At 71.3% G+C, this 56344-nt stretch carries 53 protein-coding genes (1 of these 53 cut by a window edge); 26 read left to right on the plus strand and 27 right to left on the minus strand.

The features are described 5' to 3' along the window. Positions 1-151 precede the first annotated feature (151 nt). On the minus strand, positions 152-952 hold the full coding sequence (locus AQJ84_RS34690) for an enoyl-CoA hydratase-related protein (RefSeq protein ID WP_030037798.1): 801 nt from the start codon (positions 950-952) through the stop codon (positions 152-154). 210 nt (positions 953-1162) lie between these two features. On the opposite strand from AQJ84_RS34690, the gene AQJ84_RS34695 reads away from it, so the two are divergent. After that, positions 1163-1831 (plus strand): hypothetical protein, encoded by a 669-nt coding sequence (locus tag AQJ84_RS34695; RefSeq protein ID WP_209442708.1) that lies wholly within the window; start codon positions 1163-1165, stop codon positions 1829-1831. A 96-nt stretch (positions 1832-1927) separates the two neighbouring features. On the opposite strand, the gene AQJ84_RS34700 is transcribed toward AQJ84_RS34695, so the two are convergent. Together AQJ84_RS34700 and AQJ84_RS34705 are read right to left on the minus strand one after the other, a co-directional pair. Next, positions 1928-3049 (minus strand): adenylate/guanylate cyclase domain-containing protein, encoded by a 1122-nt coding sequence (locus AQJ84_RS34700; protein ID WP_053190196.1) that lies wholly within the window; start codon positions 3047-3049, stop codon positions 1928-1930. A 149-nt stretch (positions 3050-3198) separates the two neighbouring features. Further along, entirely contained in the window at positions 3199-4059 is an 861-nt protein-coding gene (locus tag AQJ84_RS34705; RefSeq protein ID WP_053190197.1) for a biotin--[acetyl-CoA-carboxylase] ligase, read from the minus strand. Positions 4060-4169: 110 nt separating this feature from the next. Here AQJ84_RS34705 and AQJ84_RS34710 point away from each other — a divergent pair, with 110 nt between their 5' ends. The 4 genes from AQJ84_RS34710 (at position 4170) to AQJ84_RS34720 (ending at position 6960) form a co-directional block, all read left to right on the plus strand. Next, positions 4170-5780 (plus strand): acyl-CoA carboxylase subunit beta, encoded by a 1611-nt coding sequence (locus AQJ84_RS34710; RefSeq protein WP_030037801.1) that lies wholly within the window; start codon positions 4170-4172, stop codon positions 5778-5780. Positions 5781-5788: 8 nt separating this feature from the next. Next, complete coding sequence (locus AQJ84_RS34715) at positions 5789-5998, plus strand: acyl-CoA carboxylase epsilon subunit (protein WP_030037802.1); 210 nt, start codon at positions 5789-5791, stop codon at positions 5996-5998. 178 nt (positions 5999-6176) lie between these two features. Then, complete coding sequence (gene mmpB / locus AQJ84_RS44815; RefSeq protein WP_107082599.1) at positions 6177-6305, plus strand: morphogenic membrane protein MmpB; 129 nt, start codon at positions 6177-6179, stop codon at positions 6303-6305. A gap of 34 nt (positions 6306-6339) precedes the next feature. Further along, positions 6340-6960, plus strand: coding sequence for a Maf family protein (locus AQJ84_RS34720; protein WP_030037803.1), 621 nt, complete (start codon positions 6340-6342; stop codon positions 6958-6960). A gap of 17 nt (positions 6961-6977) precedes the next feature. On the opposite strand, the gene AQJ84_RS34725 is transcribed toward AQJ84_RS34720, so the two are convergent. Beyond that, the gene (locus tag AQJ84_RS34725) at positions 6978-7469 is read right to left on the minus strand and encodes a hypothetical protein (protein WP_037802016.1); all 492 of its coding nucleotides are present in this window, start codon (positions 7467-7469) and stop codon (positions 6978-6980) included. A 382-nt stretch (positions 7470-7851) separates the two neighbouring features. Between AQJ84_RS34725 and AQJ84_RS34730 the strand changes: the two genes are divergently transcribed. Next, complete coding sequence (locus AQJ84_RS34730; RefSeq protein WP_030037805.1) at positions 7852-9624, plus strand: acetyl/propionyl/methylcrotonyl-CoA carboxylase subunit alpha; 1773 nt, start codon at positions 7852-7854, stop codon at positions 9622-9624. A gap of 513 nt (positions 9625-10137) precedes the next feature. Here the strand turns inward: AQJ84_RS34730 and AQJ84_RS34735 are convergent. Further along, a complete protein-coding gene (locus AQJ84_RS34735; RefSeq protein WP_078631496.1) occupies positions 10138-11100 on the minus strand; it encodes a DeoR/GlpR family DNA-binding transcription regulator in 963 nt (320 codons plus the stop codon). Between the two features lie 195 nt (positions 11101-11295). Then, on the minus strand, positions 11296-12744 hold the full coding sequence (locus AQJ84_RS34740) for an NAD(P)H-quinone dehydrogenase (protein WP_030037807.1): 1449 nt from the start codon (positions 12742-12744) through the stop codon (positions 11296-11298). A gap of 106 nt (positions 12745-12850) precedes the next feature. Between AQJ84_RS34740 and AQJ84_RS34745 the strand changes: the two genes are divergently transcribed. From AQJ84_RS34745 to AQJ84_RS34755, 3 genes are all read left to right on the plus strand, one after another. Continuing rightward, a complete protein-coding gene (locus AQJ84_RS34745; protein WP_053190198.1) occupies positions 12851-13288 on the plus strand; it encodes a gamma-glutamylcyclotransferase in 438 nt (145 codons plus the stop codon). Positions 13289-13393: 105 nt separating this feature from the next. Beyond that, positions 13394-14218 (plus strand): purine-nucleoside phosphorylase, encoded by an 825-nt coding sequence (locus AQJ84_RS34750; protein WP_030037809.1) that lies wholly within the window; start codon positions 13394-13396, stop codon positions 14216-14218. A 192-nt stretch (positions 14219-14410) separates the two neighbouring features. Continuing rightward, positions 14411-16042 carry a phospho-sugar mutase gene (locus AQJ84_RS34755; protein ID WP_053190199.1) on the plus strand — a complete coding sequence of 544 codons (1632 nt, stop codon included), beginning with the start codon at positions 14411-14413 and terminating at the stop codon, positions 16040-16042. 527 nt (positions 16043-16569) lie between these two features. Here AQJ84_RS34755 and AQJ84_RS34760 read toward each other — a convergent pair. After that, positions 16570-17268, minus strand: a complete 699-nt coding sequence (locus AQJ84_RS34760; protein ID WP_030037812.1) for a PH domain-containing protein — start codon at positions 17266-17268, stop codon at positions 16570-16572. Between the two features lie 123 nt (positions 17269-17391). Between AQJ84_RS34760 and deoC the strand changes: the two genes are divergently transcribed. Genes deoC through AQJ84_RS34775 form a run of 3 tightly spaced genes read left to right on the plus strand, consistent with a single transcriptional unit; the run spans position 17392 to position 20685 of the window. After that, positions 17392-18351 carry a deoxyribose-phosphate aldolase gene (gene deoC / locus AQJ84_RS34765; protein ID WP_198536254.1) on the plus strand — a complete coding sequence of 320 codons (960 nt, stop codon included), beginning with the start codon at positions 17392-17394 and terminating at the stop codon, positions 18349-18351. A gap of 5 nt (positions 18352-18356) precedes the next feature. Then, positions 18357-19793, plus strand: coding sequence for an aldehyde dehydrogenase family protein (locus tag AQJ84_RS34770; protein WP_030037814.1), 1437 nt, complete (start codon positions 18357-18359; stop codon positions 19791-19793). Then, positions 19786-20685: an aldehyde dehydrogenase family protein gene (locus AQJ84_RS34775; RefSeq protein WP_030037815.1), complete on the plus strand. Its 900-nt coding sequence runs from the start codon at positions 19786-19788 to the stop codon at positions 20683-20685. Before AQJ84_RS34770 ends, AQJ84_RS34775 begins: the two co-directional genes overlap by 8 nt. A gap of 77 nt (positions 20686-20762) precedes the next feature. On the opposite strand, the gene AQJ84_RS34780 is transcribed toward AQJ84_RS34775, so the two are convergent. Beyond that, complete coding sequence (locus tag AQJ84_RS34780; RefSeq protein WP_030037816.1) at positions 20763-21167, minus strand: hypothetical protein; 405 nt, start codon at positions 21165-21167, stop codon at positions 20763-20765. A 59-nt stretch (positions 21168-21226) separates the two neighbouring features. On the opposite strand from AQJ84_RS34780, the gene AQJ84_RS34785 reads away from it, so the two are divergent. Beyond that, positions 21227-21931: a nucleoside/nucleotide kinase family protein gene (locus AQJ84_RS34785; protein WP_078631498.1), complete on the plus strand. Its 705-nt coding sequence runs from the start codon at positions 21227-21229 to the stop codon at positions 21929-21931. Positions 21932-22112: 181 nt separating this feature from the next. On the opposite strand, the gene AQJ84_RS34790 is transcribed toward AQJ84_RS34785, so the two are convergent. Continuing rightward, positions 22113-22856 carry a SigE family RNA polymerase sigma factor gene (locus tag AQJ84_RS34790; RefSeq protein WP_030037818.1) on the minus strand — a complete coding sequence of 248 codons (744 nt, stop codon included), beginning with the start codon at positions 22854-22856 and terminating at the stop codon, positions 22113-22115. Between the two features lie 254 nt (positions 22857-23110). On the opposite strand from AQJ84_RS34790, the gene afsQ1 reads away from it, so the two are divergent. The 5 genes from afsQ1 to AQJ84_RS34815 all read left to right on the plus strand — a co-directional run bounded on the left by afsQ1 (position 23111) and on the right by AQJ84_RS34815 (position 26944). After that, on the plus strand, positions 23111-23788 hold the full coding sequence (gene afsQ1 / locus AQJ84_RS34795) for a two-component system response regulator AfsQ1 (RefSeq protein ID WP_013001223.1): 678 nt from the start codon (positions 23111-23113) through the stop codon (positions 23786-23788). Then, positions 23785-25341 (plus strand): sensor histidine kinase, encoded by a 1557-nt coding sequence (locus AQJ84_RS34800; RefSeq protein ID WP_030037819.1) that lies wholly within the window; start codon positions 23785-23787, stop codon positions 25339-25341. Before afsQ1 ends, AQJ84_RS34800 begins: the two co-directional genes overlap by 4 nt. Positions 25342-25412: 71 nt before the next feature. After that, positions 25413-26015 carry a hypothetical protein gene (locus AQJ84_RS34805; RefSeq protein WP_030037820.1) on the plus strand — a complete coding sequence of 201 codons (603 nt, stop codon included), beginning with the start codon at positions 25413-25415 and terminating at the stop codon, positions 26013-26015. A gap of 81 nt (positions 26016-26096) precedes the next feature. After that, positions 26097-26648 carry a VanZ family protein gene (locus AQJ84_RS34810; protein ID WP_030037821.1) on the plus strand — a complete coding sequence of 184 codons (552 nt, stop codon included), beginning with the start codon at positions 26097-26099 and terminating at the stop codon, positions 26646-26648. Positions 26649-26740: 92 nt separating this feature from the next. Next, positions 26741-26944 (plus strand): PspC domain-containing protein, encoded by a 204-nt coding sequence (locus tag AQJ84_RS34815; RefSeq protein WP_030037822.1) that lies wholly within the window; start codon positions 26741-26743, stop codon positions 26942-26944. 83 nt (positions 26945-27027) lie between these two features. Here the strand turns inward: AQJ84_RS34815 and AQJ84_RS34820 are convergent, their stop codons facing one another. Together AQJ84_RS34820 and AQJ84_RS34825 are read right to left on the minus strand one after the other, a co-directional pair. Beyond that, positions 27028-27387, minus strand: coding sequence for a hypothetical protein (locus AQJ84_RS34820; protein WP_053193032.1), 360 nt, complete (start codon positions 27385-27387; stop codon positions 27028-27030). 139 nt (positions 27388-27526) lie between these two features. Beyond that, complete coding sequence (locus AQJ84_RS34825; RefSeq protein WP_030037824.1) at positions 27527-28690, minus strand: adenosine deaminase; 1164 nt, start codon at positions 28688-28690, stop codon at positions 27527-27529. Positions 28691-28803: 113 nt separating this feature from the next. On the opposite strand from AQJ84_RS34825, the gene AQJ84_RS34830 reads away from it, so the two are divergent. Next, complete coding sequence (locus AQJ84_RS34830) at positions 28804-29565, plus strand: alpha/beta hydrolase family protein (protein ID WP_053193030.1); 762 nt, start codon at positions 28804-28806, stop codon at positions 29563-29565. Positions 29566-29934: 369 nt separating this feature from the next. Here the strand turns inward: AQJ84_RS34830 and AQJ84_RS34835 are convergent, their stop codons facing one another. Beyond that, the gene (locus AQJ84_RS34835) at positions 29935-30276 is read right to left on the minus strand and encodes a hypothetical protein (protein ID WP_030037826.1); all 342 of its coding nucleotides are present in this window, start codon (positions 30274-30276) and stop codon (positions 29935-29937) included. Positions 30277-30301: 25 nt separating this feature from the next. Next, entirely contained in the window at positions 30302-31255 is a 954-nt protein-coding gene (locus AQJ84_RS34840) for a LysR family transcriptional regulator (RefSeq protein ID WP_030037827.1), read from the minus strand. A 63-nt stretch (positions 31256-31318) separates the two neighbouring features. Here AQJ84_RS34840 and AQJ84_RS34845 point away from each other — a divergent pair, with 63 nt between their 5' ends. Beyond that, positions 31319-32596, plus strand: coding sequence for an MFS transporter (locus tag AQJ84_RS34845; RefSeq protein WP_053193028.1), 1278 nt, complete (start codon positions 31319-31321; stop codon positions 32594-32596). Between the two features lie 109 nt (positions 32597-32705). Beyond that, positions 32706-33716: a sigma-70 family RNA polymerase sigma factor gene (locus tag AQJ84_RS34850; RefSeq protein WP_030037830.1), complete on the plus strand. Its 1011-nt coding sequence runs from the start codon at positions 32706-32708 to the stop codon at positions 33714-33716. Here the strand turns inward: AQJ84_RS34850 and AQJ84_RS41645 are convergent. Then, entirely contained in the window at positions 33600-33983 is a 384-nt protein-coding gene (locus AQJ84_RS41645; RefSeq protein ID WP_128092185.1) for an STAS domain-containing protein, read from the minus strand. The genes AQJ84_RS34850 and AQJ84_RS41645 overlap by 117 nt on opposite strands. A gap of 157 nt (positions 33984-34140) precedes the next feature. Here AQJ84_RS41645 and AQJ84_RS34855 point away from each other — a divergent pair, with 157 nt between their 5' ends. Further along, a complete protein-coding gene (locus AQJ84_RS34855) occupies positions 34141-35061 on the plus strand; it encodes an AEC family transporter (RefSeq protein ID WP_030037831.1) in 921 nt (306 codons plus the stop codon). 96 nt (positions 35062-35157) lie between these two features. Here AQJ84_RS34855 and AQJ84_RS34860 read toward each other — a convergent pair whose 3' ends face one another. The 8 genes from AQJ84_RS34860 to AQJ84_RS34895 all read right to left on the minus strand — a co-directional run bounded on the left by AQJ84_RS34860 (position 35158) and on the right by AQJ84_RS34895 (position 45054). After that, the gene (locus AQJ84_RS34860) at positions 35158-36435 is read right to left on the minus strand and encodes a thymidine phosphorylase (RefSeq protein ID WP_030037832.1); all 1278 of its coding nucleotides are present in this window, start codon (positions 36433-36435) and stop codon (positions 35158-35160) included. 95 nt (positions 36436-36530) lie between these two features. Next, positions 36531-36923 carry a cytidine deaminase gene (locus AQJ84_RS34865; protein WP_053193026.1) on the minus strand — a complete coding sequence of 131 codons (393 nt, stop codon included), beginning with the start codon at positions 36921-36923 and terminating at the stop codon, positions 36531-36533. Then, positions 36920-38185, minus strand: coding sequence for an ABC transporter permease (locus tag AQJ84_RS34870; protein WP_053193024.1), 1266 nt, complete (start codon positions 38183-38185; stop codon positions 36920-36922). Before AQJ84_RS34870 ends, AQJ84_RS34865 begins: the two co-directional genes overlap by 4 nt. After that, positions 38182-39306 carry an ABC transporter permease gene (locus AQJ84_RS34875; protein WP_030037835.1) on the minus strand — a complete coding sequence of 375 codons (1125 nt, stop codon included), beginning with the start codon at positions 39304-39306 and terminating at the stop codon, positions 38182-38184. The genes AQJ84_RS34870 and AQJ84_RS34875 overlap by 4 nt, the downstream gene beginning before the upstream one ends. Beyond that, positions 39306-40949 (minus strand): ABC transporter ATP-binding protein, encoded by a 1644-nt coding sequence (locus AQJ84_RS34880; protein ID WP_053193023.1) that lies wholly within the window; start codon positions 40947-40949, stop codon positions 39306-39308. The genes AQJ84_RS34875 and AQJ84_RS34880 overlap by 1 nt, the downstream gene beginning before the upstream one ends. A 160-nt stretch (positions 40950-41109) precedes the next feature. Further along, the gene (locus AQJ84_RS34885) at positions 41110-42159 is read right to left on the minus strand and encodes a BMP family lipoprotein (RefSeq protein ID WP_030037838.1); all 1050 of its coding nucleotides are present in this window, start codon (positions 42157-42159) and stop codon (positions 41110-41112) included. A gap of 288 nt (positions 42160-42447) precedes the next feature. Further along, complete coding sequence (locus tag AQJ84_RS34890; RefSeq protein WP_030037839.1) at positions 42448-43503, minus strand: BMP family lipoprotein; 1056 nt, start codon at positions 43501-43503, stop codon at positions 42448-42450. Positions 43504-43833: 330 nt separating this feature from the next. Next, entirely contained in the window at positions 43834-45054 is a 1221-nt protein-coding gene (locus AQJ84_RS34895) for a M20 family metallopeptidase (RefSeq protein ID WP_030037840.1), read from the minus strand. A 290-nt stretch (positions 45055-45344) separates the two neighbouring features. Between AQJ84_RS34895 and AQJ84_RS34900 the strand changes: the two genes are divergently transcribed. Then, on the plus strand, positions 45345-46007 hold the full coding sequence (locus AQJ84_RS34900; protein WP_053193022.1) for a class I SAM-dependent DNA methyltransferase: 663 nt from the start codon (positions 45345-45347) through the stop codon (positions 46005-46007). 6 nt (positions 46008-46013) lie between these two features. On the opposite strand, the gene AQJ84_RS34905 is transcribed toward AQJ84_RS34900, so the two are convergent. The 4 genes from AQJ84_RS34905 to AQJ84_RS34920 are packed head-to-tail and all read right to left on the minus strand — an operon-like array spanning position 46014 to position 50780. After that, the gene (locus AQJ84_RS34905) at positions 46014-47096 is read right to left on the minus strand and encodes a hypothetical protein (RefSeq protein WP_030037842.1); all 1083 of its coding nucleotides are present in this window, start codon (positions 47094-47096) and stop codon (positions 46014-46016) included. A 47-nt stretch (positions 47097-47143) separates the two neighbouring features. Continuing rightward, positions 47144-48082, minus strand: coding sequence for an N-acetylneuraminate synthase family protein (locus AQJ84_RS34910; protein WP_030037843.1), 939 nt, complete (start codon positions 48080-48082; stop codon positions 47144-47146). A gap of 14 nt (positions 48083-48096) precedes the next feature. Then, positions 48097-49362, minus strand: coding sequence for an acylneuraminate cytidylyltransferase (locus tag AQJ84_RS34915; protein WP_030037844.1), 1266 nt, complete (start codon positions 49360-49362; stop codon positions 48097-48099). A 29-nt stretch (positions 49363-49391) separates the two neighbouring features. Continuing rightward, positions 49392-50780 (minus strand): DUF6716 putative glycosyltransferase, encoded by a 1389-nt coding sequence (locus AQJ84_RS34920; protein ID WP_030037845.1) that lies wholly within the window; start codon positions 50778-50780, stop codon positions 49392-49394. A 198-nt stretch (positions 50781-50978) separates the two neighbouring features. Between AQJ84_RS34920 and AQJ84_RS34925 the strand changes: the two genes are divergently transcribed. The 3 genes from AQJ84_RS34925 to AQJ84_RS34935 all read left to right on the plus strand — a co-directional run bounded on the left by AQJ84_RS34925 (position 50979) and on the right by AQJ84_RS34935 (position 54403). After that, positions 50979-51965 (plus strand): glycosyltransferase family 2 protein, encoded by a 987-nt coding sequence (locus tag AQJ84_RS34925; protein ID WP_030037846.1) that lies wholly within the window; start codon positions 50979-50981, stop codon positions 51963-51965. Next, the gene (locus AQJ84_RS34930) at positions 51965-53296 is read left to right on the plus strand and encodes an alpha-2,8-polysialyltransferase family protein (RefSeq protein ID WP_030037847.1); all 1332 of its coding nucleotides are present in this window, start codon (positions 51965-51967) and stop codon (positions 53294-53296) included. Before AQJ84_RS34925 ends, AQJ84_RS34930 begins: the two co-directional genes overlap by 1 nt. A 138-nt stretch (positions 53297-53434) precedes the next feature. Continuing rightward, positions 53435-54403 (plus strand): hypothetical protein, encoded by a 969-nt coding sequence (locus tag AQJ84_RS34935; protein ID WP_030037848.1) that lies wholly within the window; start codon positions 53435-53437, stop codon positions 54401-54403. A gap of 97 nt (positions 54404-54500) precedes the next feature. Here AQJ84_RS34935 and AQJ84_RS34940 read toward each other — a convergent pair whose 3' ends face one another. After that, positions 54501-56344: the 3' portion of a glycosyltransferase gene (locus AQJ84_RS34940; RefSeq protein ID WP_030037849.1), read on the minus strand. Its footprint extends 493 nt past the window's final position; 1844 of the gene's 2337 nt are visible here — the last part of the coding sequence; its start codon lies off the right edge, out of view — the gene reads right to left on this strand; it ends in the stop codon at positions 54501-54503.

Raw genomic sequence — 56344 nt, forward strand, 5'->3', positions numbered from 1 at the left:
CACCCCCCGACACGGCCCCGACCCACCCCCGAACCCCAGGCGCTACGCGCACCCCCGCCCACACCCGCGGGCCGCCGCAGGCACCCGGGCCGGCACCGCTGCCGTCGCACCGCCCAGCGCAGTCCGCCCCGCGGACCGCGCCCCTCGCCCTCTACTCCCCCGGCCAAGCGGGACGGCGCTTCTCGTTGAAGGCCGCCACTCCTTCCGCCCGGTCCCCGGAGAACGCCACCGAGCGCCAGGCCGCGTCCTCGACCTCCAGGCCGGTTCGCAGGTCAAGGCCGTGGCCGAGTCGCAGCGCCTTCTTCGCCGCTCGCAGGCCGACCGGGGAGTTGCCCGCGATACGGCCGGCCAGGGCCAGCGCCTCCTCCCGGTCCCGGCCGTCCTCCACGAGCGTGTCCACGAGCCCCAGGTCAGCCGCCTCCCCGGCCTCCACCCGCCGGGCCGTGAAGATCAGCTCGGCCGCACGGGCCGCGCCCACCCGCCGGGGCAGGAGCTGCGTGCCACCGCCCCCGGGAATCACGCCGACGGACACCTCGGGAAGCCCCACCACGGCCGTACGGTCGGCCACGATCAGGTCGCAGGCGAGCGCGAGCTCGAAGCCGCCGCCCAGCGCGAACCCGTGCACGGCCGCGATCGTCGGCATCGGCAGCTCCAGCACCCCGGTGTACGCCCCGCGCGCCACCGGCCGCTGCCGGACGAGATCCGCGTCGGTGAAGGAGTTCCGCTCCTTGAGGTCGGCGCCGACGCAGAACGCCCGCTCGTGGGTCGAGGTCACCACGACCACCCGCACGTCCCGGTCGGCCCCCAGCGCCGCGCACGCCCCGGCGAGCGAGCGGGCCATCTCCGTGGAGACCGCGTTCATGGCCTTGGGCCGGTCCAGGGCCAGCTCCGCGACATGCCCGTCCGCGTGCCGCCGTACCAGCACGAACTCCCCGAACCGCTCCTCGCCCATGACACCCTCCCGGTTAACGACGGTTAACGCCTACGCCCCGATCATCGCAGCCGAGCCGGGTGCGGGAAAGGGCCGACCGGTTCCCGTGTCCACGTCCGACACCCCGTTCGAGTGACATACGGCCCAACTCCCGCCCCACCCCCCAGAGGAGCGCATAACGTGCGTCCGCCACAGCGCACAGGGGGCGCGGGCGCACGGGGAGGGATCGCGATGACGACGACGGACACGCCCGCGGCAGCGGAGAGAAGCAGCGCGGCGGGCTCGACCGCGCCACCGGAGTCGTACGGCGCCGGGCCACGGCTCGGCCGTCCGCGTGGCCGGCACCGCCGTCCCCGCCCCCGCAAGGTACTGCTCGCCGCGGGCGGCCTGGCCCTGGCAGCGGGCGTCCTCAGCCTCGTACGCATGACGCCCGACCCGGGGGTCGGCGGCCTCGGTGCCGCCGAGGCCGGGCCGAGCCTCGACCCGTACTCCGACACCGACGCGGGCCGCTCGACGAACGCCGCCGCGACCGTCGGGGCAGAGACCCCCGTCGCGGGCCCGTCGGCGACCACCCCCCTGGGCGGTCCGAGCGCGTCGCCCACGCCGGGTGCGTCCCTCGCCCCCACCCCGGTCAGGGGGCCCGCACAGCCGTCGGAGCCCGCAGCCGCCGTCACGACCGTCCCGGACGCACCGGACCCGACCGGCGCGTCAACCGGCCTACCCACCCCGCCCCGCCCCTCGACGTCCACCACCGCGCCCCCGGCATCGGCCCCCACCCCGGGCCGGACCACACCCCCGCCGGCCCCTCAGCCGGACCGCACGGACCGCCCGGCCAGGCCCGGACTGTGCGTACCGATCATCGCCGTATGCGTGGACCCGCTGGCGGCACGTCAGAACTGAGAGACACCAGAGAGACACCGGAACGGAGAGACACCGGAACGGAGAAGCACCAGAAGGGAAAGCACCGGACCGGAGAGGCACCGCGCCCCCTCACGATCAGGACGTCGGTTCCCCGCCGCGTCGCGTCAGCAGCCACGGTTCGACCACGCCGAGACCACGCACCGGGCGCTGCCACATGGGCTGGAGCGCGAAGCGGTAGGCCGGGGGTTCCTCGCCCTCCTTCTCGGCGGCCGCCGCGGCCTCGGCCGCCTCCGCCTCGGAGGCCGGCGCCTCGCCGGTGCGGATGAGCTCCTGGGCGAAGGCACTGTCGACGAGGACGGCGTCCCGGGGGGCTATCGACGTCAACCGGGAGGCGAGGTTCACCGTCGTACCGAAGACATCGCCCATACGAGTGGTGACCGTGCCGAAGGCGATGCCGACACGCAGCTCGGGCATGGTCTCGTCGTTCGCCATGGTCTCGATGAGACGCAGCGCGATCTCGGCGGCCACACCCGCGTCGTCGGCCGCGTACAGCACCTCGTCGCCGAGCGTCTTGACCAGCCGTCCGCCACGCGCGGCGACCAGGTCGGCGGCAGTGGTCTCGAAGGCCTCGACGAGCTCGCCGAGTTCCTCCTCCTCCATGCGGCGGGTCAGCCGCGTGAACCCGACGAGGTCCGCGAACCCGACGGCGAGGCGCCGGTCGACCATCTCCTCGTCGTCGGCGGTCTGGACGACCCGGCCGGCCGAGGCGGCGAGCTGGCGGCGCCAGACGTAGACGAGGAACTCCTCCAGCTCGGGCAGGAGCAGCTCGATGATGGGGTACGTCACCTCGGTGCGGGTCATGCCGGGCTCGGGCGGCTCGGTCAGCCCCTCCAGGAACGAGTCGATCTGCCACTCCGCCAGACGGGCGGTGGTCTGTCCCGTGGACCGCGCCACCTGTACGGCCATCGCCTCGCTGAGCAGTCCCGCCTCCACGAGACCGGAGAGCCGGCGCAACGCCAGCACGTCGGCCTCGGTGAGCGCCTTGGCCTGCCCGATGTCGGCGAAGCCCATGGCCCGCCAGAAGCGGGTGGCCAGCTCCACGGAGACGCCGGCGCTACGGGCCGCCTGGAAGGGGGTGTAGCGCCGTTCGGCGCCCAGAATGAGCTGCTCGATGCGCAGGGCGAGCGGGTCCCCTTCGGACTCCGGGTCCGCCCGGCCGTCCGCGTCCGCGCCGGAGCCCGTGTCGTCGACGGTCACGCCTGCTGCCCTTCCGATCTGCCGCGGTCAGTTCTCGACCGGCCTTCACTTTACGGCAGGTGTGCGGTAGCTCACTCCGCGAGTGTCCCCGACGGCAGGGGATGCCGCACGCCGTCGCGCCGTAGCCGGAGCCGGATTCCCTTGGCCGTCTACGCCGGTCGCAGGTGCACGATGTCGCCCGCTCCCACCGGCTCCTGCACGCCCTCCTCCGTGGCGATCACCAGCCGCCCGTCCCCGTCGACGGCGACCGCCTCACCCGTGATGGACCGGTCCCCCGGCAGTTCCGCCCGCACCACCCGTCCGAGCGTCGCGCACCCCGCCGCGTAGGTCTCCTGCAGACCGCTAGCCGCCGGATCGCCCCCGGCCGCCCGCCACCGCCCGTACCAGTCCTCCAGCGACCGCAGCACTCCCCGCAGCAGCGGGTCCCGGTCGGTGTTCACGGCTCCCGCCAGGGCCAGCGACCCCGCCTGCGGCACGGGCAGCTCGTCCGTGCGGAGCGTGACGTTGATGCCGACGCCGATGACCACCCCGTCGTCGCCGGCCCGCTCCGCGAGGATGCCGCCGGCCTTGCGTTCCTCTCCTGAGACGGTCACCAGGAGGTCGTTGGGCCACTTGAGTGCCGTGTCCACGCCCGCCACGCGCGACAGCCCCGTCGCCACCGCCACCCCGGTGAGCAGCGGCAGCCAGCCCCAGCGGGCCACCGGGACATCGCTCGGGCGCAGCAGGACGGAGAAGAACAGGCCCGAGCGGGCCGGTGCCGTCCACTGACGGTCAAGTCGGCCCCGCGCGGCCGACTGCTCCTCGGCGACGAGGACCGCGCCCTCGGCTGCCTTGCCCTGCCCTGCCAGGTCCACCAGGTCGGAGTTGGTGGAGCCGGTGTGCTGCACCACCTCGACTCCGGACCACAGTCCGCCGTCCCGCACCAGTGCCCGGCGCAGCGCGGCACCATTGAGGGGAGGGCGGTCCAGGTCGGACCAACGGCTGTCGTCTGAGGCATCTCGCGGCTTCATGCAAGCCACCCTAGGTGTGGTAAACGCCGCACTGCTGATTCGTAGGGCCACCACTACGCTACGGATGAGTAACCGTCCCCCCTTTTGAGCAGGCAGGGAGCCGCATCCCGATGTCCGAGCCGGCAGAGCGTCAAGAGATCCCTGGGATCGACATCCACACCACCGCGGGCAAGCTCGCGGATCTCCAGCGCCGTATCGAGGAAGCGACGCACGCCGGCTCCGCACGCGCCGTCGAGAAGCAGCACGCCAAGGGCAAGCTGACGGCCCGTGAGCGGATCGAGCTGCTGCTGGACGAGGACTCGTTCGTCGAGCTCGACGAGTTCGCCCGGCACCGCTCCACCAACTTCGGCCTGGAGAAGAACCGCCCGTACGGCGACGGCGTCGTCACCGGGTACGGCACGGTCGACGGCCGCCCCGTCGCCGTGTTCTCCCAGGACTTCACGGTCTTCGGCGGTGCCCTGGGAGAGGTCTACGGCCAGAAGATCGTGAAGGTGATGGACTTCGCGCTGAAGACCGGCTGCCCGGTCATCGGCATCAACGACTCCGGCGGCGCCCGCATCCAGGAGGGCGTGGCCTCGCTGGGCGCGTACGGCGAGATCTTCCGCCGCAACACCCACGCCTCGGGTGTCATCCCGCAGATCAGCCTGGTCGTCGGCCCGTGTGCCGGTGGCGCGGTCTACTCCCCGGCGATCACCGACTTCACGGTCATGGTCGACCAGACCTCGCACATGTTCATCACCGGACCGGACGTCATCAAGACGGTCACCGGCGAGGACGTCGGCTTCGAGGAGCTGGGCGGCGCCCGCACCCACAACTCCGCCTCCGGCGTGGCCCATCACATGGCCGGGGACGAGAAGGACGCCATCGAGTACGTCAAGCAGCTGCTGTCGTACCTGCCGTCCAACAACCTGTCCGAACCGCCGGCGTTCCCGGAGGAGGCGGACCTCGTCCTCACCGACGAGGACCGCGAGCTGGACACGATCGTGCCGGACAGCGCGAACCAGCCGTACGACATGCACACCGTGATCGAACACGTGCTGGACGACGCGGAGTTCTTCGAGACCCAGCCGCTGTTCGCGCCGAACATCCTCACCGGTTTCGGCCGGGTCGAGGGCCGCCCGGTGGGCATCGTCGCCAACCAGCCGATGCAGTTCGCCGGCTGCCTCGACATCCAGGCGAGCGAGAAGGCGGCCCGCTTCGTGCGGACCTGCGACGCCTTCAACGTCCCGGTCATCACGTTCGTGGACGTCCCCGGCTTCCTGCCCGGCGTGGACCAGGAGCACGACGGCATCATCCGCCGCGGCGCCAAGCTGATCTACGCCTACGCCGAGGCCACGGTCCCGTTGATCACCGTCATCACCCGCAAGGCCTTCGGCGGCGCCTACGACGTCATGGGCTCCAAGCACCTGGGCGCCGACCTCAACCTGGCCTGGCCGACCGCCCAGATCGCCGTGATGGGCGCCCAGGGCGCGGTCAACATCCTGCACCGCCGCACCATCGCCGAGGCGGACGCCGCCGGTGACCTGGAGGCGACCCGGGCCCGCCTCATCCAGGAGTACGAGGACGCCCTCCTCAACCCCTACATCGCGGCCGAGCGCGGCTACATCGACTCCGTGATCATGCCGTCCGACACCCGCCGGCACGTCGTACGCGGCCTGCGTCAACTGCGTACCAAGCGGGAATCCCTGCCCCCGAAGAAGCACGGCAACATCCCCCTCTAGGAGCCGTCATGACGATCAAGGTCGTACGGGGCAACCCGACGCCGGAGGAGCTGGCCGCCGCACTGGCGGTGGTCCGCGCCCGCGCCGCGGCGGCGGCAGCCGTGCCGCCCGGCGCGCCCAGCCCGCGGGACGCGTGGTCGGACCCGTCCCGCATCGCCGCACACCGGCTCCCGCAGCCGGGGCCGACGGCGTGGGGCCGCACCTACTGGCCCGGCTAGGAGTCGCCCAGGCAAGGCACGACGGTTTCGGCCGTCACCGCGCGTCCCTCGTCGTCGGGGTGCGGGTGACGGCCGAAGCCGTACGCGCTCGCGGTCGGCAGACCGTTTCGGCGAGGCCGGGTCAAGTTGAGTACGCGTACTCAGGCGCCCTCCGCGCGATCCCCGCACGCTGGAGACCATGCTGTGGTCCGACCCCGAGAACGAGCCGCCCGAGGAACTGCGCGACATGCAGGAGAAGCTGCGTCGGCTGGGCATCTTCCTGGCGCTGGCCATGGTCCTCGCGATGATCGTGATCGGACTGCGCTGAGACCCGGAGGGCGGCACGCCGATACGCTGACCGCATGACTGATCAGCCGCGCCGCCGACTCGTCCTCGCCTCCCAGTCCCCCGCAAGGCTCGGACTGCTCCGCCAGGCCGGACTGGACCCCGAGGTGATCGTGAGCGGTGTCGACGAGGACGCCGTCAGCGCCCCGACCCCCGCCGAGCTCGCGCTCGCCCTGGCGGAGGCGAAGGCCTCCGTGGTGGCGGCGAAGCCCGAGGTCATGGGGGCGCTGGTGATCGGCTGCGACTCGGTGCTCGACCTGGACGGCGAGGCGCTGGGCAAGCCCGCGGACGGCGAGGAGGCCACCGCCCGCTGGAAGGCGATGCGCGGCCGGGCCGGAACGCTCCAGACCGGCCACTGCGTCTACGACACGGCCACCGGCCGGTACACCTCCGGCGTCGCCTCCACCGTCGTCCGCTTCGGGGAGCCGACCGACGAGGAGATCGCCGCGTACGTCGCCTCGGGTGAACCCCTCCACGTCGCCGGGGCGTTCACCCTCGACGGCCGCTCGGCACCGTTCATCGACGGCATCGACGGCGACCACGGCAACGTGATCGGCATCAGCCTGCCCCTGATCCGGCGGCTGCTGGCCGACCTGGGCGTCGGCATCACCGAGTTGTGGACGCCCCGCGAGAAGTGATCAGCCGGGAGCGGTGATCAGGAGGTGCTGGGCGCCGGTGGCGGCGTGAGCGGCGAGCCGTCGCCTCCCTTGCTGTCGTCCGGCGTCCGGTCGGCGGGCTCCGGCGCGGCGGCCCGGCCGGGACTGTCGTGGGTCATCAGCAGCAGCACGATGAGCGCGAGCACCACCATCATGAAGAGGAACTGGGGCCGGCCCATCAGCCCCCACGCGAACGCGCCCAGCAGCCCGTGCACCACGGCCGCGCTGATCAGCAGGATGCGTCCGACGCCGGCCGGGCGGGCGCCCCGCACGGCGACCAGGAGCGCGACCACGCCGCACAGGGCGAAGTAGAGGCCGAAGACGACGCCCGCCACCTTCGACGACGTGGACATCACGTCCGGGTCGAGGCCGGCCAGGGACATGTTCTGTCCGTCCACGACATTCCCGAGGAGCCAGTTCACCCCGGCGATCCCGAACGCCTCCACGAAGAGCACAAGCGCCACGATCCACGCCACCGGTCTGCGCACCACCGGTCCCCACCCACTTCCGAGCCGTTCGAGTGTCACTCGTTCAAAGCTGCCGTTACCCCAAGTACGTTCGGGACAGCCTGAACGCTACTAACGGGTAAACCCACGGACAAGAGCTCGGCGCCCGGCAAAGAATCATTGGGCCATTCGTAGGGACTCCACAAAGAAACCCTGTGGCCCGCAGCACGCTCTCATAGAGACCTTGGCCACAAAGGAGGGCTAGGGTTTCGGCAGGAGTCCCGCGCACCTAGGTGCGACACGGGATTTCTCGGTCGGGTGAGCCTCGTATCACGCTCCGTGTGGGCAAGCTCACCAGTGGGGACGGGTCGAAGTGTCGTGTCGGCAGTCCCTAAACTCGGCTTGTTTCAAGGAGGGAGCCTCAATCGTGCGCAAGGTGCTCATCGCCAACCGTGGCGAAATCGCTGTCCGCGTTGCCCGGGCCTGCCGGGATGCCGGTATCGCGAGCGTGGCCGTCTACGCCGACCCGGACCGGGACGCTCTGCATGTCCGCGCCGCGGATGAGGCGTTCGCCCTGGGCGGTGACACTCCGGCGACCAGCTACCTCGACATCGACAAGGTGCTGAACGCCGCGCGCGAGTCGGGCGCGGACGCCATCCATCCGGGCTACGGCTTCCTCTCGGAGAACGCCGACTTCGCGCAGGCGGTCCTGGACGCGGGGATCATCTGGATCGGCCCGCCGCCGCAGGCCATCCGCGACCTCGGTGACAAGGTCGCCGCCCGGCACATCGCCCAGCGGGCCGGCGCCCCGCTGGTGGCCGGCACGCCCGACCCGGTCAGCGGTGCCGAGGAGGTCGTGGCCTTCGCCGAGGAGCACGGCCTGCCCATCGCGATCAAGGCGGCGTTCGGTGGTGGCGGCCGCGGTCTGAAGGTCGCCCGCACCCTCGAAGAGGTGCCCGAGCTGTACGACTCGGCGGTGCGCGAGGCCGTGGCCGCCTTCGGCCGCGGCGAGTGCTTCGTCGAGCGCTACCTCGACAAGCCCCGGCACGTCGAGACCCAGTGCCTGGCCGACCAGCACGGCAACGTGGTCGTCGTCTCCACCCGTGACTGCTCCCTCCAGCGCCGCCACCAGAAGCTGGTCGAGGAGGCCCCGGCCCCCTTCCTGTCCGACGCGCAGGTCGCCGAGCTGTACGCCTCCTCCAAGGCCATCCTCAAGGAGGCCGGCTACGTCGGCGCGGGCACCGTGGAGTTCCTCGTCGGCATGGACGGCACGATCTCCTTCCTGGAGGTCAACACCCGCCTCCAGGTCGAGCACCCGGTCACCGAGGAGGTCGCCGGCATCGACCTGGTGCGCGAGATGTTCCGCATCGCCGACGGCGAGGAGCTCGGCTACGACGACCCCGCGCTGCGCGGTCACTCCTTCGAGTTCCGCATCAACGGCGAGGACCCGGGCCGCAACTTCCTGCCGGCCCCCGGCACCGTCACCACCTTCGCCCCGCCGTCCGGCCCGGGCGTCCGCCTGGACGCCGGCGTCGAGTCCGGCTCGGTCATCGGCCCGGCCTGGGACTCCCTGCTGGCCAAGCTGATCGTCACCGGCGCCACCCGCGAGCAGGCCCTGCAGCGCGCCGCCCGCGCCCTGGAGGAGTTCCAGGTCGAGGGCATGGCCACCGCCATCCCCTTCCACCGCGCGGTGGTCACGGACCCGGCGTTCGCCCCGGAGCTCACCGGCAGCCAGGACCCCTTCACGGTCCACACCCGCTGGATCGAGACCGAGTTCGTCAACGAGATCAAGCCCTTCGCCGCCCTCGCCGACGCGGACACCGAGGAGGAGCCGGGTCGCGAGACGGTCGTCGTCGAGGTCGGCGGCAAGCGCCTGGAGGTCTCCCTCCCGGTCTCCCTCGGCATGTCCCTGGCCCGCACCGGCCTCGCGGCGGGCGCCAAGCCCAAGCGCCGCGCGGCCAAGAAGTCCGGCCCCATGGCCTCCGGCGACACCCTCGCCTCCCCGATGCAGGGCACGATCGTCAAGATCGCGGTCGAGGAGGGCCAGGAGGTCAAGGAGGGCGACCTGGTCGTCGTCCTCGAGGCGATGAAGATGGAACAGCCGCTGAACGCGCACAAGTCCGGCACCATCAAGGGCCTGTCCGCCGACGTCGGCGCCTCCATCACCTCCGGCGCGGCGATCTGCGAGATCAAGGACTGATCACCGCTCCACGTCGTCCCGAGGCGCCCGGCGGACCGATCTTCGGTCCGCCGGGCGCCTCGTCGGTGCAGCCGGGCGAGCGCAGCGGGCCGTGTTCCCGTTCGGTGCCGTCCGCGACACGCGACACGCCGACACGCGGACACCCGACACGCCGACACGCCGACACGCGACACGCGACACGCGACACGCGACACGCGACACGCGACACGCCGACAGTGTCAGGCGATGATCTGCGAGTGCCTGCCGAAAGGGGCGGAAGTCGAGGTCGTGGCGGGCGTGCCGTATCTCTGATCAGGCCCGCGGCTCGGCCGAGCACAGGGACCTCATGCGTCACCGAGGTCCACGGCCGTCACCGTGGCAAACGGGCATCACCGAGGCCCACGGGCATCACCGTGGCAGACGGGCCTCACCGAGGCCCAAGGCATCGCCGTGGCCAAACGGCACACCGTCAGCCCTCTCACGGGCGGGCCGGCCCCGCCGGTCGCGGACCCCGTCAACCAGCCGCGGTGGACTTCACCGGCGGCGGAGGTCCGCCACCCTCGCTCGATCCGTGCCCGGTGACTGCTCGCCCAGGACCGAGGCGGAGCGCAGTCCCGGGGCACCGCCCTGGACCTGGCCGCGACGCGGGCCCGGGAGGGGTACGTCCCGGCGCTGTTGCCGGCGCGCCGGGGCCTGATCACCCCCCGGGTTCTCCGACGCCCCCGCGACGGCGATCTGCACCCCCTGGTCGGCGAGGGCCTGGAGCTCGGTGGCCGCACGGTCGTCGTGGGCGGGCGGTTCGTCCGTCACGAGGCGGGTGATGAGGTCCGTGGGCACGGTCTGGAACATGGTGTCGGTGCCCAGCTTGGTGTGGTCGGCGAGGACCACGACCTCCGCGGCGGCCTGCACCAGAGCCCGGTCGACGGACGCGGAGAGCATGTTGGACGTGGAGAGCCCGCGCTCGGCGGTCAGTCCGCTCCCGGACAGGAAGGCCCGCGACACCCTGAGCCCCTGGAGGGACTGTTCGGCACCGCTGCCGACGAGGGCGTAGTTGGAACCGCGGAGCGTACCGCCGGTCATCACGACCTCCACGCGGTTGGCATGGGCCAGCGCCTGGGCCACCAGCAGGGAGTTGGTGACGACGGTCAGTCCGGGCACCCGGGCGAGCCGGCGGGCCAGCTCCTGTGTGGTGGTACCCGCCCCGACCACGACAGCCTCGCCCTCTTCGACGAGGCTCGCGGCGAGATCGGCGATAGCCGTCTTCTCGGCGGTCGCGAGATGTGATTTCTGCGGAAAGCCGGACTCCCGCGTAAACCCGCCCGGCAATACCGCACCGCCGTGTCGGCGGTCGAGGAGTCCTTCTGCCTCCAGTGCGCGCACGTCCCGCCGTACGGTCACTTCGGAGGTCTGGACGACGCGGGCGAGCTCACGGAGCGACACGGCCCCGTTCGCTCGCACCATTTCGAGGATCAATTGGCGACGTTCTGCAGCGAACACGAAACTGACAGTAACCCCAACGACCGTCTGGTTTCAGCAGTTTGCGCCGAATTACAGAAGTTGTTCGCACAGTAGGACGGGGAGTGGTATAGGGCCTAATCCCGGCGCCTATGCCGCACGCATGCTCGACAACTCCCCGTGACCAGCGGGGAATCGCTTTCGGCCGCCGAAGGGCCCCGACCCGCCGGCCGGGCCTCAGCCCTCGTCGCCCGCCTTACGCGTGTGCAGTTGCCGCGCCACTTCGGCGATCGACCCCGAAAGGGAGGGATAGACCGTGAACGCGTTCGCGATCTGTTCGACCGTCAGATTGTTGTCGACGGCGAGCGAGATGGGGTGGATCAGTTCCGAGGCGCGGGGCGCGACCACGACTCCACCGACGACGATCCCCGTACCCGGGCGGCAGAAGATCTTGACGAAGCCGTCCCGGATGCCCTGCATCTTCGCGCGCGGGTTGCGCAGCAGCGGCAGCTTCACCACCCGGGCGTCGATCTTGCCGGCGTCGACGTCGGCCTGGGTGTAGCCGACGGTGGCGATCTCGGGGTCGGTGAAGACGTTCGAGGAGACCGTCTTCAGGTTGAGCGGGTTCACCGCGTCGCCGAGGAAGTGGTACATGGCGATACGTCCCTGCATCGCCGCCACCGAGGCGAGCGCGAAGATACCGGTCACGTCACCCGCCGCGTACACGCCCGGGGCCGTGGTCCGCGACACCTTGTCGGTCCAGATGTGCCCGGACTCGCGCAGTTTGACCCCGGCCTCCTCCAGGCCCATGCCCTCGGAGTTCGGGATGGCGCCGACGGCCATCAGACAGTGCGAGCCGCTGATGACCCGCCCGTCGGCGAGGGTGACCTCGACCCGGTCGCCGACCCGCTTGGCGGACTGGGCGCGGGAGCGGGCCATGACGTTCATGCCACGGCGCCGGAAGACCTCTTCCAGTACGGCGGCGGCGTCCGGGTCCTCGCCGGGCAGGACGCGGTCGCGCGAGGAGACGAGGGTGACCTTGGAGCCGAGGGCCTGGTAGGCGCCGGCGAACTCGGCACCGGTGACACCGGAACCGACCACGATGAGCTCCTCGGGGAGCTCGGTGAGGTCGTAGACCTGGGTCCAGTTGAGGATGCGCTCGCCGTCCGGCTGCGCGTCGGGCACCTCGCGGGGGTGACCGCCGGTGGCGATCAGCACCGCGTCGGCGACGAGGGTCTCCTCGGTGCCGTCGACCGCGCGCACGACGACCTTGCGCGAGCCGTCCAGGGCCTGCATGCCCTCCAGGCGCCCGCGCCCGCGCAGCACCCGGGCGCCGGCCCGGGTCACGGAGGCGGTGATGTCGTGCGACTGGGCCAGCGCCAGCCGCTTCACTCGGCGGTTGACCTTGCCCAGGTCGACGCCCACCACCCGGGCCGCCTGTTCCATGGGCGGGGTGTCGTCGGCGACGATGATCCCCAGCTCTTCGTACGACGAGTCGAAGGTGGTCATCACCTCGGCCGTGGCGATAAGGGTCTTCGACGGTACGCAGTCGGTGAGCACCGACGCCCCGCCCAGACCGTCGCAGTCGACGACGGTCACCTCCGCGCCGAGCTGGGCGGCCACCAGGGCCGCCTCGTATCCGCCGGGTCCGCCACCGATGATCACGATCCGAGTCACGTACTCCATTGTCCCGCACGCCCGGGCGTGCCACCGCCCCGGGGGCGACGGGGAGGCACATCTGTTACCTCCGTGACGGCGGTGGCCCGCGAAACGGCTGCCGTACCCTCGACACATGTCGCTCTACGCCGCGTACGCCGGCAACCTCGACGCGCGGCTGATGAGCCGCCGCGCCCCGCACTCGCCGCTGCGCGCGACGGGCTGGCTGAACGGCTGGCGGCTGTCCTTCGGCGGCGAGCACATGGGCTGGGAGGGCGCGCTCGCGACGATCGTCGAGGCGCCCGGCGCCCAGGTCTTCGTCGCGCTGTACGACCTCGCGCCGCTGGACGAGGAGTCGATGGACCGCTGGGAGGGTGTCGGCCTCGACATCTACCGCCGGATGCGCGTCGTCATCCAGACCCTCGACGGCCAGGAACCGGCCTGGGTGTACGTCCTCAACGGCTACGAGGGCGGGCTGCCCTCGGCCCGCTACCTGGGCGAGCTGGCGGACGCGGCCGAGTCGGCGGGCGCACCGCACGACTACGTGATGGAGCTGCGCAAGCGCCCCTGCTGAGGCCCGCGGGCCGGGGGCTTTGGTTGGAAACGACAAGACAACGATCGCCATCCCGTCAGCTCTGTCATCTACGCGCGTAGGCCCATAGCGGCTACTCTCGTCCGCGTGAACGCATCTCTTCTTCCGGACGACATCCAGGGCGACCCCCACGCCGCCGCCGACGCCGCCGCCGCGCGCCTGCGCGAACTGACGGGCGCAGAGACCCACGACGTCGCCCTCGTGATGGGCTCCGGCTGGGCACCGGCCGTGGACGCCCTCGGCGCTCCCGACGCGGAGTTCCAGGTCACCGACCTGCCCGGTTTCCCGCCGCCGGCGGTCGAGGGCCACGGCGGCAAGGTCCGCTCGTACAGGATGGGTGAGAAGCGGGCCCTGGTCTTCCTGGGCCGCACCCACTTCTACGAGGGCCGTGGGGTGGCCGCCGTCTCGCACGGCGTGCGGACCGCCGTCGCCGCCGGCTGCAAGACGATCGTCCTCACCAACGGCTGCGGCGGGCTGCGCGAGGGCATGCGCCCCGGCCAGCCGGTGCTGATCAGCGACCACATCAACCTCACGGCGACGTCCCCCATCATCGGCGCGAACTTCGTCGACCTGACGGACCTGTACTCCCCCCGCCTGCGGGCCCTGTGCAAGGAGATCGACCCCACGCTGGAGGAGGGCGTCTACGCCCAGTTCCCCGGCCCGCACTACGAGACCCCGGCCGAGATCCGCATGGCCCGGGTGATCGGCGCGGACCTGGTGGGCATGTCGACGGTCCTCGAGGCGATCGCGGCGCGCGAGGCCGGCGCCGAGGTGCTGGGCATTTCCCTGGTGACCAACCTCGCCGCGGGCATGACGGGCGAGCCCCTCAACCACGAGGAGGTCCTCCAGGCGGGCCGCGACTCGGCGACCCGGATGGGCTCACTGCTGGCCCGGGTGCTGGGCCGGATCTAGACACGGCACCGGGGGCTCGGCCCCCACACCCGGACCTGTACCCACCCGGCTCGTGCCTCGCTTCCCGGCGACCGAGTCGGGTGGGGGTGGGCCCAGGCCAGGAGGCCAGGGGGATCCCCTGGCAGGCGGGCGGAGCCCTCTGGCAGGCGCACCCACGCACCCGCACCGAACACTCGAGAGGTTGGACCGAACGTGCAAGCGGATGTCATCGCACAGGCCAAGGCATGGCTGGCCGAGGACCCCGACACGGAGACCCGTGACGAGCTCGCCCGGCTCATCGACGCCAAGGACGTCGTCGAGCTCGCCGATCGGTTCAGCGGCACCCTCCAGTTCGGCACGGCGGGCCTCAGAGGCGAGCTCGGCGCCGGGCCCATGCGCATGAACCGCTCCGTGGTCATCCGCGCCGCCGCCGGCCTCGCCGCGTACCTCAAGAGCAACGGCCACACCGACGGGCTCGTCGTCATCGGCTACGACGCCCGCCACAAGTCCCTCGACTTCGCCCAGGACACCGCCGCGGTGATGACGGGCGCCGGCCTCAGGGCGGCCGTACTCCCCCGCCCCCTGCCCACCCCCGTCCTCGCCTACGCCATAAGGCACCTCGGCGCGGTCGCCGGCGTGGAGGTCACCGCCAGCCACAACCCGCCCCGCGACAACGGCTACAAGGTCTACCTGGGCGACGGTTCCCAGATCGTGCCCCCGGCGGACGCGGAGATCGCGGCGCAGATCGCGGCCGTCCGGTCCCTGCACGACGTCCCCCGCCCCGCCACCGGCTGGGCGACCCTCGACGACGCCGTCCTCGACGCGTACCTCGCCCGCACCGACGCCGTCCTCGCCGCCGGCTCCCCGCGCACGGCCCGCACGGTGTACACGGCGATGCACGGCGTAGGCAAGGACGTCCTCCTCGCCGCGTTCGCCCGTGCCGGGTTCCCGCGGCCCGACCTCGTCGCCGAGCAGGCCGAGCCCGACCCGGACTTCCCGACCGTCGCCTTCCCCAACCCGGAAGAGCCCGGCGCGATGGACCTCGCGTTCGCCAAGGCCCGCGAGACGGAGCCGGACCTGATCGTCGCCAACGACCCGGACGCCGACCGCTGTGCCGTGGCAGTCCGGGAGGGCGCCGACTGGCGCATGCTCCGCGGCGACGAGGTGGGCGCGCTCCTCGCCGCCCACCTGGTGCACCGCGGGGCCCGCGGCACCTTCGCGGAGTCGATCGTCTCCTCGTCCCTGCTCGGCCGTATCGCGGAGAAGGCGGGCCTGCCGTACGAGGAGACCCTCACCGGCTTCAAGTGGATCGCCCGCGTCGAGGGCCTGCGCTACGGCTACGAGGAGGCCCTCGGCTACTGCGTGGACCCGGACGGCGTACGCGACAAGGACGGCATCACGGCCGCCCTCCTGATCACGGAGCTCGCGTCCACCCTCAAGGAGGAGGGCCGCACCCTTCTCGACCTCCTGGACGACCTCGCGGTCGAGCACGGTCTGCACGCCACCGACCAGCTCTCGGTCCGGGTCGAGGACCTGTCGCTCATCGCCCGCGCCATGGAGCGGCTGCGCGAGCAGCCCCCGACCCACCTGGCGGGCCTGGCAATCACCCGGGCCGAGGACCTCACCCTGGGTACGGACAGGCTCCCGCCGACCGACGGCCTGCGCTACACGCTCGACGGCGCCCGCGTCATCGTCCGCCCCAGCGGTACGGAGCCGAAGCTGAAGTGCTACCTGGAGGTCGTCGTCCCGGTCGCCACGCACGCCGACCTCCCGGCCGCCCGCGCGAAGGCGACGGATCTGCTGACCACGATCAAGCGGGACCTGTCGGCGGCGGCCGGCATCTGAGCCAGGTCGACCGGCCCGGCCACGTACGACGGGGGCCCCGGGTGGTCCGCGGATCCCGCGGATCCCTCGGGTCCCGAGGGCACCCCACCGGGTGCTTTCCCCAGGCGAGTTGCCCCAGGCTGCTCGGCTGCCCCCACCCTCCGGGGAACGGTGGACCCGCAAGCGCCCGCCGAGCCGGCCTGGAGCCGCCCTGTCCTCGACCGCCTTCCGGCCGACACCCGAGCGACCACCGCACCCCCGGCCCGGCGACTCCACCTCCCGGGGGCGCGGCGCACACGTCCTGCGCGCCGCGCGCCACGCGGGCCTCCTCCCCGCCTTCCCGCTGCTCCCCGCGCCTGTCCCACGCCACCCGGGCTACCGCGCCCCGGTCCTGACGGTGGCGGAGGCGGGCTCGGCGTACTTCGGCGTGTGCATGACCCTGTCGACTCCAGCAGCCGCTGGACGGTGTGGTCGAGCACGGCCTGCTCGTACCGGGGCGCTCCGGCGCGAGGCGCCACGAACGGGCCGTGGCGGACAGGCCCGGCCGGTCACCCCACCACGAGCAGGATCACCAGCAGCACCGCGCCGGCCACCGCCGGCCCCGCGATCTCGTAGGCCCAGCGCACGGTCACCTCGCCCTGTGCCTCGGGCTCCTTCTGCCGGGTTTCCCGCAGCTCCCGCAGCTCGTCCATGACCCGGTCGGTCTCCGCGCGCACGGGCCCGTCGGGCACCGTCGCCCGCCCGCCGCCCCGCATCCCGCCGGACAGCCCGCCCAGCCCGCCGCCGAAGGCGCCACCCGAGCGCCCGCCGGCCTCCGCGCCCCGCCGTGCCTCCCGCCGGGCCGCCTTCTTCCGCCCCCGGAGCGACACGGGAACGGCCCACAGCTGGAACTTCCGGCCGGACTCGGCGACGACCTCGTTGGAGTAGCCCGAGCGCAACGAGGCGACTTGTCCCCAGGGCACCACGATCACCCGGAGCGGGTTGCGGATACGCAGCCGGTCCTCGTTGGCGAACACCGCGGGCCGCAGGGTGAAGGCCACCACCAGCGGCACAGTCAGGATCAGCGAGGCCAGCGCCAGCCACGGCGTGCTGCCCTCCCCGGCGACGATCGCGTCGAAGCCGAGCCAGCAGGCGATGACGAGCAGCAGGGAACCGCCGGCCATCCCGCCGGGCGACCGGTAGATCCGGTCCTTCGACTGCGGCGTCGAGGGCTGCGGCGCTGGTGACTGGGGCTCGGGCGTCGTCATGGTCCCGATTCTGCCCGAAGCCCCCGGCGGACCCGTACGCGGTGGGGCCGTCGCCGACGAGCACCTGATTTGTCCCTCGGGGTGTACAGCCGCTACGCGCGTAGATATGCTCGGCTTGTGACCATGCCCACCACTGCATCCCCCGCACACGCGCTGGCGGACGTCGCGGCGTCCGAGAGCACCCTGCGCCGATTCCTCCACGGTCTGCCCGGCGTCGACGCGGTCGGCCTGGAGGCGCGCGCCGCCGCGCTCGGCACCCGTTCCATCAAGACGACCGCGAAGGCGTTCGCCATCGACCTCGCCATCTCGATGGTCGACCTGACGACGCTGGAAGGCGCGGACACCCCGGGCAAGGTCCGGGCGCTCGGCGCCAAGGCGGTCCGCCCCGACCCGACCGACCGCACGACCCCGGCGACCGCGGCCGTCTGCGTCTATCCCGACATGGTGGCCACCGCCAAGGAGGCCGTCGCCGGTTCCTCCGTGAAGGTCGCCTCGGTCGCCACCGCCTTCCCGGCCGGCCGGGCGGCGCTCTCCGTGAAGCTGGCGGACGTCCGCGACGCGGTCGCGGCGGGTGCCGACGAGATCGACATGGTCATCGACCGCGGTGCGTTCCTCTCGGGCGACTACGGCAAGGTGTACGACGAGATCGTCGCCGTCCGGGAGGCCTGCGGGACGTCCGCCCGGCTGAAGGTCATCTTCGAGACGGGCGAGCTGTCGACGTACGACAACATCCGCCGCGCCAGCTGGCTCGGCATGCTCGCCGGCGCCGACTTCATCAAGACGTCCACCGGCAAGGTCGCCGTCAACGCCACCCCGGCCAACACGCTCCTCATGCTGGAGGCCGTCCGCGACTTCCGCGCCCAGACCGGGGTGCAGATCGGCGTGAAGCCGGCCGGCGGGATCCGCACCACCAAGGACGCCATCAAGTTCCTCGTCCTGGTCAACGAGACCGCGGGCGAGGACTGGCTGGACAACCACTGGTTCCGCTTCGGCGCCTCCTCACTCCTGAACGACCTGCTGATGCAGCGTCAGAAGCTGGCCACCGGCCGCTACTCCGGCCCCGACTACGTGACGGTGGACTGATCATCATGGCTTCCGCATTCGAGTACGCACCGGCTCCCGAGTCCCGCTCGGTGGTCGACATCGCCCCGTCCTACGGCCTGTTCATCGACGGCGAGTTCACCGAGGCGGCCGACGGCAGGGTCTTCAAGACGGTCTCGCCGAGCACCGAGGAAGTGCTCTCCGAGATCGCCCAGGCAGGCTCCGAGGACGTCGAGCGCGCGGTCAAGGCCGCCCGCAGGGCGTTCGAGAAGTGGTCCGCGCTGCCCGGCTCCGAGCGCGCCAAGTACCTGTTCCGCATCGCGCGGATCATCCAGGAGCGCAGTCGCGAACTGGCCGTCCTGGAGACCCTGGACAACGGCAAGCCCATCAAGGAGACGCGGGACGCCGACCTGCCCCTGGTGGCCGCGCACTTCTTCTACTACGCGGGCTGGGCCGACAAGCTCGACCACGCCGGTTTCGGCGCCTCGCCGAAGCCGCTGGGCGTGGCCGGCCAGGTCATCCCCTGGAACTTCCCCCTCCTGATGCTGGCGTGGAAGATCGCCCCGGCGCTGGCGACCGGCAACACGGTCGTCCTGAAGCCCGCCGAGACGACCCCCCTGACTGCGCTGTTCTTCGCGGACATCTGCCGCCAGGCGGGTCTGCCCAGGGGCGTCGTCAACATCCTCCCGGGATACGGCGACACCGGCGCGGCCCTGGTCGGGCACCCCGACGTGAACAAGGTCGCCTTCACCGGCTCCACGGCCGTCGGCAAGGAGATCGCCCGCACGGTCGCGGGCACCCGCAAGAAGCTGACGCTGGAACTCGGCGGCAAGGGCGCCAACATCGTCTTCGACGACGCCCCGATCGACCAGGCCGTCGAGGGCATCGTGAGCGGCATCTTCTTCAACCAGGGCCAGGTCTGCTGCGCGGGCTCGAGGCTGCTGATCCAGGAGTCGATCCAGGACGAGCTCCTCGACTCCCTCAAGCGCCGCCTGTCGACCCTGCGCCTCGGCGACCCCCTCGACAAGAACACGGACATCGGGGCGATCAACTCCGAGGAGCAGCTCACCCGCATCACCTCGCTGGTCGAGCAGGGCGAGGCGGAGGGCGCCGAGCGCTGGTCCCCGGCCTGCGAACTCCCCTCCGCCGGCTACTGGTTCGCCCCGACGCTCTTCACGAACGTCACCCAGGCGCACACCATCGCCCGCGACGAGATCTTCGGCCCGGTGCTGTCCGTGCTCACCTTCCGCACCCCGGACGAGGCCGTCGCCAAGGCCAACAACAGCCAGTACGGCCTGTCGGCGGGCATCTGGACGGAGAAGGGCTCCCGCATCCTCGCGGTGGCGAACAAGCTCCGCGCGGGCGTCGTCTGGTCCAACACGTTCAACAAGTTCGACCCGACCTCGCCGTTCGGCGGGTACAAGGAGTCGGGCTTCGGCCGCGAGGGCGGCCGCCACGGCCTGGAGGCGTACCTCGATGTCTGAGCGCAACAACGAGCGTCTGAGTGTCTTCAAGACCTACAAGCTGTACGTGGGCGGGAAGTTCCCGCGTTCCGAGAGCGGCCGGGTGTACGAGGTGACGGACTCGAAGGGCAAGTGGCTGGCGAACGCGCCGCAGTCCTCCCGCAAGGACGCCCGTGACGCGGTCGTCGCCGCGCGCAAGGCGTTCGGCGGCTGGTCCGGCGCGACCGCCTACAACCGCGGCCAGATCCTCTACCGCGTCGCGGAGATGCTGGAGGGCCGCAAGGCGCAGTTCGCCCGTGAGGTCGCCGACGCGGAGGGCCTGTCGAAGTCCAGGGCCGCCGAGCAGGTGGACGCGGCGATCGACCGCTGGGTCTGGTACGCGGGCTGGACCGACAAGATCGCCCAGGTCGTCGGCGGCGGCAACCCGGTGGCGGGCCCGTACTTCAACCTCTCCTCCCCCGAACCGACGGGTGTGGTCACCGTCCTGGCCCCGCAGGAGTCGTCCTTCCTCGGCCTGGTCTCGGTGCTGGCCCCGGTGATCGCGACCGGCAACACGGCGATCGTCGTCGCGAGCGAGAAGGCCCCGCTCCCGGCCCTCTCCCTGGGCGAGGTGCTGGCCACCTCCGACGTGCCCGGCGGTGTCGTCAACGTCCTCTCCGGCCGCACGGCGGAGATCGCGACGCCGCTCGCGGCGCACCAGGACGTCAACGCGATCGACCTGGCCGGCGCGGACGACGTACTGGCGAAGGAACTGGAGATCGCGGCGGCGGACAACCTGAAGCGCGTTCTTCGTCCACAGCCTGTGGACGACTGGTCGGCGACTCCGGGCACCGACCGCATGACGGCGTTCCTGGAGACCAAGACGGTCTGGCACCCGACGGGTTCGCTGGGCGCGTCCGGCTCGGCGTACTGACCGCCACAGCCGTCACAGACTGAGAGCCGCGCCTCCCTCCGTCCGGGGAGGCGCGGCTCTCTGCCGTCCGGCCGTACTCAGTGGTTGAGCAGCCCCGCCACCTGGCCGACCACCGGGATGCTGCCGATCGACTGCGCCTGCGCGACCGGTCCGGTCAGCGCCTGTGAGGTCAGCGGCTTGAAGTCGGCGAGCTTGGTACCGACGCCGTTGTCGAGCGGGTCGACGCCGGTGCCGGCAAGGGGGTTGGGCTTGAGGCCCGAGAGCGGGCCGGTGACGTAGCCGACGGTGCCGGTGAGCGCCTGGAGGCCGGCCTGCGGGTCGACGTTACCGATCGACGTGGGGCGGCTGCGCATCACGTCGACCACCGGGTCGGTGTCCGCGGAGGCCGTCGCCGCACCTGCTCCCAGGGCCACGCCCGCGGTCGCGAGGGCGACCAGGGCGCGCTGGGCGGTCGGGTTCTGGGGGGACGCGTGTCGGGCCATCGTTTCTGCCACCTTCTACAGCACAGGGTGATCGGGTCGACACGAAGGGTAGTTGAGGTGTGACGCGCGCTTCAAAGCCGACCCGCAGGGTCGATCAGCGGCCGCCGGATGCCTCACACTGGTGTCCCGTGAGCTCCCATCCCGCCATAACGGCCCGAGTCGCGCTGCTCTGCGGCCCCTCCGGCTCCGGCAAGTCCCTCCTCGCCGCCCGCTCCGGCCTGCCGGTCCTGCGGCTCGACGACTTCTACAAGGAGGCCGAGGACCCCTCGCTGCCGCTGGTGGCCGGGAGCCGCGACATCGACTGGGACCACCCCGGCTCGTGGGACGCGGACGCGGCGATCGCCGCGATCATGGACCTGTGCCGTACGGGTCGTACGAAAGTTCCCGTCTACGACATCTCGCTGAGCGCCCGTACCGGTGAGGAGTCCGTGGACGTGGGGCGGACCCCGCTGTTCATCGCCGAGGGCATCTTCGCCGCCGAGATCGTCACCCGCTGCCGGGAACTGGGCGTGCTGGCCGACGCCCTGTGTCTGAGCCGCGGCCCGGTGCGGACGTTCCGCCGCCGTTTTCTGCGGGATCTGAAGGAGGGCCGTAAGTCGGTTCCCTTCCTGCTGCGCCGCGGCTGGCGTCTGATGCGTCAGGAGCGCTCGATCGTCACCCGCCAGACCGCCCTCGGCGCCCACCCCTGCGACAAGGACGAGGCCCTGGGCCGCCTGGCCGCGGCCGCGGTGGGCCGCCGGCCGACGGCGAGGTCGACCGCCTGAGCGCACACGAGAACGGGACTGGACGGACCCCCCGGCCCTCCAGCCCCGCTTCCCCCGTGTTCCCCCGTGGTGCTCCCCCCGTGGGCCCCCGTCCCCCGTGGGTCCCCCGTGACCCCCGTTGGCCCCCCCGGTTACTGCTCCCCGGTTACCGCTCCCCCGTTCCTTGCTTCCCCCCCGACCTTCAGGCGACGAGCTCCCCGAAGGCGTTCTCCTCGTCACGGCCGAAGCTGAGGACCTCGTCCTCACGCAGCCGGCGGAGCGACCGCCAGATGCTGGACTTCACCGTGCCGACACTGATGTCGAGGATCTCGGCGATCTCCGGGTCCGTGCGGCCCTCGTAGTAGCGCAGGACCAGCATGGTGCGCTGGAGTTCCGGGAGCCGGGCGAGCGCCTGCCACAGGACCGCGCGCAGTTCGGTGCCGCGCATCGCGTCCGTGTCGCCGGCCGTCTCCGGCAGTTCCTCGGTCGGGTACTCGTTCAGCTTGCGGCGGCGCCACGCGCTGATGTGCAGGTTGGTCATGGTGCGGCGGAGGTAGCCCCCGACCGCGGCCTTGTCACTGATCCGCTCCCACGCCCGGTAGGTCGAGAACAGCGCGCTCTGCAGCAGGTCCTCGGCCTCGAAGCGGTCGCCGGTGAGGTGGTAGGCGGTTGCGTACAGGGAGGCGCGGCGCTCCTGGACGTAGGCGGTGAACTCCGCCTCCGACAGCGAACGACGCTCCCCCGTGTCCTCCCTGTACGCGCTTCCCCCGTGCGTTTCCCCCGTGCGAGCGTCAACCACCGTCATGTACGCGGTGTGCTGACGCCCGGTGCCGCGAGCGCACCCCCGCCCGCTCACAGCACCGGACTTCTCGGAACCCCGGCCCCCGTGCACGTCGTGAAGACGCGTGATCACTGCGCTGGTGGTGTTGCCGTGCAGCGTGTTCATCTCGCGCCCCCCGTCGTGGACTTCCGGTCTTCCGCCTTGCTTCCTTGCCTGTGCCGAGAAGCTTGCCCGGGCCACTTCATCGCCGTGTCCGCCGACTGTCACAGACCTGTCACAGGGCCCCCTCGGATGGCGCTCCCAGACGTGTCACAGCCCCCGCACAGACAAGAGCGCTAGAGGCGCCCGGAAATACAGGTTCGGGACCGGAGACCTACAGGTGTCGCAGCCCCGGCCCCCCATGGGCCAGAATGAGCCCCGTGCCTTCCCTGTTGCTGATCGAGGACGACGACGCCATCCGTACGGCCCTGGAGCTGTCTCTGACGCGCCAGGGACACCGGGTTGCCACCGCTGCCACCGGCGAGGACGGCCTGAAGCTGTTGCGCGAGCAGCGGCCGGATCTGATCGTGCTGGACGTGATGCTGCCCGGCATCGACGGGTTCGAGGTGTGCCGGCGCATCCGGCGCACCGACCAGCTGCCGATCATTCTGCTGACCGCGCGCAGCGACGACATCGACGTGGTGGTCGGGCTGGAGTCCGGTGCCGACGACTACGTCGTCAAGCCCGTCCAGGGGCGGGTGCTGGACGCCCGGATCCGGGCCGTGCTGCGGCGGGGTGAGCGGGAGGCCAACGACGCGGCCACCTTCGGCTCGCTGGTCATCGACCGCGCGGCCATGACCGTGACCAAGAACGGCGAGGACCTCCAGCTCACCCCGACCGAGCTGCGCCTGCTGCTGGAACTGAGCCGGCGACCCGGGCAGGCCCTGTCGCGCCAGCAGTTGCTGCGGCTGGTGTGGGAGCACGACTACCTGGGCGACTCGCGGCTGGTGGACGCCTGCGTGCAGCGGCTGCGCGCCAAGGTCGAGGACGTGCCGTCGTCCCCGACACTGATCCGTACCGTGCGAGGCGTGGGTTATCGGCTGGACACGCCTCAGTGACCGATGCGCAAGGGGGGGTCCGCGGCTGGGCCGCGGCTCGTAAGGGAACCTGGTCACGGCTGCGTTTCACCAGCCTGCGCCTGCGGCTGGTGGTCGTGTTCGCGCTGGTGGCGCTGACCGCCGCCGTGTCCGCGTCCGGCATCGCCTACTGGCTCAACCGCGAGGCGGTGCTCACCCGTACCCAGGACGCGGTGCTGCGCGGCTTCGAGCAGGAGATGCAAAACCGCGCCGGCGCGCTGCCGGAGAGCCCCACCCAGGACGAACTGCAGCACACCGCGGGGCAGATGGCGAACAGCAGCCAGCGTTTCAGCGTGCTGCTGGTCGCCGAGGACGAGAACGGCGAGACGGTGTACGGCAACTCCGGCGCGCTGGACGGCTTCTCGCTCCAGGACGTGCCGGTCTCGCTGCGCGAGGCGGTGGCCCGGGAGCAGAAGGTCAGCTCGACCAACAAGTACGCCTACCACCTGTACTGGCAGCGGACGGTGAGCGACGGCACCCCGTATCTGGTGGCCGGCACCAAGGTGATCGGCGGCGGGCCGACCGGTTACATGCTCAAGTCGCTGGAGCCGGAGGCCAAGGACCTCAACTCGCTGGCCTGGTCGCTGGGGATCGCCACCGGCCTGGCGCTGATCGGCTCCGCGCTCCTCGCGCAGGCCGCCGCCACCACCGTACTGAAGCCGGTGCACCGGCTGGGGGTCGCCGCCCGGCGGCTCGGGGAGGGGCGGCTCGACACCCGGCTCAGGGTGTCCGGGACCGACGAACTGGCCGACCTGTCACGGACGTTCAACAAGGCGGCCGAGGCGCTGGAGAAACGGGTGGACGACATGGCCGCGCGGGACAACGCGTCCCGGCGGTTCGTGGCGGACATGTCGCACGAGCTGCGCACCCCGCTCACCGCCATCACCGCCGTCTCGGAGGTGCTGGAGGAGGAGCTGGAGGCCGGCGGCATCGACCCGATGGTCGATCCGGCGGTCCGGCTCGTGGTCAGCGAGACCCGGCGGCTGAACGACCTGGTCGAGAACCTCATGGAGGTCACCCGCTTCGACGCGGGCACCGCCCGGCTGGTCCTGGACGACGTGGACGTCGCCGACCAGATCACGGCGTGCATCGACGCCCGGGCCTGGCTGGACGCGGTGGAGCTGGACGCCGAGCGCGGCATCCACACCCGCCTCGACCCGCGCCGCCTGGACGTCATCCTGGCGAACCTCATCGGCAACGCCCTCAAGCACGGCGGCTCGCCGGTGCGGGTCGCCGTGCGGGACGCGGACCAGGAGGTGGTCATCGAGGTGCGGGACCACGGGCCCGGCATCCCCGAGGACGTGCTGCCGCACGTCTTCGACCGGTTCTACAAGGCCAGCGCCTCCCGGCCGCGCTCCGAGGGCAGCGGCCTCGGGCTGTCCATCGCCCTGGAGAACGCCCACATCCACGGCGGCGAGATCACCGCGGCGAACTCCGCCGAGGGCGGCGCGGTGTTCACGCTGCGGCTGCCGCGGGACACGTCGGCGCTCATGGCGGACGCCGAGGCGGCCGAGAAGGGCAAGGAGGACGTCTGATGCGCTCCGAGAGGCAGCGCCTGGCACGCCCGCTGCCGCGGCACGTGACGCGCTCCGGGGGGCCGCGCCTGATGAACGTACGACGCCTGCTGGCGCTCCCACTGCTCGCCGCGGTGCTCACGGGGTGCGGGATCCGGGCCACGGAGGTGCCCACGGACTTCGGGCCCGCGCCCTCCCGGGTGCGCTGCTCGCTGTCCGAGCCGGACGTCTCCACACAGGCCTCGCGCGGGCTGCCGGTGCAGGTGTTCCTGCTGTGCGGTTCGTCGCTGGTGGCCGTCGACCGGACCCTGCGGGTGCCGGACGGTACGGCGGACTCGGCGCGGCGGGTGCTGGTCGCGCAGGGGCTGCTGGACGAGCTCGCCGCGACACCCTCGGCCGCGGAGAAGGAGGCCGGGTACACCACCGACGTGCGCGGTGGCATGACGGTGACCGGACCGCGCGCCGACGACCCGCAGGACGCCCTGCGTCTGAGCACCGCGCCCGGTGAACTCACCTCCTACTCCCTCGCCCAGCTCGTGTGCACCTTCTCCGACTCGGCGGCGGCGGAGGGCGACGGCTCGGTCATCCTCGGCGGCCCGGGCCGCGAGCCGCTGCGCCGCTACGAGTGCACGGATGAGGTGCGCTCCCGGCCGGGCAGCAAGGAGCCGCCGTCCAGCGAGGTCACGGACGGCTGACGACGGGTGTGGCCAAGGCCTCACCCCGGTACTGGGGCGCATCCCGGAACCGATCGTGCCGGAGGCCGCGTCTAGGGGGTCGTGCAGCGTCAAGGCTCCATCGGCGGCAGCGCCGCGATCCGCATCCGTGTGACGGGGGGTGTCCTCCTCGTCGCACACCTCGCGTTCGTCGCCTGGTTCACGCTGCGTCCGCTGGACGTGCCCTGGGTGATGCCACCCAACCTGCGTCCGCTGGCCGGTATCCGGGCGGATGCCGCGCTCGGCTGGCAGGAGGGTGTCCGCAGGATCGCCGAGGGGCTCGCGCTGCTGGCCCCGCTGGGCGTGCTGCTCCCGATGACGCATGGCAGGCTCGCCGCCTCGCCGCTCGGTTCCCTGCTCCGTACGACCGCGGCCGGCGCCCTGATCTCCCTGGGCATCGAGCTGCTGCAGACGGCGGTGCCCGGACAGGTCGTGGACATAGACTCACTGCTCCTGAACACGGCGGGCGTGGCTCTCGCCCACGCCGCCCTGGTGCCCGCGGCCAGGTCCTGGGCCCGCCGCAGGACCGAGCTCGTACGCCGTCGCTCCGTCCGTCAGGAGGACGCTCCTCAGGGTCGGACCCCGACGATTCCCAGGGTCGGGATCGCACCGTAGAGCGACGCTTTGCCCCCTTCGTCTCCGTATGTTTGAGGTCAGTCGAGGCAGCCACCCGGGAAGCCTCGTACGACGCTCACGAAGGAGCCGCAATGTCCCGCCTCGCCCGCCCCACCAACGGCCGCATGATCGGCGGAGTGTGTGCCGCGCTGGCACGGCGCTTCGGCACCTCCGCGACCACGATGCGAGTGATCTTCCTCGTGTCCTGTCTGCTGCCCGGCCCGCAGGTCCTGCTCTACATCGCCCTGTGGATCCTGTTCCCGTCGGAGGGCAAGGCGGCCCGCACCGCCTGGTGACCGTCCGGCACGCGCATACGCCGGTGGGGCGCACCCCGTGTCCAAGGGGTGCGCCCCACCGGCGCGTTCGCAGAGGCTGCGGGTCAGCCGAGCGGGATACCGTTCACGGGCAGGCCCTGGGTGGGCAGGCCGGCCCCGCCGATCGGCAGACCGCCGAGCAGACCGGCGACCGGCGCGGTCGGGCCCTCGGCGAGCACCTTCTGCGCGACCGGCTGCACGGCGGCCAGGCTCGTGGTGAGCGCCGGCTGCGCCTGGGCGAGCGCGTCACCGGCCCCCGGCAGCGCCTGGGTGACGTTCTCCGCCGGCAGGGTCTGGGTGACACCGCCCAGCGCCTCGGTGGCGTCCGGAACAGCCGGGGCGGCGTTCGCGGCGCCCGCACCGGCGGCGGCGAAGGCGGCACCGAGAGCGGCGACACCGAGGGTCTTGGCAGCAGACTGCTTCATGTAAACGCGTCCTTGAATGGGATGACGGGGATGTGAGCGGTACCCGACCGTAAACATGTGTAGGCGCCTGCCGCAAACATCGAAATGCGGACGGATTGTGAAAGCCCGCCCGCATTCCGGGACTCCAAAATCCCCTCGATCAGCCCTCAGATTCCACAGAACCGCTGGTAGATGCGGTCTGCTGGAACAGCCATTCAGATTTCAGTTCGGCATATCCCGGCTTGATGACGTCATTGATCATCGCGAGTCGTTCATCGAAAGGAATGAACGCTGATTTCATCGCATTGACGGAGAACCACTGCATGTCATCGAGCGTGTAACCGAACGCCTCGACAAGGTGATCGAATTCCCGGCTCATGCTGGTGCCCGACATCAGGCGGTTGTCCGTGTTGACGGTGGCCCGGAAGTGGAGCCGGCGCAGCAGCCCGATCGGGTGCTCGGCGTACGAGGACGCCGCTCCCGTCTGGAGGTTGGAACTGGGGCACAGCTCCAGCGGGATGCGCTTGTCCCGCACGTACGAGGCCAGCCGCCCGAGCTTGACCGAGCCGTCCTGCTGGACCTGGATGTCGTCGATGATGCGCACGCCGTGACCGAGCCGGTCGGCACCGCACCACTGGAGGGCCTGCCAGATGGACGGCAGCCCGAAGGCCTCGCCCGCGTGGATGGTGAAGTGGTTGTTCTCGCGCTTGAGGTACTCGAAGGCGTCGAGGTGCCGGGTGGGCGGGAAGCCCGCCTCCGCGCCCGCGATGTCGAAGCCGACGACGCCCAGGTCCCGGTAGCGGTTGGCGAGTTCGGCGATCTCCAGGGCGCGGGCGGCGTGCCGCATGGCGGTGAGCAGCGCGCCGACGCGGATGCGGCGGCCGCTCTCGCGGGCCCTGCGTTCACCTTCCCGGAAGCCCTCGTTGATGGCCTCGACGACCTCTTCGAGGCCGAGCCCGCCGCTCAGGTGCTGCTCGGGGGCGTAACGCACCTCGGCGTAGACGACGCCGTCCTCGGCGAGGTCCTCGGCACACTCGGCCGCCACCCGGACGAGCGATTCCCGGGTCTGCATCACGCCGACGGTGTGCGAGAAGGTCTCCAAGTACCGTTCCAGAGAGCCGGAGTCGGCGGCCTCGCGGAACCAGACGCCGAGCTTGTCGGGGTCGGCTTCGGGGAGCTGGGAGTACCCGGTCTCCCGGGCGAGGTCGACGATCGTGCCGGGGCGCAGCCCGCCGTCGAGGTGGTCGTGCAGCAGAACCTTGGGCGCCCGGCGGATCTGGTCCGAGCTCGGGGTGTTCCCCATCCGGTCAGTCTGGCTCGTCATTTCCGCACTCTAACGCCTACGCGCGTAGATCGCCCGCTGTACGAAATCGCCGATACGTAACGGTGACCGCACGGCCTAGTGGCGTACACCCACGCTTCTGACACTGTTCTGTCATGGCACAGCAAGCGACGCCGGTTCGCACGGCCCGGCTCGGACGGGCACTGGGACCGGAGCCGACAGCGGTGAGCGGAGTGGTGTTGCTGCTCCCCGGTGGCGACGAGGTCTCCAGCCGCAGACCCTCGACGATGATGGCGACCGCCTCCGTACGGGCGTTGGGCCGCCGCCTGGCCCGCGCCGGCCGCGAGGACGGTCTGGCCACGCACGTCGTCCACTACCGCTACCGCGGCTGGAACGGCAGCGAGGCCCATCTGGCCCACGACGCCTCCTGGGCGGTCGACGAGATCGTACGGCGCTACGGCGACGTCCCGGTCTGCCTCACGGGCGTCGACATGGGCGCCCGCGCGGCGCTGCACGCGAGCGGGCACGAGGCCGTCAACTCCGTGGTGGCACTGGCACCTTGGCTGCCGGAGGAGGACATGGCCGCGCCCCCCGAACCAGTGCGGCAGCTCGTCGGACGCCGGGTGCTGATCGTGCACGGCACCAATGACGAACGTACGGATCCCGAGCTGTCGTTCCGGCTGGCGGCGCGGGCCAAGAAAGCCAACCGGGAGGTGTGCCGGTTCGAAGTGCACTCCGACCGCCACGCGTTGCAGCAGCACCGCGACGAAGTGCACGCGCTGGCCGAGGACTTCGTGATGGGCTCGCTGTTCGGGCGGGCGTTGTCACGGCCGGTGCGGGACGCACTGGCCGCACCACCCCCGCTGGGCCTGCGGATGCCGCTCGCCGCGGGGTTCGGGCGGTCGCTGCGGCGATAGCCGGCGCGGGACGCACCGGAGCCACGCCACCCCCGCCGGGCCTGCGGATGCCGCTCGCCGCGGGGTTCGGGCGGTCGTTGCGGCGATAGCCGGCGCGGTGACGGGCGAGGTCCGGCCCTCAAGGGCTACCGTCGCCCGCCCGGCCCAGGGCCCTGCCCGGCGGATCACGTCGGAGACGCGGGGCCCGGCACGCCGATCCGCGGTGGTGTCGCCGGTTGCCGGCTCCCCCACTCCCGGCCGCGCTCGGGCGGGAGGGCCCATCGCGTCGACGCCCTCCTCCGCCTTGCGGCTCGACACCGCCATGGCCCCACGCACCTGCGCTGACAGCGGCACCCGCTGCTTTCCTGCGACCCGATCCGCCGGACAGGCCTAGTCGCCGACGAAGACCAGACGGCTGCCGGGCGTCGTGGCGCATTCCCTGAGCAGGGCGGCCAGGTCGTGGACCGCCGCGGTCTGGGCCTCGTCGGTGCAGCGGTCCAGCAGACCGGGGATCTCGCGGAGGGCGGACTCGGCCACCTGCTCGTTGAACACCGTGTCGCTGTACGGGTAGACCGTCCCGAGCCACAGGGAGGTGTGGGCGGGGAGCTCTTCGATCAGCCGCGACAGCGCCTCGCCGTGCTCATGGGACTCCCGGATCAGCGTCGGCCCGCGCTTCGCCCCTCGCTTGGACCGGTACGGGCGGTCGTCGTACAGCTGCAGGTCGAGTCCCATGGACTGATTCTGCCGCTCTCGTACGTCAGTCCGGTAGCAGATTTCCCCTCCGCGAGAGCAGGAACTTCTTGAAGGCGGCGACCGGGGGCGTGTCCGGGTGGCCGTCGAGCCAGGCCACGCCGATCTCCCGGGCCGCTCGCGGGGCCGTGACCGTCAGTTCGACAACTCCCGGACGGGGTACGGCCGGCGGCGGCAGCAGGGCGACCCCCAGACCGGCCGCCACCAGCCCCCGCAGGGTCTCCGCCTCCTCGCCCTCGAAGGCGACCCTGGGCCGGAAGCCGGCCTCCATACAGAGGTCGTCGGTGATGCGGCGCAGTCCGTAGCCGGGTTCCAGGGTGACGAAGGTTTCGTCGGCGGCCTCGGCCAGGCGGATGCGGCGGCGGGAGGCGAGGCGGTGGTCGGCCGGCACGACCAGGCGCAGCTTCTGCTCGTCCAGGCGGCGGGCGACCAGGTCGGGCGCGTCCGGGACGGGAGAGGTCAGGCACAGGTCCAGCTCGCCCGCCCGCAGCCGCTCGATCATCGCCTCGCCGTAGTTCTGGACGAGGCTGAAGCGGACGCGGGGATGGTCGGCCCGGAACGCGTGCAGCAGACCCGGCACGGTCTCGGCACCCATGGTGTGCAGGAATCCGAAGGCGACCTTGCCGGTGGCCGGGTCGGCGTCGGCACGGACCTCGTCGGCGGCCCGCTCGATCTCGGCGAGGGCGCGTTCCACCGAGCCCAGGAAGGTGCGTCCGGCGGGGGTGAGGGAGACCGTGCGGCCGCGGCGGGCGAACAGGTCGACGCCCAGGTCCTGTTCGAGGCGGACCATCGCCCTCGACAGGGTGGACTGCGGCACCTGCATCTCCTGCGCGGCCCGGGTGACGTGCTCGGTGCGGGCCACGCCGGCGAAGTACGCGAGGCGCGGCGCCAGCAACATCACCATGTCTTCTGTGTCACCGGACGGTGACAGGCGCGCCTGTGACCTGTGTTGATGCTCCATGGGAACGATTATGACGATTCCATGCATTGGACGGATGACCGGGCGCGTCCGTAGTTTCGAGGCATGTCTCCCGCCAGTACCGGGGCGTCCACGATCCTGGGCGCCGCCTCCCCCGTCTCCGTCGCCGACACCCGTATGACCCCGGGCGGTCCCGGCTACCGCCGGATGAGCTTCGCCCTCTTCCTCGCCGGTGTCGCGACCTTCGCCCTCCTCTACTCCACCCAGGCCCTGCTGCCGCTGATCTCCGGCGACTTCGGGGTGGCGGCGAGCGAGGCCAGCTGGACGGTGGCGGCGGCGACCGGTGGCCTGGCGCTGTTCGTGCTCCCGATGAGCGCCCTGTCGGAACGCTACGGCCGCCGTACGGTGATGACGGGCTCGCTGGCGGTCGCGGTGACCGTCGGACTGCTGGTTCCCTTCGCGCCCTCGCTGACCGCGCTGGTCGTGCTGCGGGCGATCCAGGGCGCGGCCCTGGCCGGACTGCCGGCCTCGGCGACGGCCTACCTCGCGGAGGAGGTCACCCCCAAGGCACTGGTCACCGCGATCGGCCTGTTCGTCGCGGGCAACAGCGTCGGCGGGATGAGCGGCCGGGTGATCACCGGCTGGGTGGCGCAGGAGTGGGGCTGGCGGGTCGCCGTCGCGGTGATCGGCGTGATCGCGGTGGCGTGCGCGGTGGCCTTCCGGGCGCTGCTGCCCGCCCCGAAGCACTTCGCGCCGGGCTCGCTGCGGCCGCGGGCGCTGGCCGGCACGGTCCGCGACCACCTCTCGAACCCGCTGCTGCGTCGGCTGTACGCGATCGGCGCGCTGTTCATGACGGTGTTCGGCGGCGTCTACACGGTGATCGGGTACCGCCTGGCCGAGGCGCCCTTCGGGCTGCCCCAGGGTGTCATCGGCTCGATCTTCCTGGTGTACCTGGTGGGCACGGTGTCCGCGTCGACGGCGGGGCGGCTGGTCGGCCGCCTGGGCCGCCGGGGCGCGCTGTACACGGCGGGCGGCACCACCGCCGCCGGTCTGCTGCTGTCCCTGGCGGGTTCCCTGCCGATGGTCCTGCTGGGGCTGGTCCTGATCACCGCGGGCTTCTTCGCGGGCCACGCCGTGGCCTCGTCGGCGGTCAGCAAGACGGCCGCGCGGGGACGCGCGCAGGCTTCGGCGCTGTACCAGTCGGCGTACTACGTCGGCTCCAGCGCGGGCAGCACGGTCGGGGCGGTCGCCTTCCACTCCGGCGGCTGGGCCGGCACGGTGGGCGTCGGTCTGCTGGCGGTGCTCGGCGTCGTGACGATCACGGTGCTCGGCACGCGGGCGGCCCGGGTCGCCGCCCGGCGCTCGCCGGTACCCGCTCACTGACCTGCGCGTTTCCCCACTCGCCAGGCCGTTGTCAGTGCCCTGCGGTAGCTTCCGAAGTGCTGGGCGCAACGAGGCGTGCGGAATGGACGGCCACAGGGGTGGGTGGACGATGAGCGACACGATGACGACGGATCTCGACATCAGGCTGGAGAAACACCGGACCGAGCTGACGGGGTACTGCTACCGCATGCTCGGCTCCTCCTTCGAGGCCGAGGACGCGGTGCAGGACACGATGGTCCGGGCCTGGCGGAGCTACGAGAAGTTCGAGGGCCGCTCCAGCCTCCGTTCCTGGCTCTACCGCATCGCGACCAACGTCTGCCTGGACATGCTGACGGCCGGCAACAAACGCGCCAGGCCGATGGACCTCACGGACTCCACCCCCCTCGCGCAGGCCGCCCTCTCCCCCCGCCCGGACAACACCTGGCTGGAGCCGATGCCGGACGCGCGCGTGCTGCCCACGACCGACGACCCGGCGGAGGCTGCCGTCGCCAAGGAGTCCGTCCGGCTCGCCTTCATGGCCGCCCTCCAGCAGCTTCCGGCCAAGCAGCGCGCGGTGCTGATCCTGCGCGAGGTGCTGGCGTGGAAGGCGAGCGAGGTGGCCGAGTTGCTCGACACCTCCGTCGCGTCGGTCAACAGCGCGCTGCAGCGGGCCCGGGCGACGCTCGCCGAGCGGGAGGAGAAGGGCGCGGGGGCGGCCGTCTCGAACCCTCTCGACGAGGCACAGCAGAAGCTGCTCGACCGCTATGTGGCGGCCTTCGAGGGCTATGACATGACCGCTCTGACGGCTCTGCTGCACGAGGACGCCGTCATGACGATGCCGCCGTTCGACCTGTGGCTGTCCGGACCGTCGGACATCACCGGCTTCATGACGACCCTCGGCGCGCCCTGCGCGGGCTCACGGCTGGTGCCGGTCCAGGTCAACGGCCTGCCGGGGTTCGCCCAGTACAAGCCGGACCCGGAGAAGGGCGGCTTCGTCCCGTGGGCGGTGCAGGTCCTGGAGATCTCAGAGGGCCGGATCACCGGGTTCCACTGCTTCCTCGACACGCAGCGCTGGTTCCCGCTGTTCGACCTGCCCCTCCATCTCGAAGCGGAGGCCGACCAGGTCGAGAAGGGCCTGTAGGGCGGGGGCGGGATCCCGCAGCCGGATCCGGCCTCCGGCCCGCCGGGCGGCGAGGTCGAGCCGCGCCAGCAGGTCGACGGTGCCCAGGGCCGACGGTCCGAGCCCCCCGACGTCACACACCACGGCCCCGGCACCGGCCTCCAGCAGCGCGCGCACGTCGTCGCACAGCCCGGTCACCTCTTCCTGGGTGACGGGGCCGGCCGGCACGAGTACAGCGGGTGTCATGGCGTCCACGATCGGTAGACCGGGCGGGCGGGCGGAACTCATCGCGGTCGGCGCCGCCCACCCGCGAGGTCTCCCCCGCGGTCCACCGACCGGGATCACATTGACCCGCGGCCCTCCTTCCCCGGAGGGTTGCCTGTATGCCCCACATATCAGCACCGCCCTGGTCACCGCACGCGTTCCTCACCTTTGAGGAGGCTCCGTGCAGGGAGTGCTGACCGGTTTCGCGGTCATCGCCGTCGTGATCGGCGTCGGCTACGCGATCGGGCGGGGCGGCCACCTCGGCGTGCACGGCCGCGAGGTCCTGACCAAGCTCGCCTTCCACGTGGCCACACCGGCCCTGCTGTTCACCACACTCGCCGGGACCGACCTGTCGCTGGTCTTCTCCAGCCGCCTGCTGGTGACCGCGCTGAGCACGGCAGCGGCGGCGGGGGTCTTCGTCGCGGTGGGTGTCGCACGGGGCTGGGGGGTGGGCCGTACGACGATCGGCGCGCTGTGCTCGAGTTACGTCAACTCCGGCAACCTCGGTATCCCGATCGCCGTGTACGTGCTGGGCGACGCGTCCCTGGTGGCCCCGGTCCTGCTGTTCCAGCTGCTCGTCCTCACGCCGATCGCGCTGACCGTCCTGGACCTGTCGGGCCGGGTCGAGAAGGGCCCGGTGTGGCAGCGGCTGCTCACCCCGTTGCGGAACCCGATCGCGGTGGGGTCGCTGGCCGGGGTCGTCGTGTCGGCGAGCGGGCTGCCGATCCCGGCTCCCGTCATGGACCCGCTCACCCTGATCGGCAACATGTCCGTCCCGGCGGTCCTGCTCGCCTTCGGCATCTCCCTGTGCGGCAGCGCGATGCCCGGCCGGGGCCCGGACCGCGGGCTCGTGCTGCTCTCGGTCGCGCTGAAGTCGGCGGGCCAGCCGTTGGTGGCCTGGGCTCTGGCGGCGGGGGTGTTCGGCCTGCACGGCGCTCCGCTGCTCGACGTGGTGGTGACCTCGGCCCTGCCGGCCGCGCAGAACCTCTTCACGTACGCGTCCGGTTACGGGGTGGGCGAGCGGTTGGCGCGGGACTCGATCCTGGTGTCGACGGTGCTGGCGGTGCCGGTGCTGGTCGTGGTGGCGGCGTTGCTGGGCTGACCTGCCCTCGTCCGGTGCGGACCCCGGTTCGGACACGCCGAACGGGACCGGTGCGGTCCGCCACCGGTCCCGTTCACGCGAGGGAGCAAGGCCAGGTCAGGCGATGCGCTCCAGCACCACCGGCGACGCCGTGAAGGCCGTTCCGGCCGCCGCGATGTCGTAGGAACCCTCCACCGCCTGGAGCGCGTACTCGAAGCGCTCGGGGGTGTCGGTGTGGAGGGTCAGCAGGGGCTGGCCCTCGGTGACCTCGTCGCCGGGCTTGGCGTGCATCTCGACGCCCGCGCCCGCCTGCACCGGGTCCTCCTTGCGGGCGCGGCCGGCGCCCAGGCGCCAGGCGGCGACGCCGATGCCGTAGGCGTCGAGGCGGGTGAGGACGCCCGAGGAGGGGGCCTTGATCACGTGCTGCTCGCGGGCCACCGGCAGCGTCGCGTCCGGGTCGCCGCCCTGGGCCGCGATCATGCGGCGCCAGACGTCCATGGCGGAGCCGTCGGCGAGCGCCTTCGCCGGGTCCGCGTCCTTCACGCCGGCCGCGTCGAGCATCTCGCGGGCCAGGGCGACGGTCAGTTCCACGACGTCCGCCGGGCCACCGCCCGCGAGGACCTCCACCGACTCGCGGACCTCCAGCGCGTTGCCCGCCGTCAGGCCGAGCGGGGTCGCCATGTCGGTGAGGAGGGCGACCGTCTTCACTCCGTGGTCCGTGCCCAGGCCCACCATCGTGGAGGCCAGCTCCCGCGCGTCCTCGATGGTCTTCATGAAGGCGCCGGTGCCGACCTTCACGTCCAGGACCAGCGAGCCGGTGCCCTCGGCGATCTTCTTCGACATGATGGACGAGGCGATCAGGGGGATCGCCTCCACCGTGCCCGTGACGTCGCGCAGGGCGTACAGCTTCTTGTCCGCCGGGGCCAGGCCGTCGCCCGCCGCGCAGATCACCGCGCCGGTGCCGTCCAGCACCGACAGCATCTCCTCGTTCGAGAGCAGGGCGCGCCAGCCGGGGATCGACTCCAGCTTGTCCAGGGTGCCGCCGGTGTGGCCGAGGCCGCGTCCCGACAGCTGCGGGACGGCGGCCCCGCAGGCGGCCACGAGGGGCGCCAGCGGAAGGGTGATCTTGTCACCCACGCCACCCGTGGAGTGCTTGTCGGCCGTCGGACGGGACAGGGACGAGAAGTCCATGCGCTCGCCGGAGGCGATCATCGCGGCCGTCCAGCGGGCGATCTCCCGGCGGTTCATGCCGTTGAGCAGGATCGCCATCGCGAGCGCGGACATCTGCTCGTCGGCGACCTCCCCGCGGGTGTACGCGTCGATGACCCAGTCGATCTGCTGGTCGCTGAGCTCACCGCGGTCCCGCTTGGTGCGGATCACGGAGATGACATCCATCGACAACAACGTCATGGCTTTCCTTCCGAACATCAGAAAACGGTGCGGCCCCTCCGAGTGACCGATGTGCGCAACTCGGAGGGGCCGCACGAGAGTTACTTGCTGAGATGGTCCGGCCCGAAGGCCTGCGGCAGCATCTCCGACAGCGGCAGGACGCCCGCCGGTGTCTCCAGGAGCAGGTCGGGGCCGCCGAACTCGTACAGCAGCTGCCGGCAGCGGCCGCACGGGACGAGGACCTCGCCCCGGCCGTCGACGCACGTGAAGTGCGTCAGCCGGCCGCCCCCGGTGTTCTGCAGCTCCGAGACCAGTCCGCACTCGGCGCACAGACCGAGGCCGTACGAGGCGTTCTCGACGTTGCAGCCGGAGACCGTGCGCCCGTCGTCGACCAGGGCCGCCACGCCGACCGGGTAGCCGGAGTACGGGGCGTACGCCCGTGACATGGCGTCCCGGGCCACCGAACGCAGCTTCTCCCAGTCGACGTCGGTCACTTGCCCTGTCCCTTCCGGTACGGCATGCCGTCCGCCTTCGGCATCCTGAGGCGCTGGGCCGACAGGGCGAGGACGACGAGCGTGATGACGTACGGCGTGGCGGAGACCACCTGGTTGGGGACCTCGTTGGTGCCGAGGTACCAGGCGAGCACCAGACCGCCGATGAGCAGGGTGATCGCGGACGAGGTGTACTTCTTCCGGAACGCCAGCCAGATGGACCCGATGATCAGCAGCAGCGCGCCGAGCAGCAGCAGCGCGTGGACGTTCTCGGAGCCGCCCCGCAGGTTGAGGCTGTCGGTGTAGCCGAACAGGCCCGCGCCGATGGCGAGTCCGCCCGGCATCCAGTTGCCGAAGATCATCGCGGCGAGACCGATGTAACCGCGGCCGCTGGTCTGGCCCTCCAGGTAGAAGGGGTTGGCGACGATGGCGAGGAAGGCGCCGCCGAGGCCGGCCAGACCGCCGGAGATGATCACGGCGAGGTACTTGTACTTGTAGACGTTGACGCCGAGGGACTCGGCGGCGACCGGGTTCTCACCGCAGGAGCGCAGCCGCAGACCGAAGGCGGTGCGCCACAGGATCCACCAGGTGCCCGGGATCAGCGCGATGGCGATCAGGGTCAGCCAGGAGACGTTGGTGATGAGACCGCCGAGCAGGCCGGCGACGTCGGAGACGAAGAACCAGCCCTTGGCGTTCAGGTCGGTCAGCGCGTCCGACAGTCCTGGCACCGTGAAGTGGCCCAGGGAGTCCACCGGAGGGGACTGCTTGGCGGAGCCGCCCTGGTGGCCCTCGAAGGCGAGGGGGGCGAGGTAGCGGGTGGCGCCGAGGGCGAGGATGTTGATGGCCACGCCGGAGACGATGTGGTTGACGTTGAAGGTGACGGTCACGAGGGCGTGCAGCAGGCCGCCGATCGCGCCGCCGATGATGCCGACCAGGACGCCCGTCCACGGGCCCCACTGGAAGCCGGCCCAGGCACCGAACCAGGTGCCGAGGATCATCATGCCCTCGAGGCCGATGTTGACGACGCCGGCCCGCTCGGCCCACAGACCGCCGAGACCGGCGAGGCCGATCGGCACGGCGAGCTGGAGTGCGGTGGACATCTGGCTGACGTTGGTGATGCCGTCGGCACCGGTGATGATGCGGACGATCGAGGTCAGCGCCAGGGCGCCGGCGATGACCAGCATCAGCACCGGCAGCGACATGCGGCGGCCGGTCGGCGCCGCGGGCTGCAGCGTGGGCTGGTTGAGGTCGGTCACGGTGGTCATCGGCCAGCCACCTCCTTCTTGTTGTCGTCGGTGGCGCCGAGGACGTTCCCGGCGGCCAGCTCGGCGCCGACCCGGCGCTGCTGGCGGCGCAGACCCCACTCGCGCACGGCCTCGTACGAGACGACGACCGAGAGCACGATCAGGCCCTGCATGATGACCGCGATCTCCTTGTCGTAGTCGTGGAAGTCCAGCTCGGGAGAGGCCTTGTCGAGCCAGGCCCACAGCAGGGCGGCGAAGGCGATGCCGACCGGGCTGTTGCGGCCGAGCAGGGCGATGCCGATGCCGAGGAAGCCGATGCCGGTGGGGAAGTTCAGGTTGTAGGTGTGGGCGTCGCCGAGCAGGATCGGCAGGCCCGCGAGACCGGCGAGTCCGCCGGAGATCAGCATCGCGGTCAGCACCATGCGCTTGGGGTCGACACCGCTGGCCGCCGCGGCCGACTCCGAGGCGCCGGAGGCGCGCAGGTCGAAGCCGAAGCGGGTGCGGTTGAGGACGATCCAGTAGCCGATGCCGAGCAGCACGGCGAGGACCACGAGGCCGTAGATCTCGCCGGCGTCGCCCAGGCTGAAGCCGGGCACCCAGCCGGACTCGTGCATCTCGCCGGTGGTGCTGTTGTTGCCGACCTTCACGCCGAAGACGCTGGGCAGCCACAGGTAGGCGATGACCGAGCTCGCGATGGCGTTGAGCATGATCGTGGCGACGACCTCGCTGACCCCGCGGGTGACCTTGAGGACACCGGCGATACCGGACCAGAACGCGCCGGTGAAGATCGCGGTGAGGAGCAGCAGCGGGATCTGCAGGACCGCCGGGAGGTTGGCGTGGGCGCCGACGACCGCGGCCATCATGGCGGCGAGCTGGTACTGACCGTCGACGCCGATGTTGAACAGGTTCATCCGGAAGCCGATGGCCACCGCGAGCGCCGCGATGTAGTACATCGAGGCCTGGTTGATGATCAGGACCTGGATGTCGGAGAACGTGGCCTGCTCGAACATGATCGAGAAGGGCTCTACCGGGTTCTTGCCCGAGGCGACCAGCACGATCGCGCTGAGCACGAAGGCCACGGCGAGCGCGATGACCGGTCCGGCCACCGCGAGGAGCACGCGCTCCCTGTCGAACTTCTTCATCAGCGGGCCTCGTCTTCCGGGGACTCGGGAGACTTGCGGATCTCGGGAGTCCCGGGCGTGTCTGCCGGGGTGTCGGGGGTCTCGTCGTGTGCGAGGTGACCGGTGGCGGCACCGGTCATGGCCGAACCGAGCTCCTCGGGGGTGATGGTGGCCGGGTCGGCGTCGGCGACCAGCTTGCCGTTGTAGATCACGCGGAGGGTGTCTGACAGGCCGATCAGCTCGTCGAGGTCGGCGGAGATCAGCAGCACGGCCAGGCCCTCGCGGCGGGCCTCGCGGATGTGGTCCCAGATCGCGGCCTGCGCGCCGACGTCCACACCGCGGGTGGGGTGCGCGGCGATCAGGAAGCGCGGCTTGTGGGTCATCTCGCGGCCGACGATCAGCTTCTGCTGGTTGCCGCCGGACAGGGAGGCGGCGGTGACGTCGATGCCGGGGGTGCGGACGTCGTACTCCTCGACGATCCGGCGGGTGTCCTCCTGCGCGGCCTTCGGGTCCAGCCAGAAGCCCTTGGCGTTGGGCTTCTCGGTGACGTGGCCGAGGATGCGGTTCTCCCAGAGGGGGGCCTCCAGGAGCAGGCCGTGGCGGTGGCGGTCCTCGGGGATGTAGCCGATGCCCTGCTCGCGGCGCTTGCGGGTGGGCCAGGCGGTGATCTCCTCGTCGATGAGGGTGATCGTGCCGGAGTCGGCGGCCTTGAGGCCGATGAGCGCGTCGACCAGCTCGGTCTGGCCGTTGCCCTCGACGCCGGCGATGCCGAGGACCTCGCCCGCGTGGATGGTGAAGCTGATGTCGTCGAGGAGGGCCTTGCCGCCCGGCATCTGCTGGCGCAGCTTGTCGACGGTGATGACCGGGCGGTCGGTCACCGTGGACTCGGCGGTCTCGGGGGTGGGCAGCTCGCTGCCGACCATCATCTCGGCGAGCTGGCGCGGGGTGGTCTCGGCGGGGACCGCGGTGCCGACGGTGGTACCGCGGCGGATGACGGTGATCTCGTCGGCGACGGAGAGGACCTCGCCCAGCTTGTGGGAGATGAAGATGACCGACAGGCCCTCGGACTTGAGCTCGCGGAGGTTGTCGAAGAGCGCGTCCACCTCCTGCGGGACCAGCACGGCCGTCGGCTCGTCCAGGATCAGGGTGCGGGCGCCGCGGTAGAGGACCTTGAGGATCTCCACGCGCTGGCGGGCGGCGACCCCGAGCTCCTCGACCAGGACGTCGGGGCGCACGCCGAGGCCGTAGCGCTCGGAGAGTTCCTTGATCTTGCGGCGGGCCTTGCCTCCGATGCCGTACAGCTTCTCGCTGCCCAGCACCACGTTCTCGAGCACGGTGAGGTTGTCGGCCAGCATGAAGTGCTGGTGGACCATGCCGATGCCGCGGACGATGGCGTCGGCCGGCGAGGAGAAGGCGACCTGTTCGCCGTCGATCGCGATGGTGCCCTCGTCCGGCTTCTGCATGCCGTAGAGGATCTTCATCAGCGTCGACTTGCCGGCACCGTTCTCTCCGACGAGGGCGTGGACGGTGCCCTTGCGGACGGTGAGGTGGATGTCGTGGTTGGCCACGACGCCCGGGAAACGCTTGGTGATCCCGGCGAGTTCGACGGCGGTCGTCTGTCCGTTGACCGCCGCTCCGGCCGGAGGGCTGCTGGACGCGTTGATGGCGCACTCTCCTGGGGACGGGGGCCGTCTACGCGCGTAGCGCCCCTACGGCATCGAAAGGGGCCCGACGCCCGCGACAACGGGGTACGAGGAGCAGCCTCCCCGTACCCCGTTGAGCGGACGTAACCCCGCGGTTACGTGCTGCTCAGGGTGTTGCTGTTCAGCTGCTCTTGACCTTGATCTCGCCGCTGATGATCTTCTCCTTGGCCGTCTTCACGGCGTCCTGGAGCTCGGTGTTGTCCGCGAACTTCGGGTTCGAGTTCGAGAGGCCGACCTCGCCGGTCTTCAGATCGCCCCTGACGATACCGGTCTCGGGCTTGCCGTCCTCGACCGACTTCGCCAGGTTGTACACCGCCTTGGCGACGTCCTTCATCGCCGAGGTGAGGATGGAGTCCTTGTACTTCGCGAGGGCTCCCTGCTTGTACTGGTCGGAGTCGACGCCGATCGCCCAGACCTTGTTGGCGGCGGCGGCCTCGATCACGCCCTGGCCGGACAGACCGGCGGCCGCGTAGACGACGTCGGCCTTCTTCTCGATCTGGCCCTCGGCGGCCGTCTTGCCCTTGTCGGGGCTGGAGAAGCCGCCCTCCTCCGCGGTCTGCGTCAGGTACTGCGAGAGGACCTTGACCTTGGCGTCGGTGTCCTTGACGCCCTGCTCGAAGCCCGCCTGGAACTTGTGGATCAGCGGGATGTCCACGCCGCCCACGAAGCCCACGACGTTGGTCTTGGTGCTCTTGGCCGCCGCGACGCCGGCGAGGTACGAGGCCTCCTCCTCGGAGAAGACCAGGTCCGCCACATTGTCCGCCTCGACCGTCGAGTCGTCCACGATGCCGAAGGTGGTGTCCGGGAACTTGGCGGCGACCTCCTTGACGGCCGGCGCGTACGCGTAGCCGACGCCGATCACGGGGTTGTAGCCCTGCTTGGCCAGCGAGGACAGACGCTGGGCCTTGTCGGCGTCGGTCTCGCCCTCGGTGGGCTCGACGTCGTCCGTCTCGTAGCCGAACTCCTTCTTCGCCTCCTCCAGGCCCGCGAACGCCGCGTCGTTGAAGGACTGGTCGCCCTTGCCGCCGACGTCGTACGCGATGGCGAGACCCTTGTCACCCTTCGAGTCCGTCGAACCGGCGGAGGTGGAGGTGCCGCCGCAGGCGGAGAGGGCGAGGGCCAGGGAGGCGGTCGCTGCGCCTGCGACCGTGATCCGGGAAATCCGGCGCATGTGTGGTGCTCCTGTCGTACGAGCGCCTGGACGTTTTTCGGCTTCGGCGCTGGCTTCGCCGCAGATTAACGCGCGTAGACCTGGCTGAAAACCCCTTCTGTCCACCTTGTTATGCGCCCGTGCCCAACGTGACTCCCGCCCGCCCTCACAGACTTGTCGACCGCAAAGGGAGCGTGGCCGTGGTGACCTGCGCCGACCACGACGAAGCGGGCGGGCACCCTGGGGATGCCCGCCCGCTTCCTACCGTTTTGACGGTTTTCGCCCGTTCGGGCGTAAGATCCGTCGGTCTTACTCGGTCTTGACCTTGATGGTGCCGTCGATGATCTCTTCCTTCGCCTTGGCCACGGCGTCGGTGAGGCCGGCGACCTTCGCGAACTCCGGGTTGCTCTCGGACAGGCCGACGCCGTTCACCTTCAGGTCGAAGACCTGGGTGCCGGTCAGCGGCTTGCCGTCCTCGACCGACTTCGCCAGGGAGTACACCGCCCCGCCGACGTCCTTGAGCGCGGAGGTCAGGATGTAGCTCTTGTACGAGGCGAGGGCCGCCTGCTTGTACTGGTCGGAGTCGACGCCGATCGCCCAGACCTTCGCCTTGGCGGCTGCCTCGATCACGCCCTGACCGGACAGGCCGGCGGCCGCGTAGAGGACGTCGGCGTTCTTCTCGATCTGGCCCTCGGCGGCGGCCTTGCCCTTGTCGGGGCTGGAGAAGCCGCCCTCCTCCGCGGTCTGCGTCAGGTACTGCGAGATGACCTTGACCTTGGAGTTGGTGTCCGTGACGCCCTGCTCGAAGCCCGCCTCGAACTTGTGGATCAACGGGATGTCGACACCGCCCACGAAGCCGACGGTGTTGGTCTTCGTGGCCTTGGCGGCGGCGACACCGGCGAGGTAGGAGGCCTCCTGCTCGGCGAAGACGAGGGACGCCACGTTGTCGCCCTTGACCTCCGAGTCGACGATGCCGAAGGTGGTCTTCGGGTACTTCGCGGCCACGGCCTCCATCGCGGGACCGTAGACGAAGCCGACGCCGATGACCGGGTTGTAGCCCTGCTTGGCCAGCGAGGACAGGCGCTGCTCCTTGTCGGCGTCGGTCTCGCCCTCGTTGGGCTCGACGTCGGCCGTCTTGTAGCCGAACTCCTTCTGGGCCTTCTGCAGGCCCGCGTAGGCGGCGTCGTTGAAGGACTGGTCGCCCTTGCCGCCGATGTCGTACGCGATGGCGAGACCGAGGGAGCCCTTGGACTCGGTGCTGTCGCCGCTGCCGCTGTCGGTGCTGGTTCCGCCGCAGGCGGTTGCGGCGAGTGCGAGCGACGCGACCCCCACCGCGACGCGGGTCAGTTTGGAAATCTGACGCATCTGAAGTTCCCCATTCTCCAAAGCCCCGCAGTGGGTGCTGAGTTCGGCGCAGAGTAACGCGCGTAGACACTCCTGGGAACGGGGTTCAGTAGGGACGTTATCCATTCGTGCCGATGGCTGGTTACGTCCTTGTGAACCACCGGATCGAAAGGTGTGGTTGGGACACCGCACCCCACAGGCCCCGTGACTGTTCGTATGTCCGGGGTGCCTCCAGCGTGATGGCGCACCTGTCGAGCGCCACGCGCCCAGCGTCCCCCCGCCCCGTCCCGGCCGCAACCGGAACGGGTCTCAACGGGGTCTCACTCCGGTATCGGCCGCGCCCCAGGCCGGCTACCGGTCGGCGTCCATCAGCGCGGCGGCGGTGAACAGTTCCACGCCCACCGTGATCGCCGACTCGTCGGCGTCGAAGTCACCCTGGTGGAGGTCGCGCACGGTGCGCTCGCCGGGGGGCCGGACACCGAGGCGGGCCATGGCGCCCGGGACGTGCTGGAGGTACCAGGAGAAGTCCTCGCCGCCCAGGCTCTGCTCGGTGCTCTCGACCGAGTCGACGCCCCGGCGGGCGATCATCGCGTCCCGGACCAGCTCGGTCACATCGGGGTCGTTGACGACCGGCGGGACACCGCGGACGTAGTTGATCTCCGACTTGGCGCGGTGCAGGTTGGCGACCTCGTCGATCGCGGCGACCACGATGTCCGGCGCCTCCCGCCACGCGTCGATGTCCAGGCACCGTACCGTCCCGGAGAGCTCGGCCTGCTGCGGGATGACGTTCGGGGCGTGGCCCGACTCGATGCGGCCCCAGGTCACGGCGAGCCCGGCGCGGGTGTCGACGCGGCGGGCGACGAGCGCGGGCACGTCGGTGACGACACGGGCGGCGGCCGTCACGAGGTCGGTCGTCAGGTGGGGGCGGGCGGTGTGGCCGCCGGGGCCGGCGAGGGAGATCTCCAACCGGTCGCAGGCGGAGGTGATGGCGCCCTGCCGCAGCCCGATCCGGCCGGCGTCGACCCTCGGGTCGCAGTGCACGGCGAGCATCCGCCCGACGCCTTCGAGCACCCCGCAGTCGATGGCGTCGGCGGCGCCACCGGGCAGTACCTCCTCGGCGGGCTGGAAGATCAGCCGTACCGGCCTGGGCAGCAGGCCCTGCCGGTGCAGGTCGGCGAGGACGAGTCCGGCACCGAGCACCACGGTGGTGTGCACGTCGTGACCGCAGGCGTGCGCGCGGTCCGGCACGGTCGAGCGGTACGAGCACTCGGTCTTGGTGTCCGGGATGGGCAGACCGTCGATGTCGGCGCGCAGGGCGAGCATCGGCCGGCCCCCGTCCCAGTCACCGATGTCACAGACGAGCCCGGTGCCCACGGCGAGCACGCGCGGCTTCAGACCGGCCCTCTCGAGCCGCTCCTTGATCGCTGCGGTGGTGCGGAACTCCTGGTTGCCGAGCTCGGGGTGCATGTGCATGTCGCGGCGGAAGGCGACGAGTTCGGCACGGAGCGCCTCGGGCAGCACACCGGGAAGCACCGCTTCCCCGGCTGAATCGGCCTCGGACTCTAGGGACATCAATTGCTTCACCCTCTGAAGGGTAGGACGCCCGGACGGTCGACTGACCCTCGATCAACAAAACTTCAACCCGATTAGGGGAAGAAAATCTGACCGCCGGACGCATATGTACCGTTCGGGATGGGTACACTCGCCGCTTTTTCGGCTCAGCGGAAACCGCATGGCTGCCGAGTGGCACCATCCTCTTCTCCACGGATACCACGCCTGGCCCGGAAGAGGCCGATCTGTTCACCTGTCGGACTGGTGAAGCGTGGGACGCACGGGACGCGTGGTCAGTAGGGTGCGGCAGCGTGAGCGCCGAGAGCCCGGACTTCCTGCTGACCACCCGGACGTCGTACGACAAGATCGCCGACGCCTTCAGCGAGCGCTTCCCCGGTGACGGGCTGACCGGCAGGCCGGTGGACCGTGCCCAGGTCACAGCCTTCGCGGAGCTGGTGCGCGCCCATGGTCCGGCGCCCGTCGCGGACCTCGGCAGCGGCACGGGACACGTCACCGCCCGGCTGCACGCCATGGGCCTGCCGGTGTTCGGCGTCGACCTCTCGCCCCGGATGGTGGAGCTGGCCCGCCGGGCCCACCCCGGGCTGCGGTTCCATGTGGGCTCTCTCACGTCCCTGGACCTGCCGGACGGGACGCTGGGCGGGATCCTCGCCCTGTACTCGATCATCCATGTGCCCGACGAGCACCTGCCGACGGCGTTCGCCGAGTTCCACCGTGTCCTGGTGCCGGGCGGTCACGTGCTGCTCGTGTTCCAGTCCGGGGACGAGGAGGAGCGGACGCACCTGACGGAGCGGTTCGGACACGCGGTGTCGCTCGACTACTACCGGCGTACGCCCCGGACCGTGGCCGAGCTCCTCACCAAGGCCGGCTTCCGGCTCACGTTCCGGATGCTGCGCGAGCCGTACGAGGAGGAGCAGCGGCCGCGGGCGTTCCTGCTGGCGCGGAAGCCGGAGTGACGGCACTCACACCGCGGTGACCGCCGACAGCCGGTGCACGTCCCGGGCCGAGCCGGTCACCCCCGACAGGAAGCCCTGGGCACGAGGTGAGGCGGTCCGGGTGAGCCATTCGGGGTCGATGTCGCAGACCGCGACCCGTACCTCCGTGCCGGACAGGGCGAGCGGCAGGGTGTGGACGACGGTCGAGGGGAAGCTGAGGATCGTCCGGCCGACCGGGCCGCGGCGGGCGATCAGCTCCAGGGGCAGGTCGGGGCGGACGATCTCCAGGCCGGTCTCCACGGCCAGTCGGTGGAGTTTGTCGGTGCTCTCACGGCGGTGGGCGAAGTAGCGGGTCGCCCCGTGGGCCTTGGCCAGCGAGCGGACGGCCTCCAGGTAGCGGTCGCCGTCGACGACTCCCGTCTCCACCAGTGAGGTGCCGACCATGTCGGCGCCCTTGGTGATGCGGGGCGGGCCGAAGCGGCCGCGGGTCCAGGCGAAGGAGTTGGCGGTGACCGTGACGTCGGTGGGGGGCTGGGCCATCGGCATGGAGGAGAAGATCTCCACCCGGTGGTGGCCGCTCGGTGTCAGCCGCCTGCGGGCCACCGCCGACACCGGGGCGAAGACCAGGTCCCGGGGGCCGGGGCGGCCGCCCTTGCGGTGCCAGCGGACCAGTCGTTCCCCGCCGGCCAGCTGGGCGACGAACTCCATCGTCGCGGTGCCGTCGTCGACGACGACGAGAGCACGGGCGCGGGTGATGGTCAGAAGCAGCTGTACGTAGCGGGAGAAGGGGTCGCCCAGGACGATGCGGTCCGCCTTGCGGAGCATCCCCGCCAGGCCGCCGATGGTCTGGAACGGTGCCAGCGGCCCGCCCCGCGCCTCCTCCCAGCGGACCTCGTGGCCCTCCTCGCGGGCGAGCTCGGCCATCCGGCGCAGCTGACCGCGGGTCATCGGGTCGGTCGGGGACAGGACGACGAGGGTGAGCCCCGCGCCGGGCTCGTGCTCGGGGGCCCGCGCGTGCGCGTGCGCCCACTCCAGCACGTTCAGCAGCTGTACCGGACTCTCCACGAAGGCGAGAGTGCGGGGGCCGGCGGACCCGGCGCGGCGGCTCATCTACGTACGACCGTCCCGTCGTAGGCGTTTCTCTGGGGTGGAGGGGGTCAGACCGCGACCGGCTCGCCCGCGGCCGCGGCGATCTCCGCCTCGGCGACGACACCGCTGACGCGGCGCAGCTTCTTCATCGGGCCGAGCTCGGACTCGTAGACCTTCTTGACGCCGTCGCCGAGGGAGGCCTCGATGGTGCGGATGTCGCGGACCAGGCGGGTGAGGCCCTGGGGCTCGACGGAGGCGGCCTGGTCGGAGCCCCACATGGCGCGGTCGAGGGTGATGTGACGCTCGACGAAGGTGGCGCCGAGGGCGACCGCCGCGAGGGTGGTCTGCAGGCCGGTCTCGTGGCCGGAGTAGCCGATCGGGACGTTCGGGTACTCGTCCTGGAGGGTGTTGATGACGCGGAGGTTGAGCTCCTCGGCCTTGGCCGGGTAGGTCGAGGTGGCGTGGCAGAGCAGGATGTTGTCGCTGCCCAGGACCTCGACGGCGTGGCGGATCTGCCGCGGGGTGGACATGCCGCTGGAGAGGATGACGGTGCGGCCGGTGGCGCGCAGCTCGCGCAGCAGCTCGTCGTCGGTCAGGGAGGCGGAGGCCACCTTGTGGGCGGGGACGTCGAACTTCTCCAGGAAGGCGACGGCCTCGTTGTCCCACGGGGAGGCGAACCAGTCGATGTTCTTGCTCTTGCAGTACTCGTCGATCTGGCGGTACTCGTCCTCGCCGAACTCCACGCGGTGGCGGTAGTCGATGTACGTCATCCGGCCCCAGGGGGTGTCGCGCTCGATGTCCCACTGGTCGCGCGGGGTGCAGATCTCCGGGGTGCGCTTCTGGAACTTGACGGCGTCACAGCCGGCTTCGGCGGCCACGTCGATCAGCTTGAAGGCGTTCTCCAGCTCACCGTTGTGGTTGATGCCGATCTCGCCGCAGATGTAGACGGGCTGACCCGGACCGGCGGTACGCGAACCGAACTGACGCAGACGGGAGTCGGTGCTCATGGCAGGAACTGTCCTTACTTGTCGAGGGAGTCGAGAGAGGGGCCGAGGATCCAGCTGGCGATCTCTCGGATCGCGCCGTCGCCACCGGGGACGGTGGTGACCGCGCGTGCGGCGCCGCGTACGACGTCGTGGGCGCTCGCGACCGCCACGGGCCAGCCCACGAAGGCGAAGCACGGGAGGTCGTTAACGTCGTTGCCGACGTAGAGCACGCGCTCGGGCGCGATGCCCTGCTCCTCGCACCACTGCTTGAGTGCGAGGTCCTTGCGGTCGATGCCGTGCAGGACCGGGATCCTCAGCTTCCGGGCCCGGGCGGCGACGACCGGGTTCTGCTCCGTGGAGAGGATCAGCATGTCCAGCCCGCTGTCGCGCAGGGCGGCGATGCCGAGGCCGTCTCCGCGGTGCACGGAGACGAACTCCTTTCCATCGGCGTCGATCAGCACCCGGTCGTCGGTCTGGGTGCCGTCGAAGTCCAGTACGACCGCGTCGATGTCGTCGGCGGCCGGAAGGGCGCCGGGCCGGTCGGCGTCGAACAGCGGCGCCAGTGCCCGGGCCCGGGCGAGGTCGTGCGGGTCGTCGATCTCCAGGACGCGGGCCGGGTCGGTGCGCACGAGTTCGGTACGGCCGAAGAAGCGGTGCTGGTGCTCGCGGAAGCCCGCCGCCTCCATCGCGTAGGCGGCGCCGGTCTCCAGGAGGTCCTGGGGCCGGTCCTGCCGGCGGGGGCGGAAGGACTTGTCGTGGTTGACCCCGTAGCCGCCGCCGACGGCCGCGGCGGTCTGGGTGACGCCGCCCGGGGTGACCTCGTCGTCCGCGTCCCGCCAGACGAATCCGTGGAAGGGCGCCACGGTCACCGCGGTGTCGGCGCCGTTCTCGACGACCGCCCCGGCCACCGCGTCGACGTCCTCGCGGAGGATGAAGGGGCTGGTGCACTGCACGAGCAGGACCACGTCGACGGCCGCGCCGTGCAGGGCCTCGTGTGCCTCCATGGCGTGCAGGACGGCGGCCTCGGAGGTGGCGGTGTCGCCGGCGATGGCGGCCGGCCGCAGCACGACCTCGGCGCCGGCCTCGCGGGCCGCGGCGGCGATGGCCTGGTCGTCGGTGGAGACCACGACGTCCGTCACCAGCCGGGTGGCGCGGCACTCACGCACCGCCCGGGTCACCAGCGGGACACCGCCGACGGGGGCGAGGTTCTTCGCGGGCACGCCCTTGGAGCCGCCGCGCGCGGGGATCACCGCGAGCACCCGGCGCACCGAAGCGCCTTGGCCCGCTTGCGGGTTGGACATGGGTTCAGCTCCTTGTGGGATCGGGCGGCTCACAGCTCACCCATCCGTCGGATCACGGGCGCCACGCGCTGCACGCCGTGCCGGTAGGCGCCGCGCGCCGCGCGGCGCACGATCTGCCGGACCGGGCCCGGCTCTTTGTCGGCGGCGGGGGCGCCGGGCAGCACGCTGCCGTCCGGGCCGAGGTGGTGGCGGGCGAGGATGCCGGGCAGGTAGCCGGGCGCGGTCGCCGGTGTGTAGTACGGGGTCAGCGGCGGCAGGCCGCCGGGCCGGTCGAGCAGCTTGGCGATGCGTTCGCGGGCCGCGTCGAACGCGTGGGCGTACGAGGCCGGGCCCTGGGCGGTCCCTCCGGCCGCGACGCCCTGCCGGGCCACCCACTCCTCGTCGGGCGTCGGCCGGTGGCCGGCGTCGAGCTGGTCCCAGGAGGCGAGGCACCCGGAGCCGACGAAGTGGTGGTTGCCGAGCACCTCACGGATGCCCAGGTCGGTCAGGATCACGGTCGGGATGCGCCGGTGCAGGGCCTCCAGGGCGGCGGTCGAGCTGACCGTGACGAGGAGGTCGGTGCGGTCGAGGACCTCGCCCATGTGGCCGTACACCATGCGGAAGTTGGCCGGCGGGGCGAGCCGCTGCACCAGCTTCTGGTACGGCAACTCCTCGATGTGCGTGGTGTGTTCGCCGGGTCTGGAGCGCAGTTTGAGCAGCACCTCGCGCTCGGGGTGCAGCTTCGCGTGCCGGACCAGGCGCTCCAGCAGGTAGGTGCGGTCCCTGCGGTTGTCCGGTACGGACGGCTGGACCGCGAAGGCCACCGTGTAGGGCCCGTGCCCTTGCTTCGCGGACGGGTCGTGCTCCCCGGCGTAGGGGGCACCGCCGAGGAACGGGAGCGCCACCTCGGTCACCGACGAGGCGTCGGCGCCCACCCCCTCGTACACGGCGCGGAAACGCTCCGCGTCCTGACGGGAGTTGGCGAGGACGAGGTCGGCGCCGTGCCGCAGCAGCAGGCCGTCGGCGAGCTTCTCGTAGACGACACCGACGTAGCCGGTGACGACGACGGGGCGCTTGTCGCGGCCCTCCCAGACGCGCTTGAGTCCGTGCAGCATGGCCTGGACGCCACCGCCGACGAGGGCGATGACGACGACGTCGTACTCCTCCTCGGCCATGGCGCGCAGGAACTCGGCGGCGGTGACCTCGCGCAGCGAGTCGGCACGCACGCCCACCTCCTCCAGCTGGCGGGGCGTGGGCGTGGCCCGGCCCCGCAGCAGGAACCCGCTCAGGGCGGGGCCGCCTCGCGCGTCGTCGCGCGGTGCGGTTTCCATGGACGGGCCCGGTGCTATCCGGTCCGCGGTCAGCGCACCCCATTTCCAGCGGGTGTCCGAGTCCGCGAGGACGGCGATTCGCGGGGTCCTTCTCGTACTTGGTGGCACGACGACGACGCTAGGAAGCAATTCCTAGGTATGGCCCAACCGGGAATCAACGAAAAGTTAACAACAGCCCACCGAGAGCCGAACTGGCCCGCGGGAAGGCGGAAAGTACACGGGATGCACCGTACCGACACACGGAGTTCACCCCTTGTCTGTTCACCGGACGGTTGCCCTGCCGGAGTGGCTCCTAGGGTTTTGCAGGTGCCAAAGCTTTCCGTGATCGTGCCGTTCTACAACGTGCAGCAATTCGCCCCTGACACCCTCAGAAGCCTTCGAATGAACGCCCGGCCCGACTTCGAGTTCGTGCTGGTCGACGATAAATCGACGGACGAAACCCCGGCCATTCTCGAGCGTGCCGCAGAGCAGCTTTCGGATGTCGCCCAGGTGCGCTATGTCCGCCACGAGGTGAACGGCGGGCTCGCCACCGCGCGCAACACCGGTCTGGACGCCGCGCGAGGCGAGTACCTGACGTTCCTGGACGGCGACGACTGGCTGGCCCGCGGCTATCTGGCCGAACTGGTCGGCGCCATCGACGCGTTGGGCTGCGACTTCGTCCGCACCGACCATGTGCAGGCCACCGCCCGCGCCCGGACCGTGCACAGAGTCCCGGTCGGCCGCCGCGAGGAGGTGCTGAACCCGCGCGAGGCGATCCTGCCCGCGGACCGGACGACCTCGGTGGACTACGCCTACGCCTGGGCCGGCGCCTACCATCGCCGCCTCCTCGACCGGGGTCTGCTGCACTTCACCGACGGGCTGCGGACGGCCGAGGACCGGCCGTGGATCTGGAAGCTGCACCGCGAGGCCGAGTCGTTCGCCGTGGTGAGCCTGCTGGGCGTGTTCTACCGGCGCGGGGTCGCCTCCTCGCTGACCCAGATCGGCGACGCCCGTCAGCTCGACTTCATCCGCGCCTTCGACCAGGTGATCGAGGAGACGGCCGCGGACCCGGACGCCGACCGGCTGCTGCCCAAGGCGGTCCGCACCTACTGCGCGATCATCGCCCACCACCTCTCGGACGAGTCCAAGTGGGAGCCGGACGTGGCCAAGGAGCTGCGGGTGCGCAGCGCGGCGGCGATCCGGCGCATGCCGCAGGGCGCGCTGGGAGACGTGCTCGACACCATGGACCTGCGCCGCTCCGCCAAGCTGCGGCGGCTGCGGCGTCGGATCACCACCGCGAAGGCGGCCGCCTGATGTCCCGAACCACGCAGATCTTCTGTGCCTCGACCCTGTACGGCGCCGCCACCCTGGCCGCCGCGATCGACTCGGACCAGTTCACCGAGCCGGACCGTCGAATCCTGCTGGTCTTCAACAACTCGACCACCCCGGAGACCACCCCGGCGCTCGACGAGATGCCGGGCTTCGAGCCTTTGCGCAGCCACTTCGACGAGGTGCTGTCCTGGAACGAGGCCATCCGCCCCTTCCACCCCGGCTCCTGGACCCCGCGGCCCGACGACGTGCCGCTCCTGGAGCGCTATCTGCGCCTGCTGTGGGGTCTCGGTGAGGACCGCGTCGAACTGGTCCTGGAGTCCATCCAGGTCACGCCCGCCCTCACGGTGGCCCAGCTGTTCACCGGCGCGCCCGTCGACGTCTACGCCGACGGTCTGATGAGCTACGGCCCCACCCGCAACAAGCTCGACCCGCTGGTCGGCACGCGGGTGCGCCGGCTCTTGCACCTGGACCTGGTGCCGGGGCTCACGCCGATGCTGCTGACCGAGTTCGACGTGCCGGCGCAGGTGGTGCCGACGTCCGCCTTCCTGAAGGTGATGAACGAACTCTCCCTCGCCGTACCGGAGTTGCCGACCCTGCCCGACGACGCGGCGCTGCTGCTCGGCCAGTACCTGTCGGCGCTGAACATCCTCTCCGCGAAGGAGGAGGAGGACCTGCACGTGCGGATGATGCGGGGCGCAGTCGCCCGCGGGCACCGCACGGTCGTCTTCAAGCCGCACCCCACCGCGCCGGCCCGCTACAGCCGCGCCCTGGAGACGGAGGCCGGGAAGCTGGGGGTCGACCTCACGGTCCTCGACACCCCCGTGCTCGCCGAGGTGCTGTTCGAGAAGGCGCGGCCCGGACTGGTCGTCGGCTGCTTCTCGACCGCGCTGTTCACGGCGGCCGAGTTCTACGACCTCCCCGTCGCCCGTGTCGGCACCGAACCGCTGCTGGAGCGGCTGACGCCCTACCAGAACAGCAACCGGGTCCCGGCGGTGCTCGCGGACGCGGTGCTCGCCGACCTGGACTCCCGCGAGGGTGAGGACCCGCTTCCCGCCGGGGACCTCGACGGCCTCGTCACGGCGGTCGGCTTCACCATGCAGCCGCAGATCCACCCCGGCCTGCGTCCGGCGGCGGAGCGCTACCTCTCGCAGCGCTTCGGGCCGCGTACCCGGCGCTACTTCAAGCGCAAGCGGCTCACCGCGCTGGGCCTGCCCGGCGGCGTCCCGGAGCGGCTGGCGTTCCTGCCGCGCAACGCGGCGGCCCGCCGGATCGTGCGCCGGGCGAGGGCGCTGAGGAAGGCCGTGAAGCGCTGAGCCAATCAGGGGTTAACTCGGAGCCACAGCCAAGGAAACAGCGGTTCACCATCGAGCTACTCCGTTGATTCCACGGTGGAGCGGCGCTCGTGTCCCTAGGATCACGGGCACCGCCTATCCGAACCCCGTGAGGCCCTCATGACCAAGCTCGGCCGGCTCTACTCGATGTTCGACAGCGTCCGACTGCCCGACGACCTGCCCTACACCCAGGTCAGCTCCTGGGAGCTGCGGTTCCTGTACCTCGTGGGGCGCCACACCCTGTCGGGTGAGGGCCGCGTCGTCGAGTTGGGCTCGGGCGGGGGCGGATCGACGTACGCCCTGGCGCTGGGGCTGAAGGAGAGCCCGGTCTTCGACGAGAGGACCGGGCGGCTGCACGCGTACGACTTCTTCCGCGTCGGCAAGGGCACCTTCGCCACCGAGAAGTTCTTCACGTCCGGCCACAGGCCCGCTCACGACAACTCCTTCCTGGACGACTTCCGGGGCCGGCTCGAGCCGTTCCTGCCGTTCCTGGAGATCCACGCGGGTGACCTCTGGCAGACCTCCGACCCGGACGACACCACCCCCGTCGAGTTCCTGCACGTCGACATCGCCAAGACGGCCCGGGTCTTCCGCTGTGTCTGCGAACGCTTCCTGACCCGGCTCGGGCCCGGCTCGGTCGTCCTGCACCAGGACTTCGCGGGGCCGCGGCTGCCGTGGCTGCACTGGAGCACCGGCGCCCTGCTGCCGTACATCGAGATCGCGGGCCCGCCGATCCGCTCCACGCTGGCCTTCGAGGTGACCCGGCCGATCCCCGAGGACGTCCTGAAGTCCGTCTCCGAGGACGTCTACACGCTCGACGAGAAGCTCGCCCTGATCTCCGCCGTCCAGGACCGCGTGGACCGCGACCACACCGGCGGCATCCCGTTCAAGTCGGTCCTGGAACTGTCCAAGGCGTACGTCGCCCACTACGCCGGCGAGCACCGGCGGGCCTGGTCCCTCGCCAAACCGCTCACCTCGGACGAGTACCTCGCCCGCACCCGCGCCGACCACTTCGAGCAGCTCAGAAAGGCCTACGAGGCCCAGCCCGGCACGGCGTCCCGGCTGAAGCGGCTGGTACGCGGGAGGTGAGTGGGGCGGCCGCCCGCTGACCGGGCGGGGACAGTCGGCCGCCCCGGTTCGGACCTGCCTCCGGGGAGGCGGTGTCGGCCGGGGCGGGCGTCGTGCGTCAGCGGCCCAGGATGGTCCGCAGGTCGGCCGCGTTCGCCTCGGTGACCTTCCACAGTTCCTGTTGCCGGCCGTGCACGTCGGCGACGGTCGCCGCGTGGTCGGCGAGCAGGTCCTTCGAACGCTCCACCAGCCGGGCCGCGAGGTGGCGGTCGTGCACGGAGACACCCCACTCGGGGCGCTCGATGTCCCGCAGGAAGTACGCCATCTTCGGGTGCGAGATCAGGCTGATGACGGGCGTCCCGACGCCGAACGGGATCATGCCGGCGTGGCCGCGCATGCCGATCACCAGCTTGGTGCGGGCGTAGAGGTCACGGATCTCGTCGTTGTCGAAGTCGTACATCGGGATGACGGGCATCGAGATGCCGTGCTCGCGGCGCAGGTCGAAGGCGATCTTCTCGTCGTCGAGCGAGTGCGCCACGCACTTCACCTCGGCGAGCTCGCCCAGGTCCCGTACCGCCTGGGCCATCTGGGCCAGGAAGTAGCCGTAGTCGTGGCCGAAGCGCAGGCCGGCACGGTCGTAGGCGGCGTTGACGAGGATGGTGTCGTCGCGGGTGAGCGGGTCCTGCCAGCCGTCGACGAGCCGGCGCATCACCGTGGTGGGACACGGCTGGAAGCGCACCTTGTCGTGAAGGTGGGCCGGGAGCATGGCCCGTACCTTCTCGATCGAGCCGTGGTTGCGCAGCCCGAAGAACGACGACTTCTCGACGAGCAGGCGCAGCGACTCCCGGAACCGGCCCGCGCGGTAGGACTGGCCGTCGAAGGCGTTGAAGCCCACGGCGTAGACCGCGATCGGCACGTCGACGCGGTCGAGGAGGGCGTCGGGGACGTTCCACTGCCAGGCGCTGTTGCCGTTGGGCATGGTGTCCGGGATGAACAGGCCGCCGCCGCCGATGACCAGACCGCGCCGGGAGTTGACGCGTTCCAGGGCCGCCTCGTCGAACAGCCGGTGGGCGTGCACGGAGTGCCAGCGACGGGAGCCGGTCTCCGGGCCGAAGGCGAGGCGCACGGACTCCGGGAGCAGCTTGTCGCCCGCGTTGCCCTGCCGGTCCATGTAGAAGGCGACGTGCGCGAGTTGTTCCTCGGCGGCGCCCTGTTCCTGGGCGGGCAGTCCGGAGGCGCGCTGGGCCCACAGCCGGCTGGAGCGGTGGGTGATGTCGACGGTGAGGCCCGCGGTGGCGTACCTGAGGGCCTCGGTGTTGTCGCCGTGCACCCAGGCCATCTGGGCGAGCCGGGCGTAGGCGGTGGCGGCGCGGTTCGGGGCGGCGGTGGCCAGCAGCAGCTGGGCCTTGGCCTCGTCGTAGCGCGAGACGCTCATCAGGGCGTGCCCGAGCACCTCGTGCGGCCAGGCCGCGTCGAGGGGGATGCGGACGCTGCTGAGGATGTCGACGGCGTCCTGGTAGTCGCCGGTCGAGATGTGCGCGGCGGCGACCTTGCGGGCGACCTCGACGTCCCCGGTGCGGGCGACGTGCGGGGTGCCGTAGTGGACGAGCAGGTCGTGGTGGAGGCCGCCCGGCTTCGACAGGTACGCGGCGTGGAAGTCGGCGTCGGACAGCTCGAACTCGCGCCAGCGGTCCTCGGCCTGGCCGTAGCCGGCCTCACCGCCCTGCCACGGCTTGTGGCGGCCGGTGAAGTGCAGGATCGCGGTGTCCTCGGGGACCGGCAGGTCGCCGGACAGGCGCCGCTTGACGAAGTTGTAGCGCGGGTCGAGGCGCACGAAGTCGCCGTCGAGGACGGCGTTGAGGATGCCCTGGTCGTGCTTGTCGAGCTCGTAGTCGCCGGTGCGGCCACAGCGGTCCAGCCTGGCGCAGAACTCGTCGCTCAGGTACTCGCGCTGGATGACCA

The sequence above is a fragment of the Streptomyces resistomycificus genome (assembly GCF_001514265.1).
Lineage (GTDB): Bacteria > Actinomycetota > Actinomycetes > Streptomycetales > Streptomycetaceae > Streptomyces > Streptomyces resistomycificus.

Coding starts and splice junctions, on each gene's coding strand:
- AQJ84_RS34690 (WP_030037798.1), bottom strand. CDS start 952: ATGGGCGAGGAGCGGTTCGGGGAGTTCGTGCTGGTACGGCGGCACGCG.
- AQJ84_RS34695 (WP_209442708.1), top strand. CDS start 1,163: ATGACGACGACGGACACGCCCGCGGCAGCGGAGAGAAGCAGCGCGGCG.
- AQJ84_RS34705 (WP_053190197.1), bottom strand. CDS start 4,059: ATGAAGCCGCGAGATGCCTCAGACGACAGCCGTTGGTCCGACCTGGAC.
- AQJ84_RS34710 (WP_030037801.1), top strand. CDS start 4,170: ATGTCCGAGCCGGCAGAGCGTCAAGAGATCCCTGGGATCGACATCCAC.
- AQJ84_RS34715 (WP_030037802.1), top strand. CDS start 5,789: ATGACGATCAAGGTCGTACGGGGCAACCCGACGCCGGAGGAGCTGGCC.
- mmpB (WP_107082599.1), top strand. CDS start 6,177: ATGCTGTGGTCCGACCCCGAGAACGAGCCGCCCGAGGAACTGCGCGAC.
- AQJ84_RS34720 (WP_030037803.1), top strand. CDS start 6,340: ATGACTGATCAGCCGCGCCGCCGACTCGTCCTCGCCTCCCAGTCCCCC.
- AQJ84_RS34740 (WP_030037807.1), bottom strand. CDS start 12,744: ATGGAGTACGTGACTCGGATCGTGATCATCGGTGGCGGACCCGGCGGA.
- AQJ84_RS34745 (WP_053190198.1), top strand. CDS start 12,851: ATGTCGCTCTACGCCGCGTACGCCGGCAACCTCGACGCGCGGCTGATG.
- AQJ84_RS34760 (WP_030037812.1), bottom strand. CDS start 17,268: ATGACGACGCCCGAGCCCCAGTCACCAGCGCCGCAGCCCTCGACGCCG.
- deoC (WP_198536254.1), top strand. CDS start 17,392: ATGCCCACCACTGCATCCCCCGCACACGCGCTGGCGGACGTCGCGGCG.
- AQJ84_RS34770 (WP_030037814.1), top strand. CDS start 18,357: ATGGCTTCCGCATTCGAGTACGCACCGGCTCCCGAGTCCCGCTCGGTG.
- AQJ84_RS34775 (WP_030037815.1), top strand. CDS start 19,786: ATGTCTGAGCGCAACAACGAGCGTCTGAGTGTCTTCAAGACCTACAAG.
- AQJ84_RS34780 (WP_030037816.1), bottom strand. CDS start 21,167: ATGGCCCGACACGCGTCCCCCCAGAACCCGACCGCCCAGCGCGCCCTG.
- AQJ84_RS34790 (WP_030037818.1), bottom strand. CDS start 22,856: ATGAACACGCTGCACGGCAACACCACCAGCGCAGTGATCACGCGTCTT.
- AQJ84_RS34805 (WP_030037820.1), top strand. CDS start 25,413: ATGAACGTACGACGCCTGCTGGCGCTCCCACTGCTCGCCGCGGTGCTC.
- AQJ84_RS34815 (WP_030037822.1), top strand. CDS start 26,741: ATGTCCCGCCTCGCCCGCCCCACCAACGGCCGCATGATCGGCGGAGTG.
- AQJ84_RS34820 (WP_053193032.1), bottom strand. CDS start 27,387: ATGAAGCAGTCTGCTGCCAAGACCCTCGGTGTCGCCGCTCTCGGTGCC.
- AQJ84_RS34825 (WP_030037824.1), bottom strand. CDS start 28,690: ATGACGAGCCAGACTGACCGGATGGGGAACACCCCGAGCTCGGACCAG.
- AQJ84_RS34830 (WP_053193030.1), top strand. CDS start 28,804: ATGGCACAGCAAGCGACGCCGGTTCGCACGGCCCGGCTCGGACGGGCA.
- AQJ84_RS34835 (WP_030037826.1), bottom strand. CDS start 30,276: ATGGGACTCGACCTGCAGCTGTACGACGACCGCCCGTACCGGTCCAAG.
- AQJ84_RS34840 (WP_030037827.1), bottom strand. CDS start 31,255: ATGGAGCATCAACACAGGTCACAGGCGCGCCTGTCACCGTCCGGTGAC.
- AQJ84_RS34845 (WP_053193028.1), top strand. CDS start 31,319: ATGTCTCCCGCCAGTACCGGGGCGTCCACGATCCTGGGCGCCGCCTCC.
- AQJ84_RS34850 (WP_030037830.1), top strand. CDS start 32,706: ATGAGCGACACGATGACGACGGATCTCGACATCAGGCTGGAGAAACAC.
- AQJ84_RS41645 (WP_128092185.1), bottom strand. CDS start 33,983: ATGAGTTCCGCCCGCCCGCCCGGTCTACCGATCGTGGACGCCATGACA.
- AQJ84_RS34860 (WP_030037832.1), bottom strand. CDS start 36,435: ATGGATGTCATCTCCGTGATCCGCACCAAGCGGGACCGCGGTGAGCTC.
- AQJ84_RS34870 (WP_053193024.1), bottom strand. CDS start 38,185: ATGACCACCGTGACCGACCTCAACCAGCCCACGCTGCAGCCCGCGGCG.
- AQJ84_RS34875 (WP_030037835.1), bottom strand. CDS start 39,306: ATGAAGAAGTTCGACAGGGAGCGCGTGCTCCTCGCGGTGGCCGGACCG.
- AQJ84_RS34885 (WP_030037838.1), bottom strand. CDS start 42,159: ATGCGCCGGATTTCCCGGATCACGGTCGCAGGCGCAGCGACCGCCTCC.
- AQJ84_RS34890 (WP_030037839.1), bottom strand. CDS start 43,503: ATGCGTCAGATTTCCAAACTGACCCGCGTCGCGGTGGGGGTCGCGTCG.
- AQJ84_RS34895 (WP_030037840.1), bottom strand. CDS start 45,054: ATGTCCCTAGAGTCCGAGGCCGATTCAGCCGGGGAAGCGGTGCTTCCC.
- AQJ84_RS34905 (WP_030037842.1), bottom strand. CDS start 47,096: ATGAGCCGCCGCGCCGGGTCCGCCGGCCCCCGCACTCTCGCCTTCGTG.
- AQJ84_RS34910 (WP_030037843.1), bottom strand. CDS start 48,082: ATGAGCACCGACTCCCGTCTGCGTCAGTTCGGTTCGCGTACCGCCGGT.
- AQJ84_RS34915 (WP_030037844.1), bottom strand. CDS start 49,362: ATGTCCAACCCGCAAGCGGGCCAAGGCGCTTCGGTGCGCCGGGTGCTC.
- AQJ84_RS34930 (WP_030037847.1), top strand. CDS start 51,965: ATGTCCCGAACCACGCAGATCTTCTGTGCCTCGACCCTGTACGGCGCC.
- AQJ84_RS34935 (WP_030037848.1), top strand. CDS start 53,435: ATGACCAAGCTCGGCCGGCTCTACTCGATGTTCGACAGCGTCCGACTG.